Raw genomic sequence first — 46,135 nt, 5'->3', positions numbered from 1 at the left:
GCAGCGGCAGAATCTTTTAATGCGAAGATCAAAGCTTTCAGAGCACAGTTTAGGGGAGTCAGAGATAAGGCGTTCTTTTTATACAGACTTACTAAATTATATGCATAAAATGAAAATCCCTCAGAGTTTTACGTTGATCCGAATAAACAGTTCGCAGAGTTTTGAAAATTGCGAGGTAACGATTTGGCAACTGTGCGTATTTCAGCGTTTTGCAGTGTTATACCTTCAAATAACTCTTGTAAGAACAAAAGTAGGAAATTATTTCTTATAGCAATCCAAAAAATAATATATTTTGAGCATAGATTCAAAAAAAGCTCCCCAATTTCAAACTATATCCATAACATAGGATTAGCTTGTAATTGGGGAGCTATTAATTGCGTTTTCAAATACTCAACTTACACGCCTATATTCATTCGGCGATACCCCAGCTACTTTTTTGAAAAGACGACTTAGGTGGTGGGGGTACTTAAATCCCAATATATAGGCAATTTCACTAACAGAGCGCTTGCCTTCGGAGAGGAGTTCCTTTGCTCGTTCAATAGTTGTCAGCTGGATATATTCCTGTGCCGATTTGCCTGTCTCTTTTTTTATCAGATCCCCGAAATAGTTGGAAGAGAGATGTAGCTCTCCTGAACACCATGCCACAGAAGGTAAGCCGAATTGCTGCGGTTTATCCGAATTGAAATAACTGTTAAGTAAATTTTCAAATCTACTTAACAGGTCACGATTCACAATCTCACGAGTAACAAACTGACGATCATAGAAACGCACACAATGATTGAGCAACACCTCTATATTTGCCACAATAATCTGTTTGCTGTGTTTGTCGATGGCATGTTCCAATTCCTCACGAATTTCGTTAAAGCAGTTGATTACGATTTGCCGTTCACGTTCCGACATGTGCAAAGCCTCGTTCGACTCGTATGAAAAGAATGTGTACTCTTTCATCTGCTTGTCAAGTGATGTGCCACGTAGTAAGTCTGGATGAAACATAAGTATCCAGCCATGTGGATTGAGGGTTTCTCCATTATCATTATTACCTGCAACTTGTCCGGGAGCAACAAATACAAGTGTTCCCTCCCGATAATCATACTGATTGCGACCATACAACAATGGACCGCAATGAAGTTGTTTGAGAATAATGCAATAGAACCCAAAGTTCTTGCGGCTATGACGGATCATCTCCAACTGCGACATATCGACAACGCTAACTAATGGATGAAGCGTTTCCACTCCTAATAGTTCGTTGTAGTCTTGAACCGAATCTAATTTTATAATATCTCCCATATATTTTCCAGTTTACCTATTTAACGTTTTACAAAGATAATGAAACTCTATTGATATTTATCTGAACATCCATAGAATCAGTAATATTGGTTCGAGATTCCGTAAGGTGTGTTAGTATGTGCAATCTGTTAAATCATAATCAGTAAAATCGGTGTTTTAAACCGTAATTCATCTATTGACACGCATCGGTATGTCTCCTATCTTTGCAGAAATAATTTGTAGGTATAATCAAATTGTTAAAACAATCATGCGAATAAAAAAGATTATTTCATTCGTGCTTGCGGCTTTCATCGTAACGTCTGTATCAGCACAAACTAAACAAGAGATGGACAAGAAACAACAAAACATTGTGGCAATTGCTGCCTTGACAGGTAAAGGCGATCTGGGTAAGCTGAGGTCGGCATTAGCAGAGGGACTTGACAATGGAATGACGGTCAATGAGATTAGAGAGGTGCTGGTTCACACCTATGCCTATTGTGGTTTTCCAAGAGCTTTGCGAGGACTGCAAACTTTCGTAGCTGTGCTTAACGAACGAAAAGCACATGGCATTGAGGACAAGAGAGGACGTGAGGCATCGCCTATCACAGATTCTCGCACCAAATATGAACGTGGGCGGGATATTCTCGCCGAAATATCGGGTACTCCTGTCAATGCTCCGAAAGCAGATTATGCGGTACTCGCCCCCGAAATAGAACGTTTTTTGAAAGAACACCTTTTTGCCGACCTCTTCGAACGTGATGTACTGACATATGCAGAGCGAGAAATAGCAACTGTATCGGTACTTGCAGCTATTGGAGGGGTAGAACCGATGATACGTTCACACATGAACCTCTCTCTCAATGTGGGCATCACGCCCGAGCAATTGCGGCAGCTATTGTCTATTGTCGAACAAAAGATCGGACGCAACGAAGCTGATGCCGGACGTATAGTTCTGAACGGAATTTTGCAAAACAATGGATTGCCTGCTAATCAAGAAAAGCCTATTGCAGAAGTGGGAAATGGTATAAAGGTACAGAGAGTTACTTTCCACAATCGGTTTATGATTGATATTGTCGGTAACCTCTATTTTCCTGCGGATTATAACTCATCAAAGAAATATCCTGCTATTGTCGTAGGGCATCCTTTTGGAGGTGTAAAAGAACAGACATCAGGTCTGCACGCACGTAAATTAGCCGAGTTGGGTTATATAACACTGGCATTTGATGCCTCTTATTACGGAGAGAGCGGTGGTTATCCACGCCGCATAGAATCTCCCGAAGTGCGCGTGGAGGATTTCAGTGCAGCAGTAGACTTTCTCTCCAATCATTCAGCAGTTAATGCCGAACAAATTGGCGCATTAGGCATCTGCGGAGGCGGCTGTTATTCAGTAAGTGCAGCACAGATAGACCATCGTATCAAGGCGGTTGCTACCATTAGTATGTATGATATGGGACGTGCCCGTCGGCAGGGAGTAGGTGATGCCACTACTTACGAACAACGCATGGCAACTCTCGATCAAATTGGAACTCAACGTACAGCCGAATTTGCTGGAACAGCACGCCGTGACATTCGTGCCTTGCCTGAAAAAGTAGATGCGTCTACTCCGCAATATGCTCTTGATTTTCTGGACTATTACGATACACCACGTGGTAATCATCCCAATTCCACAGCCTATTATTCGTACACCAGTCTCGCTCCGATGATGAATTTCTTTCCGTTCGTACAGATTGAGACTATTTCGCCACGTCCACTGCTCTTCATCGCCGGGGAGAAAGCCATATCTGCTTACTTCAGTGAAGATGCTTATTCAAAAGCAGCCGAACCTAAAGAACTGTTTGTTGTGCCGGGCGCAACGCATGTCGATTTGTACGACCGTCCGGAGTATCTGAACATCACGCTTCCGAAGCTGGATGCATTCTATAAACAATATCTAAAGTAAACTATAAAATCATGAAAAAAATCCTATGTCTAATCGCAACAGCTTTGTTACTCAATGCGTGTTGCAATCAAAAGAAAGAAAATATGGAAACACCAAAAGATCAATTCAGTAAAGGTACATTAATGGAGAGTAATCCCTATTTCACGGGAGATGCATGGCTCGAAATGTTCGTTACAGCCGCCGATTCGATGGACTGTACGGTTGCTAACGTGACTTTTGCGCCGGGTGTTCGTAATAGTTGGCACTCTCATCCGGGTGGACAAATTCTACTTTGCACCTCCGGCAAAGGGTATTATCAACAGAAAGACCAACCCATCCAGCTGCTTCTGCCGGGTGATGTGGTAAAAATTCCTTCCGATGTGATTCATTGGCACGGAGCTGCTCCCGACAGCGAGTTTACGCACATTGCCATTGGTACGCAGCCTTCCAAAGGATCTGTTGTGTGGCTTGAACCTGTAACAGATGAAGAATACAACAACTATAAAAAATAGAAACAATGAAACAGATATTAGTTATTATGTTATCCACTTTTATAGCAGGTAGTTCTATGGCACAAAACGCCCCGCTCGTTATCTCAGAACAAGGTAGTTTTGCCGTTGGAGGAACGGTGCTGAAGCATCCGGGCAAATACGACAATAGCCAGTTTGCAGGCTGGGGTAAATCGGTAGAGCAAGGGCAAAGCTACCACGCTGACCATGCCGTAGTGGATTATCAACTACCTGCCAATGCCCATAAACTTCCGTTGGTCTTCATACATGGCTACGGGCAGTCGGCACGAAGTTGGCAAACAACCCCCGATGGACGGGAAGGGTTTAACACGTTGATGTTGCGGCATGGATTCGGCACATACTTGGTCGATCTTCCCGGTCGTGGACGTGCAGGACGGACTACCGCAGAAATGGAAATCAAACCGCTTGCCGATGAGCAGTTTTGGTTTGATATATTCCGTATCGGTCAATGGCCGCAATTTAATCAAGGAGTGCAATTCCCGACCGATTCGGTAGCCTTAGAACAATTCTTCCGACAAATGACCCCCGACATCAGTACGCATAGTATGGAGCCTGTACTCACATCCATCAATGCCCTGATGAATAAGATAGGGCAAGGAATACTTGTCACCCACTCGGCTGGCGGTTTCCCGGGTTGGATGGTTGGCATGCAAAATCAAAACGTGCGGGCTGTTGTTTCTTATGAGCCGGGCGGATATGTTTTTCCCGAAGGAGAAGTACCCAATCCAATGCCAAGCCTTACAGGTACACTTTCGGGCGTGGAAGTGCCGATGACAGAGTTCATGAAACTTACCAAGATTCCGATTGTACTCTATTTCGGAGATTATATTCCGGAAGAGGTAACGGATAAACTCGGTGGTGAAAACTGGCGTGTCCGCCTTCAAATGGGGCGTAAATTCGTGGAGACTATCAATAAGCATGGCGGAGACGCTACGATTGTAGAACTACCCAAGATTGGAATATATGGAAACACACATTTCCCGATGTCTGATTTGAATAATGTAGTAATAGCCAATTTGTTGTCCGAATGGATAAAAGAGAAAGGCATCAATAACAAATAACGATATGAAGAATATATTATTAATTCTGCTTATGATGGTAATCGCATATCCATTATCAGCATGTGATAGTAAAAACGATAGCTCTATCACAGAAGAAACGCCCCCAGAAGCCACAGACCATAAAATTCTCATTGCCTATTTCAGTTGGGGCGGTACTACACAACAGGTTGCCGAAAACATAGCCCGTTATAGTGGTGGAACTCTTTTTAGAATAGAGTCCGTAAGTCCTTATCCGATCGAATATACACCATGCACCGTGGTGGCAAAAGAAGAACTGGATAAAGGCATCCGTCCCAAACTAAAAGCTACAGTGGCGGATTTTGACAAATACGATACCATATTTGTAGGCTGTCCCGTGTGGTGGCATACTGCTCCGATGGTTATCTGGTCTTTTTTAGAGGCTGACAATTATGATTTCTCTGGAAAAACAGTAATCCCCTTTTGTACCTATCAGGCAACTTATAGAGATGAAACATTAGCAAAAATAGTTGAGTTAACACCGGATTCGAAACATTTGAAAGGGTTCGGAACAACTAATAAAAATGCCAGTGTAGAGAGTTGGTTAAAGGAAATAGGCATAAAAGCCGTAGATAAATAACGAATTAATAACACATACATCATGAAAAAAAGAGTATTGAAAAGTAATTATCTGATATTGTCAATCCTTGTGTTGAGCTTATCTATAATGAGCCTGCAAAGCATCCATGCACAGCAAAAGGAGGTGGCTAACGAAAAGACAAAACAGGAACTTTTAAGTCTATCCAAGCAAAAGTGGCAGTGGATGGCGGATAAGAATGTGGACTCACTTGATGACCTATTCCACGAAGAAGCTGTTTTTGTCCACATGGGCGGTACTATGAACAAGGAACAGGAAATAAATACCATCAAAAGCGGAGGAATCCATTATAAACATGCAGATATAAAGGAAACATCTATCCGTTTTGTAGGTAGCACGGCTATCATCTTAGACAGAATCCGATTGACAGCTGTTGTTGGTGGCAACGAGGTGGTTAATCCTTTTATGGTGACAGAGGTGTATGTATTAGTCGATAGCAAATGGAAGTTAGGTTCATTGTCGTTTACCCGGCTGCTCGGAGAATAAGCATTTATCCAGATATTGCAAAATTGACATTAAAAAGAAATCTTTGTTTATCAGTGTAATAAACAAAGATTTCTTATGTTTTTAACGAGTATGAACCACAGCATACATCTACATTTTTCGTTGTTGTGAACTCTTCTTTACGTTTATCCCTAATGATGAAAGAAACTCCTTTTGTTTCTGGCGGAACCAATCGTATATTTCCAAGCCATCGATATTGAGCCTGAACTTCTGAGGTTGCTTCGGGTCAGGTTCGACTTTGGCAATGGAGTGGTCGGTGTGATATTTGCGTTGATACTCATGCGAGTAGATTTCGCCTTTGAAACCGACCTCCTCCCTGTTGAACATCTTTCGTATCATCTCCACCCCAAAGCCAACTTTTTGGCAAAACTTCTCAAACTTCAATAGTTCCTCGATATGTGGGAATAGGTTGTAGATTTTATTCAAGGTCGATTTTAGAAGACTGTTCTCGTTGAGTAGCTCTTGTTCTCGTTGCTGAAACTGCTGTCCCAAGTTTTTAACTTCCTTTAACGCCACGTTTTTAACGACTTCTACACGTTGCTTTATCTCATTATTTTCATCATATAGGTTTTGAAGCGCACCTCTTAACTCCTTGTTTTCCATCTAGATTTTATTCATCTTGGGCGTACCCAACAAGGAGCTAACCCCATCCATCAATTTAGAACCCACATCGGCAGCGGAGTTTTTGAGTTTCTCCCTGCTGACATCCACCCTCACTTTGGACAGTTCCTCTTTGGCTGATTCCTGTTGCTCCAGCAAGATGTTGATATTACCCTGAATACTTTCCGTCTGGTTTAATAGGTCTCTGTAATATTGTGAAGTAGTAACGTGTTTCGCTTCCGAACCCTCAATGCCCCGTTGTAAGCCATACTTCGCCATTTGCTCGGCGTATGTGTTTTGATACTCTTTCAGACGGACACGGCTCATCACATCATCGGCACACAGGCGGACGGCATCAGGCGATTTCTTTTGCGGTACTTCTTTTTGCCTATCCCCTCTTCTGCCTTTTTCTTTCTCCGCTCACCTGTAACAATGGGTATCATCGTGGCGTGAATATGTGGAGTGGTCTCATCAAGATGCAATACTGCCGAAACGATGTTGTCTGCTCCGTAGGTCTTCTTCAACCAATCAAGGTTATCCTTGCACCACTCATTCAATTTGCCAGCCTGTTCGATGCGTTTCATGTCTTCATGGCTACCTGATAACATTATTCTGACGGCACGAACTTGGTTCTTGCCAATCTTGCGTTGTAACCCTGCCGATTCTAATCGGTACTGTATCGCCTGTGTCCGATTCTGCACCCCATTGGGTAATTCTATCATCTCTTGGTTGAGATGCGTACGGGTAGGGTCGGCATTCTTCGGGGCGATTGTTCGCTCGATGTGTGTCTGACAAATCAACAACAAGGCATCGTTCTACAACAGATAAACATACTGAAACATAGGTAATATTTTCAGCATCCAGAAAAAAAATAGAGGGATAAGGCGTTTAAGCCAAATCCCCCATTTTTAAAACCCAAATTTTAAGCTGAGTCAAGCTACATCATACAATATATATATATCCTTATTACAATCTCTCATCAAGGAGCATTTTGATACACTGTTGCCAAAGTATATGATACATCGTCAGTGAAATATCCTTTTGCCATTACATTTACTATATCTTTTCCGTTGTTGACATAGTCACCTGTAGCATGGTTTATCACACCCGAACATTCACGTCCCGAACCAGCACTACCATTGTCCCAATAGAATACTGCCATGCCATTCGTACGAGCAGCCTTACATACATATTCTAAATAGTATTTGCGGAACAACTCAGAACGAACATTATTACGATGCACGCATCCCATTTCACCTATATATACTGGTATTCCTTTTTCTACATACGTGGTTCTCAATGCAGCAAAAAGCCCATTGAGATGAGCTTCATCCCCCCAAACATCTTTTGATCCTACGGCACCAGTATGTCCCCATTCGGTGAATTTATCTTCTAATGCAAAGGTGGCCGGGTCATAATAATGCACAGATACCAACAATCGGTCTTTAGCCGGATCACTAGGGATTTTCAGAAATTTCATCGTAAGATCAGGGTTAGTACAATAACCACTAATACCTAAATAGCGAGCAGCATTGTTCCCGCCAGTAGCACGTACAGCATCGACAAATACCTGTTGCCATTCGTTGAGTATGGCATACTGTTTACCCCCATCGATAGTATTACTGCCCATTCCCCATTTTCCATCATGAATTTCATTCAAACCCTCGAAGATAAGAAAGTCACCTTTATCTTTAAAATGTTCAGCAATTTGTGTCCACATAGCTTTAAGTTGCACTTTGGTCGCATTATTTGTGATGACGTCTTCCGAAGCTTTCACTATATCAAGCCAATTGCATTTCACAGAACCATCTTCATTAACATGCCGGTATCCATCGTGATGAATATTAATAATGACTTTCAGTCCTGCATTTTCGGCATAATCCACCAACTCTTTCGCACGATTGAGCCATGCAAGGTCGATAGTATAACCGGGAGCGGCACTGACTTTGCCTAGCCAAGTAATAGGAATACGTACGGATGTAAACCCTGCATTTTTCACTTTATTAAACGTTTCTTGAGTGGCTTTCCCATTACCCCAAGAAGTTTCATCGGCTACATCATTCACATAAGCATCAAGCTGGTTACCCAAATTCCAACCAAGCCCCAGTTCCTTGGCTACCTTTACAGCGGGTTGGTTTTCATCTATAGGCTTGCTTTCAGACTGATTATTTTTTGCCTGACTGACGGTAATAGTTTCTTTCTTCTCGCCCGCAATAATAGTAATGATCGATTCACGAGCACCACTCTCATTTGCTTTTGCAACGAATACAAAAGAAGAAAGTTTGTCAAGTTGAGTAGTCGATTTCAGAGTTAACCACTCAGTGCTCGATTGAGCCACAGCTTTGGGGTAGGACGATACACTGATAATTGTTTCGCCACCTGAAGCCGAAAGATTTATTGACGATACACTTTTCACAGTAAGATACGGTAGTTCCTCTACTGATTCATTGGAAGAGGAACAAGACAAGCTAGTCATAACTAATAACATCGCTATAGTCTTCTTTAAGGAAACAGAATTGATACTCATAAATAATATTAGTAATAGATTTATGCCAACAAAGCTAGCAATAACAAATCTACACTACGTTTGAACGCCTACATATCGAGGTTTGAAATCCTACAATTCTGTTTATTTTCTATTTCCACTCGAATATCGGCTAGGTTGAACACCAAAATACTTCTTAAATAAAGTACTGAAATACTTGGCGTTAACAAAACCAGTACGGATAGAGACATCTATCACAGGTACCCCTTCTAACAATAAGGCAGCTGCATGCTCAAGGCGGATCATACGTATAAAATCATGTGGTGTATGTCCGGTAAGGGCTTTCAGTCGCTCATGAAAAAGGGTACGGCACATAGCCATATCGCGGCAAAGTCGATCAATATCAAATTCCAAGTCACTAATGTTCTCTTTTACGATCCGGGTAACTTTCTCAATAAATGCACTATCAGCATCATTGGGAACACTCACCTCATCTTGAACGGTTGTTTCTGTTGCTACTTTGTCGGCATTAACGCCATGAGCTGAAGCTATAAGATTTTTTTGCAGAGCAATTTGTGTGTAGTATTGGTGTAAACGTTTACGATTATCAATCTGTGCTTTCACCTTAGCTTTTAGTACATCTATATCGAAAGGCTTGGCTATATAGTCATCGGCTCCTTTTTGTAATCCTTCTATTACAGCCTCTTGTAAGACTTTGGCAGTAAGTAGTATCACCGGTATACCCGAAGTAGAGGGATTACTTTTTATTTGGTGACACATTTCATCACCGTGCATACCGGGCATCATTACATCCGACAGCACCAAGCTGGGATATTGTGTCTCCATACATTCTAATGCTTCTTCTGCATTAGACTTATCAATCACCAGGTAAAACGGTTCAAAGAATTGACGCATATACCGACGCAGTTCATCATTGTCTTCTACAATGAGCAGAGTATCTTTGTCCAATTCATCGGACGTAGTGTTTTCAGTAATAGAAAGAGTCTCTATTGTTGAACAAGTAGTATCTTCTACAACAACTTTGATTACAGCTTTATTGAGAATGAGAACAAATTCAGAGCCCTTACCTTCGATAGAGGAAAATTTGATATCACCTTTTAGTAAACCGGCAAACCGTTTGGCCTGCAACAGCCCTAAGCCAATGCCCGAAGCACCGGAACTAATGGCATTGCTAGCACGAAAGAAGCTGGTAAACAATTTCTTTTGCTCCATTGGAGAGATGCCGATACCTGTATCGCTCACAGCAATCTTTACTTTGTCGCCGTCAGTTTTAGCACTGATACTTACGTAACCTTCTGCAGGAGTATATTTCAAGGCATTTGACAGAAGATTGGTCAGTATTCGATTCAGCAATCTTGTATCTGCCCACACACATAAATTAGTGTCAACATTATCTACTCGCAACGTCAAATGCTGCTGCTGGCATAGTGGCTGAAATGCTACAACAAGTTCACCTATAGTTCTATTTAATGGCACTGCTTCTATTTGAGGCTCCATATTGGGGGACTCCATCCGTTCAAAATCGAGCAATTGCGACAACATATTCAGAAGTTTATCGAGGTTTAAACGTGCCAACTGCACATTTTTTACAGCAACATCGTGAAGTGTGTCATCGTGGTATAGTTCGTCGAGCGGCGCTTTCACAAGGGTGAGCGGAGTACGAATGTCATGAGCTACACTTACGAAAAAAGCAATCTTTTCGTTCATATAACGGCGCACCATTTGCTGCTGTTTGCTCCTTATAATCATACACAAGATAGTACAGAAAGTTGCGACATATAACAACCAAGCCCACCATGTATTCCACCACGGCTGACTAATCAGAATATCAACAGACCGACTACTTAGCAAAAGCCCATTATGGAGACTTCGTGACTGCACGCAAAGTTTATACTTGCCTGGCGGCACGTTGGTATATCGCAATTGTTCGTTATATCCAAGTTTGTTCCAACCTCGGTCGAAACCTTGAAGCATATACTCATATACAATATCACTTTGATAGCGAAAACTCACGGACTCAAAACCTACCGTAAATGAGTTATGGCGATAGGATAAGATTACAGTACTGTCCGTCAACATCTGCATCAGCTCCGAATGCATGGATGCTGTTTCGTTCGTATCAATATTATCAATCCGAAAGCTAGTGAAACGTAAAACAGGAAGTTTGTATGAAGTTAGCGAGATATGAGGCTTAAATATCAGTACCCCTGATGTACTTCCCAATGCAACCCGCCCGTCATACAAGCGGATGGCCGCAGAGCGATTATAGGATCTCGACATCGCATGTTCAAAATTCTGATTGTATATCTTCATGGAGGAATTTGAAGGGAGACAAGCCAAACCATGATCAGTAGTTATCCACAACATATTGTCATGGTCGATAAGCAAAGCACATACACGGTTAGAAGGTAGCCGGTCGTCAACTGAGAATATTTTCCTTTCAGAAGTACGCAAGTTAAGTAAATATAGTCCTCCTCCATCACTCCCCAACCATACCTGTTCATTGTCGATAAATGCCATCGCTTGAATGAAAACATTAAAGTCCTGTCCCCTATTGTCGGAACTTTTAAGCAGATGAGTTTGCTTGTCTGTTTGTTTGTCTATCAAGATAAGTCCGTCAACCGTACCTATACCAATTGTATGAGTATCTTTCTGCGCTAAACAACGCACTTTTGCTACATCATATGATTTCCACTGCTGTGTGCGACTATTCAATTTAAGTAACTGGTCATCCATAGTACCTACCCATAAATCGGAATCGGTATCAAAAAGTATTGCTGAAAGATAGTTCGATGGCAAGTCACAATTATTCTTAAGGTAGTGATGCAATACATGTCCTTGGTTATCGAGCAAAAACACTCCATTTCCATAAGTACCTGCAGCAATAACTCCTTGCTGATTGGCAGTGATACCTAACACTACATTTCCCGCAAGTATTTGCCGACATTGGTCAGTAGCAGAATTGTATATGCTGATACCATTGTCGGTGGCAATCCACAGTTCACCGTTATTCGTCTCGCAGAGTGCATTTACATTATCATTAGCCAGTGAAATTCCACCTCCTTCACGATACTTTAACAGAGTGGTAGTATTCTCCTCAGACATCATAAGAAAAGCGCCCCCCGCATAAGTTCCCACCCAAATATTTCCTTCAAGGTCACAGCATAATGAATAGACTCCCGTAGCGGTTAGCATCCGATTGTCGCGTGTAAAGAGCGGGGCCGCCTTACCGGTTGAATAATTATAAGAATAAACGCCATCACCGTCAAATCCCAACAACACAGTTGATGAAGCAACTTCTATCATAGAGCGTATAGGTGTTTGGGGCAACGAATTGACTTTGGCAGACTGTTCCTGCCATGATTCGAGATCGACTGTTTTCATCCCATTATTTAAAGTACCTACCAATAAAGTATTACTACCTGAGGGAAGCAAAAGACTTTGTACATAGGTGCCTGCACAGAGTTGGCGCAATAGTTGCCCCTTTTTAGAATAGATATCCAAACCGCACTCAGTACCAACTGCAATACCTTGCGGAAGTTCGATGATATATGCCACGAAACTATCAGAAGTTATTCGTGTAAGTCCCTCATCTAACCGATAGCAGTAAAGACCAGTACTGAGTCCTATCCACATGCATTCATTCGAGTCAATAAACAGGTATTTAAGAGCTAACCCCAAATGAATGTGCTCTGCCAAATCAAGGCAGAGTTCAAATTGGTCTGTGAGTGTATTGTATTTATAGATTCGCCCTACATTATTATATGCATATATTAAGTTGTCAGAGGTTGTGGTCAACATGATTGTACTTCCCGAAGCATCAGATAATTTGCTATTTGAATCCAAATTATAACTCTTCATCGAGCAGCCGTTATAACGATTAATACCATCGAGTGTAGCCATCCATATAGCTCCCAGGTTATCTGTGGCTATTGAAAAAACCCGCTGGCTACTCAATCCTTGTTCCGTACCAAATTGCAAACTGGTGAATCGTTGGTTGTACTCTTCTGCATTAATAGTGACCGTAAATAGAGTAAGAAGTAGTATGGTCAAAATTTGTATGGATTGTCTAGCATGAATGTGCATTTGATGGTAGTATTGATTTAATAGAGGCAAAAATACATCAACAAAATAAATGCTCAAAATTATAGCCACAATATGTTTCAATTTTAAAGTTTTACATGCAAAAAATCAAACCTTTATTAGAATATGAAGCGATTCAAACCTAATATGTAGAAATTCAAACCTGCCAAACAGATACTTTTATCACCTTTGCGCCGGAACCAAAAATCTATTTACTAATTTTATTATAACTATTATGAAAGTAAGAAACTGTAAAAAAGCACTACTTTGCTCCACTCTTTCTCTTTGTCTATGGGGAGGTCTACCGCAAGTAAAAGCAGCTTTACCTGAAAATTTTGCTGTAGAACAGCATAGTAACAAAGTAACAGGTATTGTGAAAGACTCTTTTGGACCAGTAGTAGGAGCCTCCATCGTTGAGAAAGGAACTACCAATGGCGTTATCACCGGCCAAGACGGCAAATTCAGTTTAAATGTAAAACCCGACGCAACATTAGTCATTAGTTTTGTCGGCTACAAACAGCAAGAAGTAAAAGCTGACAAAGCCCCTTTGAACATCGTGCTCGAAGAAGATAATAAGATGTTAGGAGAAGTTGTCGTAACAGCTTTGGGCATCAAGCGTGAACGTAAAGCACTCGGTTACGGTGTGGCCGAGGTACAAGGCGAGGCATTGAACAAAGCTAAAGAAACCAATGTAATCAATTCAATGGCGGGTCGTGTACCAGGCTTGGTCGTCAGTCAAACGGCCGGTGGTGCTTCCGGCTCATCGCGTGTTATTCTACGTGGTAGTACAGAAATGACCGGCAACAATCAACCACTGTATGTGGTAGACGGCGTTCCTTTGGACAATACTAATTTCGGTAGTGCCGGCACTTACGGAGGTTTTGACCTTGGTGACGGAATTTCCAGTATTAATCCCGATGATATTGAGAGTATGTCAGTACTAAAAGGTCCGGCTGCATCCGCTCTTTATGGTAGCCGTGCCAGTCATGGCGTTATTCTTATTACTACCAAGAAAGCCAATAAAGATAAGGTAAGCGTAGAATATAATGGTACACTGACCTTCGACACTCAGTTAGCCAAGTGGAATGACATTCAGCAAATCTATGGCATGGGTAGTAATGGTACATATCCAGTCAATGCAGTGTCCAATACCAATATGAGTTGGGGTGCAAAAGCAGATGGTAGCAACACGCTAAAATATTACGATGGTGTGGAACGTCCTTATCTCATTGTTCCCGACAATACCTCTGAGTTCTTCCGCACAGGTTTCACTGCTACCAATAGTGCCATCATTGGGGTAAACAATGGTAAAACCGGCATCCGCTTCACCTATACTGATATGCGTAATAAGGATATCGTTCCCAAAACTCACATGAGCCGCGATATCTTCAACTTACGCGCCAACACAGTGGCTGGAAAATTCGATCTGGACTTTAGTGTCAACTACACCCGCGAGGATGTAAAGAACCGTCCGGCGTTGGGCGACAGCAAGTCAAACATTGGCAAGAATCTTATGACACTGGCTACTACTTACGACCAGAAGTGGCTACAAAACTATCAGGATGCCAACGGCGAATACTCCAACTGGAATGGCATGGACCCTTACAATGTAAACCCCTATTGGGATATTTACAAGAATTCAAATGTTTCAAAAAAAGACCTATTCCGTTTCAACGGTAAAGTAACCTGGAACATCAGCCAACACTTAAAAATACAAGGGACTGCAGGTGCCGAACTCAATTGGTTTAACTTTGAGGACTTCAAAGCTCCCACCACTCCAGGATTCGAGGCAGGTCGTCTGCAAGACAGCAACTTCCGCAACCGTATGTACAATTTCGAGATTCTAGCTCTCTACAATAACTCTTGGGGTAACCTCGATTTCAATGCCACGTTTGGAGGTAATTTATATAAGGTGAACAACCAAACCATTATCACTACCGCCCAGGATATGAAGATACGCGAAGTGGTGGCTCTGATGAGTTTCAATGAAATTAGCGTAGAACCCTACAGCTACCGTAAGCAGATTAACTCAGCCTATGGCGCCATCAACTTGGGTTGGAAGCATATGCTCTATTTAGATGCTACTCTGCGTGGTGACCAATCTTCTACATTGCCCGTTAGCAACAACATGTACATGTATCCTTCTTTCTCCGGTAGCTTCGTATTCTCAGAACTTCTGAAATCAAACCAAATCCTGCCTTACGGAAAGATACGTATGTCATGGGCACAGGTAGGTAGCGACACCGATCCTTATCAACTCGGACTGGTTTATACCAAGTCAAAATTTGCTTATCCTGGATTCACCATAGGTTCTATCAGCAACGGTACTATTCCTAACAAAGACCTGAAACCCACTAAGACTAACTCTTTAGAATTAGGTATGGAACTGAAATTCTTACACAACCGCATAGGTTTGGACTTCACTTATTACTCTCAGCTTAGTAAAAATCAGATTATGGGTATGGCAAACTCTTCGGCTACCGGTTACGGATATCGCCTGATTAATGCCGGTGAGATTGAAAACAAAGGTATTGAAATCGCCTTGAATACTCGTCCTGTTCAAATAAAAGACTTCTCTTGGGATTTGAACTTCAATTTCTCGAAAAACAGCAATAAGGTGAAGAAGTTGGTGGATGATATGGATATGTTCGAACTAGAAAAAGCAACCTGGTTGGACGTACAGGTAGCAGCCAAGGTAGGTGAAAACTTCGGTTCCATCATAGGCCCCGACTTCCAGCGAAACGAGCATGGTGATATTCTCATCGACCCGACAACCGGCCTGCCTATGTATGACAAAAGCAATCACGTACTAGGTAATGCTTCCTGGGATTGGACAGGTGGTGTCTTTACCAACTTTACCTACAAGAACCTTTCACTCTCTGCTGTATTCGACGTGAAAGTTGGCGCCGACCTCTATTCTATGTCAGCCCGTGCCGCTCACGAAACCGGAAAAAGTTTGTCTACCTTGGAAGGCCGTGATGCATGGTATCAGTCGGAAGAAGCACGTCAGGCAGCCGGTTATGCCAAAGATTCTCCCGACTGGACTCCTACGGGTGGTTTTATAGCACCAGGGGTAATAGATAATGGTGACGGTACTTTCCGTGAGAATGACATCGTTATCAATCCCGAAAAATATTGGATGAATGTTTGCCGAAATGCTCCTTCCATGTTTATCTATGACAACTCATACGTGAAGTGTCGTGAAATTACCCTGAGCTATACTTTGCCCAAAACTTGGCTAAAGAATTTGGTGAGCGATTTGACTGTCTCATTTGTAGCCCGAAACCCATTCATTGTATGGAAAAATATTCCTAACATAGATCCGGACTCTAATTACAACAACACTACCGGTATGGGTATGGAATACGGTTCACTACCTTCACGTAAAAGTTACGGCTTCAATGTCAACGTTAAATTCTAAGAGAGAAACCGCAATAATTAGTTCAACCTATAAAGAAGATATACAAATGAGACAATATAAATCATATATCACAATAATTTTGATGGCATGCACCCTACTCTCTACATCTTGTAGCGATGAGTATATGGAAAGCATGAATACAGACCCTTCGAAAGCCGCCACCATTGATCCTAACGCACAACTCACCACTGCCCAATTACAGATTTATGGTGATATAGAAGCGATGGAAACCTTTCGTAGTTACATTTACGCCTTCAACCAACAGTTGATGGGATGCTGGAATACCACCAATTATGGCGGACGTCACACCATCGATCATAACGAAATGGGGCACATCTGGCAAAAGTATTATTTGAATTCTATCAAGAATGTCACTGATGCACAACTTCGTACAACAGACGACGCAGAGAAAGTAAATATCAACGCAGCTTTACGCATCTATCGCGTATACCTCATGTCGCTGATGACTGATATTTATGGTGATGTGCCTTACTCCGAAGCAGGCAGAGGTTTCATCGAGAGCAAATTCACTCCTAAATATGACACTCAAGAAGATATTTACAATGATTTCTTCGTCGAACTCGATGCCGCCGTTACTGCTCTCGACGCAACAAAAGACCGAATTACCGGCGACGTTATTTACAAAGGAGACATAAGCAAATGGAAGAAATTCGCCAATTCACTCCATCTGCGTTATGCCATGCGCATATCCGATGCCAATCCGCAGAAAGCACAAGAGGAGTTCGAAAAAGCGCTGGCAGCAGATGGTGGTATATTCACATCGGGTGCCGATGACGCATTGATTCCTTATATGGATATCGCCTTCAGTTTTGGTGGTGAAAGTTACACCGACTATCGTCGTAATGCTCTATCACAGCTATTCTTTGGTAACGACCCTCTTAACAATCCCAGCTTTATCTGCTCAACTCTCTACAACCAGTTGTACAGTACAGGTGACCCACGTTTCTCCGCCATCATTCGATTCTACTTCGACAAAACGATGAACTCAACCGATACAGAAGGTCGTATCGACATTTCTGAGGAAGTGTTGGCTAAAGGTATGGCTCATCCTCGTGATCCGGGTGCATTTTTCTATGAACCTTGGCCTGCAAGTTACGAAAGTGATCTTATAAAAGAGCTTCAAAAGAACGATCCCAGCATTGAAAAGACAAGTATGGATACCGAAACGGAACCCAAATTGGCCAATAACTTTCTGACAGGAGATAATCCGGGGGTAGTTATTACCTCAGCCGAAGTTAACTTCTTATTAGCTGAAGCTTCTCTTAAAGGATGGAATGTACCTGGCACTGTAGAAGACTATTACAGAAAAGGCGTACGTGCTGCCATAGATTTCCTTACAGACAATTATGAATGTGATGCTGTTAGCGATATTGAATTCAATAATTACATGAACAACAACAATATTGGTTATACATCCGAGCAAAAGAAAGCATCTATAAACACGCAAGCATGGATTCTGCACTTCACCAATCCGCTGGAATGCTGGGCAAACCTGCGTCGTTCCAATTACCCACGACTCAAGTCACCGGCTGACTATGGTTTTAGCCAGGTTCTCACCGGTGGTCCGGCTATTCCCGTCCGCCTATGCTACCCTGTAATCGAATCATCGTACAATAAAAAGAATTACGAGGAAGCATTGAGCCGCATGGGAGGTAACAATAGCTGGAACACACCCGTTTGGTGGGATAAAAATAATGCTCAATAAAAACTTAAAATCAAGTATTAATATGAAAAAGATACATCTCATACTGTTCACTATACTCACATTTAGCATACTCTTTACGGGCTGCAGCGAAGAAGAGCCGTTCTCTACTGCTACGGCCAATGATGATCCGCGAATTATTGACCCCATTTTTCCCGATCGTGTCAACGGTAGTCTGCCTGTTATTGCCAACTTTAGTCGTGATGGCAAATTTTCAATGAAGCTCACCGTTACCCCAGCTGATTATACCACAGTGACTTGGTTTATTGATGGTGAAGAGGTTATTAGCGGTACTGAAATAGAAAAGGAATTTGTTGCAGGTACTTATCACCTCAAGGTGACAGCCAGCACCGAAACCGGCAAGTCTACTTATCGTGAAGGTATCATTCAGGTAAACCCTTTAGCGAGCGATCCTAGTGCTATAAAAGTAGCTTTTGAACACCTCGTCGCTCCCGGCAATAAAGCTTATTTTTACGGTAACAACCTCGACAAAGTAACCGGTATCATTATCAACGGCATAAATGCTACAGATATTAATTATATAGAAACAGAAGAAGGTAACTATCTGGAATATACTGTACCCGCCAATCTGACTGAAGGTAATTATCGTGTACTATTCACAGATGCCGAAGGCAATGAATATGGTGCCAACACTGTACAAGTGACTAAGGTTCCTATGATTACATCAGGCGTCAACCGTGCCACATCTACTGCTGCATGGACTATGACTGGTATCAACCTTGATGCCGTCGCCTCTATCATAGTAAACAATATAGAAGTTACCGAATTCACCGAACAAACAGCTACAACCCTCACACTGACTTGCCCGGAATTGGAAGAAGGTACATATACTGTGACCGGCAAGACAAAAAGTGGTGAAAACATACAATTCTATGCCAATGGTGAAGTCACTGAGGAACAAACGCTTAACATCTCTGCCGAAAAAGCTTTGTGGGAAGGGCATCATTACGTATCTTGGGATAACCCCGATGGTAATCCTAACAAAACGTTCAACCTCATACCGCAGGACGTGATTACTGCCATCAAGCCAGGAACCATTCTACGTGTTTATTACTCTATTGAACCTTCTGCCGAATACCATCAGATGCAGCTTGCTACGGGCTCATGGAGTGGGCTTGAAGATAAAATTGAGTTCAATGTAGGTGGTGTTTACACAATGACCGTCACGCAAGAGATGATCGATAAGATGAAAAACGAAAACGGATTCCTTTGTGTAGGCCATGGCTACTATGTTGACTTAGTAACTATTCAATAACCTAAAAAATATTATAGCAGCTATTTACCATTATCCATTGTTGATAATATGCATTTGCAGCATACAAAATAGAGCTATACAAGAATGATTTCTTCGTTTTACAATTGCGGGCTCTACGGGGTACAGTTGGCAACCGTTCAGCCCGCATATCGCAACCGTTCAGCCCGCAATTGGAGGACGAAGTTTTATAACGTATATTTGGAGATTAAAGACGGTGTATATAAATAAAAAACATCGTTCATTCGGTAGTTTAGTTATAGCAACACAAATACTACAAACATACCTTTCTTTTGCAACTCGTCCTTTGAATCCTGCATTCCATCCTTTCAAGAATACGTTTCATCGCCAAGAGCTTGCTTTCCAACGTCCCACACGACTACCTTTGCCGAAAAACAAAGCTTTATGAAACTGATTATTAAAGTCGTATTATGTCTGTTTATGTATTCGACAAGTAGTTATGCGCAGGGTTGGATAGGGTGTGATTACATGTCATCGAGCTCCCTTGGGGACGAAGCCGGAGGACAGTACGGCTCAGGAGATCTGTTGATTTTATCAGGAGGATATAATCAACCTTTTGCGGTCAAACAAACTGAAAAAGGGCTGGTAAGAGCATGGTCTGTGGCACTTTACAGTAAACTGGGGGTACTCGAAAACAGAGGAGAAGCCCAAAGTCTGAATCCGGATAATATATTGAATGCCGGTCTAAACCTATCTCACATCCGCCCTTTATCCGGGAGATGGAGCATCATTGCTTCGTTAGGTGCAGGTGTCTATGCCCCGCTCAATAACATCACATCAAGAAGTCTGCTGGCCAATGGAGGTGTAGTCTTCATCTACCATTTAAAGAAGAATCTCGATTTGGGAATCGGAGCAGGACTGACCAATTCGTATGGCATCCCTATGATACTGCCCATGCTCTATTTTTCCTGGCAAAAAACGGGGAAGTATGAATTTAAAGTAGATATGTCGAGCGGCATGAAAGTTTCGGCTGCCACATGGTTGACCCCAAAGATAAAGGTAGAGCTGACAGCCATTGAAATGGATGGCATGTCCGCCGTGATGAACATAAAAGAGAAATCTCAAATTTATTCCATGATGATGTTGAAGTCGTATATCAGTCCATCTTATTATATCAATAAAAGGACAAGTATCTATTTGGGGATAGGTGGTAATTGGATACGTGGAATAAGTATAACCGACCGTAGTCTTAAAGGATTTATCAATAGCTTTAAAGATAATAAGGGCGACCGCGAGTTTGGTGTATCACTACGCTTTATCTCCGGCATCCGTTATGGCTTTTGATACTTCGCCTAAAATAAATAGTTGAAACAATGCATAATGCACCACCTCATCATAATAAGTTGTACTTTTGGACAAAGAAAACACAATCCTCGATGGAGAGCAATAACTTATGAGAAGATATTTAATTATAGAAGACGAGCGCTTTGCCTACGAAGAGATGAAGCGAATGATACAAAGCATAAGGCCGGATTATCTGTTGGTAGGTTGGGCAGACAGTATTGAGCAAGCCGTCCTGTTACTGAAACAAAGTGTAATAGACTTGCTCATTGTCGATATACGCTTGTCCGACGGGCTTAGCTTCGAAATATTCGAGCAATACCCGGTAGATATACCTGTGATTTTCACAACCGCATACGATGAATATGCCATCAAGGCATTCAAAGTAAACGGTATTGATTACTTGCTGAAGCCCATTGAAGAGCAAGACTTGGAAACAGCCTTGTGCAAGTTCGAACGCAATCAAATGCTATACCCGGCTATGCCCCAATATAAGTTACTGAAAGAGGAATACCTGAAAGTTACTAAAAAAAGCCGCTTTCTGATTCAGGTAGGCGACAACTTCCATTATGTGGAAGCCGGCGAGATTGCCTTTTTCTATAGCGAAGAGAAATATGTTTATCTGCATCTATTAGTCGGAAAGAGATACATCATTAACTACACATTGGACCAGCTCGAGGCAATACTGGACAAGAGTATATTCTTTCGGGTGTCGAGGAATTGCATCTCCAGTATTAAAGCAATCCGCAAAACGTCCAAGTATTTCGGAGGACGGCTAAAGCTCCAATTCTCGCCCGAATGCCCGCACGAAGTAACAGTAAGTCGTAGCCGGGTGGACAATTATCTAAAATGGATGAATGGGGAGGTATTATGAAACACAAAAAATACATCGTACTTTTTATTCTGACCATATCTATCTCATTGTTTTCTTTCGAATGCATTTACAATGTGGTCAGTGGACGGCCGCTATATACGAATATCATCTTTCAGTTTCTCATCAACCTTCCCCTGTGCATTGTCCTTGGATTCATTGATTTTGGAATTATCAATGTGATATATCAGAAGATGAAGACCCGGAACAAGGCTTTCAGAATCTTTATCGATCTTGCATTGACAACTCTAACATCCACTTCATTAGTCGCTATTCTGAATATTTTGTTTTTCAGTGACCACATTCCTGTAACAGACATCATGAAAAGTGTTTTGGCAGTCATCCCTTGGAACTGGATAGCTGTTTTACAAATAGAGATTTTCTTTTATCACTTGCAGCAGGCTGATGTAGAAAATCGGTTGGCTACAATTGAGAAGGAAAAGGCTTTGTATCAATTCGAAGTATTGAAGAATCAGATTAACCCTCATTTTTTGTTTAACAGCCTGAATGTATTGGCTTCACTGGCTTATCAAGATCCTAAAAAGACAAATCTATTCGCTAAAAAGCTATCGACTGTTTATCGCTATCTGCTCACCACGCACGAGCAACCGCACGTTAGTCTGCAAGAAGAACTGTCATTTGTAGAGTCGTATTTGTATCTGGAATACATACGTTTCGAAGATTCGCTACAAGTAGAGATAGAAGATAATCCGGCATATTGTCACCGGTTAGTAATACCGGCAAGTATACAGATGCTTGTGGAGAATGCCATCAAGCACAATATCAGTACACGGAAGTCTCCGTTAATCATTCGTATATCGGTGAGCGAAGGGGGAATTACGGTTAGTAATAATCTTCAGCTGCGCAACGAGGTCACAGCCAACAGAATGGGATTAAAAAACCTGCAACATCAATACGCCTTGTATGGCAGACATATTGACGTTACAGGCAATGAAAAAATGTTTGTTGTAAAGATTCCGTTTATTCAAACAGAACTTATAGGGGCTACTCCCACTCTATCGTAGCATTCGGTTTCGGCGACATATCGTAACAAACACGGTTTACGTTCTTCACTTCTTTCAAGATTCGATCAGTAATCTTCATCAGGATAGGCCATTCTACCGGTTCGATGGTAGCAGTCATAGCATCTACAGTATTGACGGCACGAATGATAACCGGCCATTCGAAAGAGCGGGCATTATCGCGTACACCTACTGATTTGAAGTCAGGCACTACGGTGAAATATTGCCATACCTTCTTATCCAATCCGGCTATACGGAACTCTTCACGCAAGATAGCGTCAGCTTCACGTACAGCTTCCAAACGGTCGCGGGTAATAGCACCTAAACAACGTACACCCAAACCCGGTCCGGGGAACGGTTGGCGGTAAACCATTTCGTACGGCAAACCCAGTTCAAGACCGCAAGCGCGTACTTCGTCTTTGAATAACTGGCGCAACGGCTCTACGAGTTGGAATTGAAGATCTTCGGGCAGACCACCTACGTTGTGATGTGATTTCACCATTTTGGCAGTCTTCGTTCCGCTTTCTACAATGTCGGGATAGATAGTGCCTTGACCCAAGAAGTCGATACCATCCAGTTTACGAGCTTCTTCTTCGAATACACGGATAAACTCGCCACCGATGATCTTACGCTTCTGTTCGGGATCTTCTATGCCTGCCAACTTATCAAGGAAGCGGTCGGTTACATCTACATAAATAAGATTGGCTTTCAGTTGATTGCCAAACATCTCGACTACATCTTCTGATTCACCCTTACGCATCAAGCCATGATTTACATGCACGCATACCAAGTTATCTCCGATAGCTTTCAGAAGCAGAGCTGCCACTACAGAGCTGTCTACACCACCCGAAAGTGCAAGTAACACTTTCTTGTCGCCTACCTGACGCTTAACCAATTCAATCTGGTCGTTAACGAAGTTCGTCATGTTCCAGTTAGCCTCAGCCTTGCAAGTATCAAAAACAAACGATTTAACTGCTGACTTGATAGCTTCAATGTCATCGGTAAATGCAGCAAGTTTCACTGCACAAGTAGCTTTATCATGTCCGGCAGCCATTACGGGAATGCCTAATGAATAAATGCCCGGATTAACGTCAATGGCAACGCCGTCAATTACATTACACGGTCCACCATTGATGATAATACCCTTTACGTTGGGTAATGCTTTCAACTCCTCCACTGTGATATCGTGAGGATAGATTTCACTGTAAACACCTAACGCGCGGATGGCACGAGCCAATACCGTATTTTCATGACTACCTAAGTCAAGGATAACAATCATATCCTGTTTCATTTGGTTCTCTTTTATTTTAAATTAATTAATTCATGCTCTATTCGGGCGCAAATATAAAGATTTTCAAAGAGACTACAATGCAAGAACTAACTGTTTTCTAACGTTTTTGCACTAACAAACTCTCCCGGCTTTATTCCAAACTGCTTCTGGAAACATTTCGCGAAATAAGACGGGTTATTGAAACCAACCATGTAGCAGATTTCGTTAATGCGGTATTTATTTTCTGTCAGCAAAGTCGCAGCCTTCTTCAAGCGTACAATCTGAATCAGTTCATTCGGAGTAATATTGGCTAATGTCTTGATCTTCGCAAATAGTCCGGAGCGGCTGATGCACAACTGTTCCGCCAAGAAGTCAACGGTCAATTCAGGATTAGAGAAATTCGCTTCTATGATTTCGTTGATGCGGGTAAGGAATTTATTATCCACCGTATTGCTGGCTATACTGTTCAATGGTACCATCGGCATTTTAGAGAATTTCTGACGCAACAAGTTACGCAAATCGAGAAGATTCTTGATACACGCTTCCAGATATTGCACAGAGAAAGGTTTCTCGATATAAGCGTCCGCACCGCAATCCATGCCTTCTATCTTCGAGGTGAGATCTGTTTTCGCCGTCAACAAGATGAATGGAATATGGCTGATAGCCTGGTCGGAACGTAGTGTCTTACAAAACTCAACTCCATCCATACGAGGCATCATCCAATCACTCACAATCAGAGTGACATCGTTTTCTTTCAACTTCTCCAAAGCTTCTACTCCATCTTCTGCCGTCAGGATGGAATATTGATTGGAGAAGCTACTTGAAAGGAAGTTCAGCATTTCTTCGTTATCATCTACAATCAACATCACAGGTTTATTTCTAGTGGTAGATGCCGGTAAGCTTTCCTGTAAGATATCTTCGGGCAGCATAGAGTTGATAACACGGGCTTCTCCTTCCTGCGCTGTGGCAACTGACTGTTCTATGGGAAACGTTACAATAAAAGAAGAACCTTTGCCAACCTCAGATTCAACTTCAATACAGCCATTATGCAATTCTACAATACTCTTTACGATACTAAGTCCGATACCGGTACCGGGTTTATTGTCCATAGCCTGATAAAAAGGTTTGAAGATTTTCTGCTGCTCTTCCTTGCTGATTCCGATTCCGTTATCAGTAACCCGGATAGCAAATGTATGTTGCTCGGGCTGCACTGTACACGACAGGACTACTTTATCTTTAGTATATTTACTGGCATTAGTCAACAGGTTGCTTATCAGTTTGGTAACGGCTTCGCTATCTACCATTGCCGTAAAATCGGCATCGGGATATTTTACTTCCAAATGTGCATCATGTTGGGTAATGAAAGGTTTAAATCGTACACATACCGCTTCGAGCAACTGACAAATGTTCTGTGATGTATATTTCATCACCATACCTTCCTGTTCTACCTTGCGGAAATCAAGCAATTGATTAACAAGGAACAGCAACCGTTGACTATTGCGGTCGATAATGCTCAAATCATTATGCAACGCTTCCGGCATCTGTATGGACGACTTCATGATCTTCTCCAAAGGTCCTATAATCAACGATACAGGGGTACGAATTTCATGTGCAATCATCGTGAAGAATTTAATTTTCGCCTCATGTACCTCTTTTTCTTTATTTACGTTCAGTTGAGTAATCTCTGCCGTATGTTTCTTCTCTGAACGCCTCAGCAGGAAACGGATAAAGAAAGTGAGAGCTATACACAAAAGAATGAAATATAGTATTTTAGAGAATGTATTCCAATAAAATGGCGGATGAATCACGATTTTTAGATTTGCCTCCTCCTCGTTCCAGACTCCATCGTTGTTGGTAGCCCTCACTTTGAAGATATATGTTCCTGGAGGCAGATTCGTATAAGTCGCCTTATTCTGCGAACCTACGTAGTTCCAGTCTTTATCGAAACCTACCAACATATAAGCATATCGGTTTTTCTCCGGCGTACAATAACTTAACGAAGCGTAAAGCAAACTGACCACATTGTCCTTGTACGAAAGATCTAATTGTTCCATCTGATTCAGCGCTTTCGGCAGTATTTCATCTCCAATTCTGATTTCCTTATTGAAAACCTCCAAGCCGGTTATAACGACCGGAGGAATCACTTTATTCATTTTAATCTGATAAGGATAGAAGGCATTGAAGCCACTTACCGAACCTATATAAATTTTCCCATCAGAAGCCTTCAATGCAGAATTCGGAAGAAATTGCTCGCTTTGCAACCCATCGCTTTTAGTAAATACCTGACTGCCTTCTTTAGGAGTATAGCGTACTAATCCGCGAGTGGTGGTCAACCACAAGACACCTTGGTCTTCAATAATACTACAAATATTCCGGCTGGGGATTTCTAATGAAATTTGCTCAAATACATCTTTATTGACATTGTACTTATAAAGTCCTGCCATAGTTCCTACCCACATATCACCAGTACTATCTACGTGGGTGCAATTCACCTGATTGTTCTTCAAGTCACCGGCTTTACCGGTATCGGTATAGTTCTGCCAGATTTGCATTTCAGGATCGTATTTAAACAATCCTCTGCCCTGAGTCGAAAACCAAAGGTTTCCTTCCCGATCTTCATCGATGTCTATGGTCAACGCACCAAGCGTCTTTACACGGATAAAGTTATCTTCCTGTCGGTTATACAAGTTGATTCCTGACATAGATGCGACCCAAATTCTTTCTTTTCTATCTTTGAAGATACTATACGAACTACTACCATCCAAGGTAGAAAGGTCGTCTTGGTTGGTGGAATACACCTTAAAAACACCATTTTTTGTATTCAGCACATTGACTCCACCTGTATACGTACCGATCCATAGATTATCATTGTCCATACAAAGCGCATGCACATTATGATAAGATAAGCAGTTACAATTTTCATTAGGCAAGTAATGGGTAAATTGCTTATCTTTGGGTGAATAACAGTTCAATCCACCATCATCCGAGGCTATCCAGATTTTTCCACGAGCATCTTCGCAGAAACCGCTGATAACAGTCCCGCTGACTGAATTGGAATAACGTGAGTGAGCGAAACTTTCGAACTGTCCGTTATTGGCCGGAATGTAGTTTACTCCTCCATAATAAGTGCCAATCCACACGCCCCCTTCTCTATCTTTTACAATAGGATAAACAAATCGGTTGGATAGGGAATTGGGATCTGACTCATTCTCAGTAAACAACTGATGCTCACCGGTAGCCATATTAAACAATAAAAGTCCATCATCCGATCCTATAAGCAACTGATTGGGTGCATATTCCATCAATGAATGGATATGTTTGGTCCCTTTACAGCCAGTAGGATGCAGGTATGTGGTCACCTTTCCGGTATACTTATCTAACTTCTGCAAGCCACAATCCCAAGTCCCTAGCCAAAGTGTATGAGACGAATCTTCCAGAATGGCTAAAGAACTGGAATTATGTCCGGTAGTCTCATATTGAAGATTGAATGGTTCAAACTTATTCTCGGCTTTATTCAATTTGGCTACACTCGGACTCCCCCAATTGGTAATGGTCCATATCTGATTCTCACTATCAACCATTACACTCGCCATTAATCCGTTAGCACTTTTGAACTCATACTGTTCCAAAATATTATTCTTCTGACTGTATCTGAATATTCCCTGCCCCACAGTAGAGAACCATAGGTTACCATCTTTATCTTCTGTGATATTGTTCACTGTACAGGTAATGCTTACCTGCCGGGAAGTAGTTACTAAGAAAGAGGTGAATGCTTCGGTTTCATAATCAAAAAGATACAGTCCACTATCTGTACCAATCCAGATTTTTTCGCCGGCATCGAATAAAGCAGAGACATATTCATTCGAGCCGGGAATATTAAGTTTGTATAGTTTTACAGTAGTACCATCATAGCGGTTTAGCCCATCATCTGTTCCAAACCATAGAAAGCCATATTTATCTTGCAGAATAGCACGCACGGAGTTAGACGATACACCATCCTCCACCGAGAAGCGTCGAAATCGGAAGTCACCCGGCGCCGCAAATAACAGTATCGGTAACAGTAAGTTCAGAAGTATAATGCTAAACGATTTCATCTCAATATTTTAAAATAAAGCGCAAGATAAATACATTTTTCTAAATGAACCTAAAAAATCAGTAAGAATAATCCGGTTGACTATTCTTTACTTTTATTTGATAAGGCCATTGTGCATCTTTTCCTTGAGTATCGGGATTCATCCAATGGTCTGAGGGGGCTCCCATTACAAGTAAATACAGGTGTGCCAACCTATCGTTTGAAGGAGTGGCAAATTTCACTTTACCTTTTACACTATGTTTCATTTCTCCATAGATGGACTTACCTTCATTGGTGACTCCTACTAAACCATATCTCCAGCCTGCTTTATCTTTATGAATAGATATGTATCCATCCCCAGACGTCAAGCCTTGAAAAGTGATCTCCACTGTTTTCCCTGCTTCAGGTATTGACAAAGGGATAGCATTGAAACCATAATTCTCGGGACAATTCTCTGGTGCTACTTTAAACCATCCTTCTTCGGTACGATTTAGTTTGCAGGTATATTTATTGGCATAGGGACGAGTTGCTTCCCATGCACGTGGGAAATCCCAGTTAATGAAGTGACGATAAACATCAAACATTTCATCACAGAATTGCGTTTGACTAAGTCCCGTCATACGCTTATAGGTAACAACCGGATCTTCACCTTTTTTACCTTGACGATAAAGTTCTGCAATCAAAGGCAGTCCTCGTTTCATTCCCCAATATTCCAGTACATAAGGAGAGTGATAAATGTTTTCCAAATGTAGATATGCTTTATGCGTCAATTTCATAAATGCATCCCAATGGTATTTTTCATCTGTAATCCATTCAGGGTTAACTTGCCACAACATCCATTGAGAAGTCATTTCAAAGAAGCCACAACCTCCCCAGGCTTCTCCTTCACCATCACAGGATATTTGCGCCTGAAAGCTATGCCCCAGTTCATGAGCAATACAATTCAACTTTTTATCCTGCACCCGGTTGGGGGCAATCCATAATGCACCAATCTCACCATCATAATCCCCGCCATAAGCAGTTCCTTCCAAAGAATAGTTCAACATCACCATCATACGATACTTATCGCACTTCGAACCAGACTTACTAAACTTCAGCGTATCAAGAAAAAAATGATAGAAACGCTCTAACTTCTCTTCTAAATTAGACAAGTCAACCTGCATGTTGTGTCCTTCCAGCTGCGGAGGATTTGCTAAATCTTTTCCAAAACCTTTCTCCCAGAAAATAACAAAGTTCTCTGTACAAGCCATGCGATGATAACTCCATTTACTTTCAGGGTTATTGAGGTCCATACCCTGCAAATCTTTAGGAATATAAATTGATTTACCTTTAGGAAGAACGGGCTGTTGAGCCGAAAGGGAACTTCCGGCTAACAATCCTATCAAAAGAAATATGAAAATAGGTAGCTTCATTATTATTTTTTCATTAATCTACAATTATAAATATTGCTCACGCGAGTTTTATCATTAGCGCGGAACATGATTCTCACTTTGTCTTTGCCTTGTGTCACTTCCTGCGGAATGCTGACAGCATGTTCTACAAATCCTTGTGTCGTATCTGTGAGGCTAACCGGTTGCACCCAATCGTCAATCACTACATCGAATGTGTATTTCCGGCTATCTCCTCCGTAATAAGTCAATAGAAGTTTCATGGGTTGATCGTAACCACATTTCATATCAAAAGCAAACCAGCCGTTTTCGTAAGCAAAACGATATTTGCGCAGATACCCTTCGCCGTTACGAGTATTCTCACCTTTGAGGTTATGATCCCGTTCGGGTTGCATCTCACCAAAAACGATGTAATCTGTTGTCATCTTATCCAGTTCGGCAATACGTTCTAATTCAGCTTTGCGTTTTTCTTCAACAGCATTCCATTCGGCGGGTGAATATACATCCCAATAAACTGTTTGATTATCATCTGCCACTTTGTAGAAAGGTAGCATCTTCACGTTATCAGGGCCTCCGGGCAGAGTAGTAACAAAGTTGACGGGAGTATCACTAACCTTCTTTATGTAATTCGTTAAACTCTTCTCTTCCGAAACAAACACAGGAATATCTCCCATCTTACGTTTTTCCTCACCAAAGGTTCCTGCCAAAATAGTAGGTCCGTAGAAGACTGCACGGCGATCAACATTATCGGGCATAGATACGGTGTAGAGCTGCATAGGTAATGTTAACTCTATCACATCATTCTTTTTCCATTTACGATGTAGGCTAATAAATGAACCGGGGGTACTTTGCACCTTTTGTTTATTGCCGTTTATACGGATAACAACATCACCTGTAGCCCAAGACGGACGACGCAAGTTGATAGTAAGTGGTTGCTTCGATGTTTCTTCAAGTTTAATCATAATTTTACCGTGTTCGGGATAATCAGTAGTCATACGAAGCTTCAAGTTTTTCTCTTTCCACGTTAATACAGAGGGAATATAGAGGTTTACGTTCATCGTTTCTTCACCAGGCACATAGCTGTAGATGGCTCCGCCATACTTGGAGTGATTCTCAAAGCCACTACCCATGCAGCAACTGAAATTATTGTCCCGACTACCAAAACCTTTATGTGTGCCCATTCCTAATGAAAGGAAATAGCAGACATTTCCTGTTTCGGGATGCTGTGAAGCAAGGATATGATTGTACAGTGCCCGTTCGTAATAATCGAGGTATTGCACGTCGTTCGTCCACTCATAAAGGTGTCCGGTCAATTTCAACATATTGTAGGTGTTACATGTTTCACAGGTATTACTACCTAGACGGTCACTCAGTTTGTCAGGTACTGAAAGATATTCACCCATACTGTTCCCCCCATTGGCATAAGAATGATGGTGAACGATCGTTTCCCAAGAGAAACGGGCTATTTTTTCATCGCGTTGGTTTCCGGTCAGTTCATATTGACGGGCACTACCTATCAGTTTAGGTATTTGAGTGTTGGAATGCAGACCTTGCAAAGCATCTACTCCTTCCGCTAATTTATCCTGCAAATGTTTATGATAGAAAGCGTAGGAAGCATCAAGATATTTCTTATCTCCGGTCAAGGCATACACTTGTGCAAAGGCTTCGTTCATTCCTCCGTATTCACAATTCAGCATTGTCTGCATCTGTTCTTCATTCAATGGAGCAATGACATCTGCCAGATAATCGGACAAATTGATTAATACTTTCTTTGCTGTTTCGTTTCCTGCCAGCAAATAAGCATCGTTCAAGCCCATCATCGTCTTGTGTTCATTGTACCAAGGTACCCAAATACCGTTCAAGTCAAAACCCATAGAGCGGATAATCCCTTTCTTTACTTCCTTGAACACTTTATCACTTCCAGGCATTCCACCGATGAAACCGTTGACAAAGTTTATCTGACAAGAATCCAGTTCATTGACCACATAGTCTATCTTGGTTTTAAAAGTCTCGTCACCCGTAGCAGCATAGTGCTGTGACATAGCAGTAAGTAGATGTCCTAGTGTATGTCCGGCAATGCCCATTGATTCCCAGCTACCGTAAGGTTCTGCTTTCGGTTTCAAGTTTGCATTCTTGCGGAAATTAGATAGTAATCGGTCTAAATCCAGTTCATTCATCCATTGTGCATTGAGCTCCATGGCGTGTTTAAAGGGACTATCCAGCAAACGGACATCAGAAATGCCAAAGTACTTAGCTTTGGCAGGTACGTTATTCTTGACTACTACCTGTTTGCACTCTCCGCAAGCATTGGATTGGTTACAAACTCCGAAAAGAGTAAGAAATAGTATAATCAGTTTTATTTTCATCTTAATTAGAGTGTTTAAGTAATTGAAGTTTCATAAAAAATTCTCCTACTTGGTACCTGCCGGATACCCCTTGATTACTGTATCTAAATAGTCAATGCGTTTCTCTAACCATTGTTTCATGCGCGATAGTTCCACAGCATAGCTCTTATCAATGGGCCAGCGATCCACATTACGTCCCATAGCGAAGAAGCAAGACGCTTCATAAATAGAGATTTCTTCCCAATACTCCTTCATGATTTTTCCTTTAACCTCAGTCCAACGTGCCTTGTATTCTTTCACAAAGCGCTTGTTATTAAAGAGATCTGTAAAGAAATTAGGCACGTGGTAGCCGCTCGTATGATTCACTGGGTCAGTGCCCAACACAAGTTCTCTGTAGCTGGCGAAATAGTTATGTCCAGTGTACATAGTCCCCCAGTCAAAGTCAAATCCTGCATCGAAATCCCAAAGTGGCCCCATGGTCCAAAGTCCGTTTTTGTCTTTATGCATATAGATGCTGCGTGGAGCATCCACTTCTACATTATATACAAGTTCCTGTATCAGCATATAATCTATGAATGAAGCAATATTCATCCGTTGGGCGATTGTCTCATAATTGCCTTCACGTATGCTCTGCTCCAACTGGGCAAAGTCATCCTGAACCACTTTCAATTGTGCAGTAGTAGCTTCTTCCGGATATTTCACACAAATGGGCATCCGGTAAATTGTCGACCAGAAATTATCTCCCCCATCCGGATTCAGTTCCGGCCCGTCATCCGCATCCAGCGAAATCAGTATTCCTTGTTCATCATCCACCGCTACTCGGCTGCTACCCTGTTCCACTTGCTCAGTTAACTGATAAAGTCCGATATACTCACCATTCAGTGTTACTTCTACATAACGAGAATGATTAGTATAAGGCAAACCTAACTTCTCACCTACAATAAATGTGAAGTTATTCATCATTTGGGTCGGATCACGATAGTTGGCAAGAAGCACCCAATCCTTTTCAGCGGCTAGTCCAAGTATTTCCGACTTTTTATCTAACTTAATGCGATAAGGTTTCTTCGGATACCAGAGCCAGGTAGAGTTTCCACGCCCGCGAATGCGTCCTGTTCCTGTATAATCCCACTCTTCATCTTCAGAGTCAATGATGACGGTGCAGTTCACATAGTCTTTCTTATCTTTCCCCACAATAGGCGCAGCGTTTTCGGTGTTGATGGTTAGTTGGGCAACTTGATACATGAGAGGAAATGGAACTTCTGGCACTTCCGGACAAGGGCCAATAGTCTCTGAATCATCAGAGCAGTTTGCAAAAAGCAAGGATAAACAGATTAAACCAAACAAATTTGAAAATTTCATTCACTTATACGTTTTAAAAGTTTAAAACTGTTTTGAATTTCATACATTCTTATTCTGAGGAAGAAGAGTTGAATAAAATTCAAAACAGTTTTCAAATAAGATTCAAAATCTGCCATTATCAATGACAAGCGAATCCTTATACTACTCTACAATAAAATTGAACTTAAGAGTAGCAATGTATTCTTTTCCACTCTTGGTATAAACAAGTTCAACAACTTGAGGATAAGTTTGTCCAGCAGTGATAGCACCTGGCATAAAGCCTACTTCCATGTCGTAAATTGTATGAGCCTTGGTATAAGTTCGAGCTTCTTTACCCCATCCTTGAGGTTCGCCAGCAGCATTACACCAGAATCCACCTAACTCACCACCACTATTGTCTTCGTAACTATAAGTGCCATTAGGCAATTTCAAACGCATACATATTTTTCCTTCGGCCAATCCCTTAGAACTATGATGTAGAATCGCAGCTATATCTTCCGGCATCAGACAAAAAGCATGGCAAATAGCTGCATTATCGTAGTAAGCGATGTTGTAGCTAGCAAATTCATAGGATGCCTCAGCCGTTCCGCGCACATTAATAGTCATTTCTACATTCTTAGGAGTAGCATTCGGATCAAGTACCACTTCAATTATGTCATTATAGCTTTCTACATCAGTACCACTCAACGCAATTGTGTAGGGCCATTGCTCATCATCAGCTTCTTTATCATTCCAGTATTGACGGTTATATTCATCGGGAGCAGCCATTACTACGAAGTAAAGTTCTTTAGTACCGGCAGGTACTCGGTAAGAAGCCGTACCTTTGGTACCTTTACTCATTTCTGAATAGGTCGGTTTACCATTTACTATAGCTACATAACCATAACGATAGTTGGATGAAGTATTATTTGAAGCGTTGTAGGTCGTAGTTTTAGCTACAACTTTTCCATCTCCGTCCACCTGTTCGCCTTTATCCCCTTTGGCAAGAGCGCTTCCGGGAGTGATGGCGCTAATTGTGGTAGAAACAGTAGTACCGGCAGCAGGTACTTTCATTTTGATAACATTGAAGCCAGTAGTTCCAGGACAGCTCGCATAACCTACCTGATATTTGAGGTCACCCACCTTGTATAAGTCAGTGCTGTAATCCCCTTTCAAATTAGCAGGTACAGTCACCGGTTTTTTATCATTATTGGCAAACTTTAAGTCATAATATACCATACGTGAAGCATAGTCATAAAGATCTGCATAAAGAACATTCTGATTATTACCGCAATATACACGTTGATAAGTTTGTAGTGGATCTTCTGGAAATTCCGAATCACGCCAGATACGTCCATAAGCATCGATACCATGCTTCTCTACCCATGTGTGTTGCAACCAATAGCTTGCATAGCGCATCCATTCATGATTGAAGTGACGGTGGTAGTTTTTCTTCCACACATCAAGGTGATAGCCGAACATTTCTTCGGGATAATCAATTTGAGCCTGCCATTGTGCACACTGTTCCCAGAAAGCACAACCTCCAGCACCATCTGGACCAAAGCCATAGCGAAATCCATGATGTAAATCAGCCGGAGCCCCCTGTTTGTTCACTTTATCAGCGTAAACCTGATATTGGAATGAGTGACCTATTTCGTGAGCAATAGTAGAACCTACAGGATGACAAGTAGACGGATTCACCCAAAGGGCACCTATTTTGTCATCATAACCAGAACCAGTAGCAAGCCATTCGTCTTGATAAATCAAGTAAATCTGCATTTTATAGTCATCAAGCATAGATTTATCCGCTCCAAGGGTAGCCATACCGAGAGTATTAATATTAGTCTTGAAATATTGCTCGGCTTTCTGAAGCAAATCATCAACATCCACCCACATACCACTACTATGATTTTCCGAAGAATTAGGATCGCTTCCAAACTCGGGCGACCAAAAAACAAAGAAGTGTTCACTCTGTTTCATGCGATGCCATGAATAGTAGCTGTCATGACGAAGCATATATTCAGGACCTTGTTCAAAGTGAGGATTCCCCACACCGGGACAAGTGTATTTAGCATAATCCTGAATTTCAGCAGGTTTCAGATACAATACTTTGTACTTCTGAACCAATTTGATAGCTTGCGACTGACCTTTCACGGTAGAGATCGTAACAGTAGCAGAACGATCTTTGGCCGTGTCTTCGTACTCCTCCATGGTCACAGTCAGTTTCAGTTCTTCACCTGCTTTGCCTTCAGCAGGTGATACACTAGCCCATGAACAGGCATTACCTTCGGCATCCACAATGGCAACAGCCCAGTCCATATCACTTTTAAAGTCTATTTCCAAAGTCTTGTCTTCAGCTTCAACCGCATAATCGGCCTCCATACCTGTAATGGCACCTTTATATCGAGGATCATAATCGGCTGCACGTTTTGACATATCGTCATCCGCACATGAAGTAGTGAGAAGCGATGTTCCACTGACAGCCATCAACATAGCTGTGAGGTAGAAATAGTGTCGTATATTGCTTTTCATATTATATTGTTTTAGAAAGTTTTAAATAAGGCATTACTCGAAAGTTGCATTCAATAAGAACGACATTGCTTTCTGTTTATCGGGTGTAGCCAAACCGAATTTAATCATCATTGTGGTTCCCGATGCGATACTCGGAGCACGTCCGATAGCCATGCAGGCAGGACTATCTTCCTCTGTCAGCCAAGGTTCAATGAAGAAAGAGAAACCTGCTGCCCCCCAAGTACAAATCTCATTATTGGCAGTACACCAGTAACCACCGTTATTGGCAGTAGAAGTACCATCCCAAACATACGCGTTGGTTCCAAGATTCATCATATAGGTTTTTACTGTGCCATCAGAAACAGCTGCAACCAATGCGGCAGGAGTTATGCCAAATACATAATTGATATTTTCAGCCACACTCTCGAATGTCAATGAATAAGCACTATAGTCACCGGCAGGAATCGTCACATCCTGAATGATGAAGCTCTTATCAAATACAGTCAAAGCCATAACGAAACGAACAGCAGTATTGTAGTTCGGTCCTTCGAGGGCAAAGCCAAATTCTACCGAAGCTGCACCACCGGCATTTCCGTCGGGGTAAAAGTTGAAACATTTGGCAGCAGCATTGAATTCAATGATACCATACAAGGATTTATCATCAGCCTCACATACATTACCGTTCTTATTAACATACCAACCATATTTCTTTCCTTCCACATTGGCTTTTGCTTTGTTCCATACATTACGCGAAGCATTGATGGGACAAACAGCCACCTTTCCGCTTTCAATAGCACTCATCAGTTCGCTTACTGTCATACCGAGTTGTTGTTGTATGACTGTTTCATATTCTTCTATATTAATAGCAGCAGGAACAGGATCGCCTGCTTTCTTATCAAAGGCACTTGTTACAGTTCCCTTTTCATCTGTTTTTACCGGCGGATTCTCATTCGGACCGTATACATGCATACTTGTAGCATCTGTATATTCTTCACTGCAAGCGGTTGTCATAAACAACGCACCACAAATTATCAGTGTATAGATTAATTTATTTTTCATGGTTCTTTATTTTGCGGTTGTATAACCAGGGTTCTGAACTAAGTTAGGATTGGCATCCAGATTATCCTGCAGGATGGGGAAGATATCCAAATGGTGATCGTTCGGATTAGTGTTCGCACTCTTGCCGAACCATGACTTACCATTGAATACATTGCATCCATTAGTCATCTTGAAGCGGATAAGATCTTGACGACGATGGTGTTCATACACAAACTCCCAAGCCAGTTCATCAAGCAAACCACCAAGAATGATATCATCACCGCCTTCGTGAGTAGTAATAACTTCAATATCAGTAAGGTTCTTATCATCATCAAGTGTACCTTGTGTTTCACGCAATCCGTAATCGTATACGCTGCCTCCTTTCAGTTGGGCAACAGTACGAACTGCCTTCTCAGGATTGTTCTTGAATGCACGACGACGAATCATCGTTACGATATCTGCTGCATCCTGCTCTGTCTCACCATTATATCCGCCCAGACGGAGCAAACATTCTGCTTTGATTAAGTAAGCATCTGTCAGACGGAAGAAAGGCACATTGTCATCACTAGTACCGATGTTACCCGGTTGAATTTCATAGAGCCATAAACGGGCACCCTGATAATCACCTGCACCCGGTTTTTCAATAGCCCATACTTCGGGAGTAAGATTTACCTCTTTACCATTATCATATAGGATATTACCCTGCTGGTCACGTTGAACACCCCATTTCCAAGTATCAGCCTTACGGGTGTCATCTTTATCATAAGTATCAAGGAACTGCGGTACGCAAGCACTACCATTCCAAGGATCGAACGAAACACCAAATACGTCCTTGCAGATAGCGGGAAACCATTTACAGAAATGATTCGTACCATGACCGGCATATTTATTACTATACATCAATTCGAATATATTTTCCTTGCTACCCGCTACGGAGAAAGGCTCACGATAACTTGTAGCCAGTGTATAAGCGCCATCATTGATAACTTCATTCACTTGCTCGATAGCCAAACCGTAGTATTTATTATCAGGAGCATCGGGGAACCAAGCATCATGGTTCAGATACATCTTTGCAAGCAGCATGCAGGCACCATAGTAATTGAGCTGTCCTTTTTCCACTTCTTTGGTGAGCAATGGTTTCGACTCTTCTACTTCTTTCACAATGAAATCGAAAGTAAACTGCGGAGTCTCCTGTTTCGGCATATAGTCGGCTGGGAGTTTCAAAGTAGTCGTTACAGGAATATTACGATGCAAATCGAACAATACGTAGTAGAATAGCGCACGGAAAGTACGCAACTCGGCTACTGCTCTGTCATTACTGCTGATGGCCTCATCGTCAAGCAACTGATTGCAAGAGTTTATACCTTGATAACAAGAGTACCAAGGACGGTAAAGATGATTGATGGTAGGATGGAATTCATGCTTGTGCAATGAAACATACTGTGCACCCCATCCTCCATAAGTACGGTAAGGAGTCATAATCAAGTCACCGCACTCTTGGCTAATGTCCATGTAACCTTCCCAGCCATCGTACATATCGCGTAAACGGTCGTAGATTACACCATATTGAGCCGCAATCTCAGTTTCGGTAAATTCGTAGCTACCATCACCGGGAAGCTCACTATATAAGGTTTCACTCAAATCAGTGCAACTGCCTAACAGGATTGAACCGGCAAATAACATACCGATAGTACCTTTCTTAAATATCGTATTGTATTTCATAATTATTTTGCTTTTAATGAGATTAGAAAGTTACGTTCAGACCTACAGTGAATGAACGTACAGTAGGATATTTATCACGACTGTCTACTCCGGCGGTCCAAAAGTCATTGCTTCCGAGTTCCGGATCAGATCCCTTGTATTTAGTGATTGTAAACAGATTGTCTACACTACCATATAAGCGTATGCTTTTTACATAAACACTTTTCTTAAAATCATAAGTGTAACCCAAAGTCATATTGGTTAGTTTAAAATAATCACCATCTTCAATGTAGTAACTGGTTACTACCTGTGACTGCTGTGTCGAGAGCGAACGAATACCACCAATTGCATCGGCTGCTGATTTCAACTTATTGTAAGCATGGGCGTTGTTTTCATAGAATACACGCTGCTGGTTGATAATCTTAAAGCCAAACTGACCAGTGAACTGCATAGTTAAATCGAAGTTCTGATAGCGGAATGTATTATTCCATCCCATAGAGATTTTAGGAATACCATTACCCATGCGTTGATACCAGTTGTCGCGGTCGTTACGCATTTCCTGATAAAATTCGGCAGCCTGACCTGTTTCGGGGTTCTCAATTAAGAACATACCTGTTTTTTCAGATACACCTACTGCTTTCAGTGAATAGATTTCACCAAAGCTCTTGCCTACCTCCACTTTATGGGTATACTGAGTCACGGGATCACCTACACCTTGCAACCAAATAATGTTCTCAGTCTGATAAAGGTCATTGGAAAGGCTTACCAGTTTATTGGCATTGTGCTGCATTGTCAAGGTAGTATTCCATTCAAAGTCTTTAGTTTGAATAGGAATAGCACGAATCATAACTTCGATACCAGAGTTACGCATTTTACCTACATTAGCTAGGGTAGAAGTATACAAGTTAGGGGGACTGGGTACAGCATAATTATAAAGCATATCCGAGGTATTCTTTATATAGAAGTCTACAGAACCACCCAAGCGTTCATTCAATACACCCCAGTCCAAACCGACATTGAATTCTTTTGCAATCTCCCATTTCAAATTAGGGTTGGCATTTGATAATGCTTTCAATCCTTTACCCCATTTTCCATCACGGTAATAGTTACCGCCTGAGTAACTATAGCGAACGATAGATTGGTAAGAATCGCCTGGAATTACACCTGTCACTCCATAACCAGCACGGAGTTTCAAATTGTTCAACCAATTACTGGTTGATTCCATAAACTCTTCATTCATTATATTCCAACCTAAAGAAACAGAAGGGAAAGCACCCCACTTATGGTTGGCACCAAACTTGGAAGAACCTTCATAACGAACAGAAGCCAAAATGTTATAACGATCATCAAAACCATAGCTAATACGAGCAAACGTACCAATCAAAGTCGACTCTGTTTTCGAACTACTCATTGAAGCCTTACCATCAGTAAGATATTCACCGGCACCTATATTGTGGTAGCTAAAGTAATCAGTCGGGAAATTGGCATTCCACATACCAGCCTTTTCATAAGTATTCTTTGACCAACTGTAACCTACCATACCTTCAAAACGGTGCTTGTCAGCAAATGTTGCGCGATATTTAGAAGTCAATTCCAAGTAATCGGTACGATCGTGATAATCACTTAGACTTGCTTCACCCGTTAGATTGCCAATAGCGGTAGTGGTGTGATACTTAGTGTTGTATGAGCCCGTTTTACCCGTTGAACGGTGACTAGCCAACATTAAGTTAGTATCCCAACCTTTAATAGGGGTAAACGTAATGTTACCTGTCATACGAGTACTCTGTGATTTTGATTCCCCCGTATTTTCGTTCTGCAGTGATACGGGATTGTAGTATTGCAATAAAGAACGTTCTGCATACGAACCATCTTCATTCCAAATAGGAGAAGTAGGATTACGGATTACAGCTTGGCGATAGATATAAGTAGGATCGTTTACCTCATACTTATAATTGTCTGTAACAACATTTAAGTTTATCTTCAACATATTATTGAGCATCCAATGACTTACATCAAATGACATACTCAAATCCTCATTGCCTGTTTTTTTCATCACACCTTCTGCACTACGATAAGAGAGATTACCATAATAAGTGGTTGAAGCGGAACCACCTTGAATAGTAAAGCTGTGATTGTGAGTAACGGCCGTACGGCTTACAGCATCAAGCCAATCTGTGTCGTAACCTTCATCATTGTATTGTGTTTTGCCTGCACGAATATCCTCAGCAGTCATAAAGTCGGCTTTCTTTGCCCAATTCGAAAAAGACACATAACCAGCATAAGTGGCAGTTGCTTTCTGTTCACGCTGACCAGTCTTGGTAGTGATAAGGATGACACCACCAGCACCACGTGTACCATAGATAGCGGCTGCAGAGGCATCTTTTAATACATCTATTGAAGCTATATTTTCGGGAGGAACGGTACCCATTTCACCAGGGACACCGTCGATTAGTACCAATGGAGAAGCATTACCCGATACAGAAACAATACCACGAAGACTGATTTCAGTACCTGCACCAGGATCACCCGAAGGTTTGGTTATTGTTAAACCAGCCACTTTACCTTTCAGCAATTCACCTGCATTGTTGAAGTTACCTACTAAGAAATCTTCAGCTTTCACACTAGAAATAGCACTCGTTACATCACCCTTCTTTTGCGTTCCATAACCGATAACTACTACTTCATCCAGTAATTCAGTATCATCGGCCAAAGTTACATTGATCTTCCGTTGAGAGCCTACTGCTATTTCCTGGCTCTTATAACCAATGTAAGATATTACTAAAACGGAGTTTGCTCCTTTCACTTTCAGCGTATACTCACCATCGATATTGGTAATAACACCGTTCGTTGTTCCTTTTTCAAGAATATTGGCACCAATAATAGGCTCACCACTTTTGTCTTTTACTACACCGGTAACTGTAACAGTCTGTTGCTGCACAATTTCGGTTTTCATTGTAGCCGCCGTTCCCGAAGTTGCAAAGACCGGACTAATGCCGATACCTGCCGCAAGGAAAAGACAAGCTGTCGCCTTGAGTAAAGCTTTGCTTACCAAGGCTTGGTTTTCATGTGTTTTCATACTACATCTTTTTGTTAAAAGGTTGATATATTTATTTAACTTTCCATTCAATCACTCCTCCCGAAACTCCCTTTTGGAGTTGGGCGGCTATCTTCAGTCCTGTCGTCTTTACCGGTTTGAAGTCCATACTATTATAGCAGTCCTTCTTCACGGTATATGGAGTAAGAGCTTCTACCTCTTTCCACGTTTTACCATCTTTATAGTATAGTTTCCAGCTCTCCGGCACTCGGAAATCTCCATCATAATGATCGAAGTCGAGCCAGTAAATCTGGACGTTGGAAACGGTATAGGGCTGGTCAAAGTCATAAACTAGTGTTTCGGTCGTTCCGTTCTTCAACCACCAGTAATGGTAAGGTTTGGAGATATCCGACGAGCGTTTCGGTTCCCATTGGTCGTTCACACCCCATGCCCAGGTTTCAACTGAGGCAGATTCGGGAGCGTCCTTTTGGATAGGAGCCTGTATCATCAAAGTACGTGCTTTGCTCGCAATGGTAGGTTCGGGAATAGCACGGGCATACTCGGCAGAAGCAGGAATCCATACGACCATTTGGTCAGCGCCACGGTTATTCCAAGTAGAATAAGGAATGGCACGGAAAGGAACATCTTTCACATTACCGTCTTTCTCTATCTGACGGGCAGTACCGTTAAGTACCATTACTCCATTCAGCAGATTGGCGTCATAAGCAGCCTTCATCTGTGTCCCATCAGGGATGAATTTGTTAAAGACGGTGCTATCAGCCTGATCTTTACCTTCGAGGCAAAACATGATGGGACCGCGTTCGATGGCAAGTTTACCAAGATCATCCTCTACATTATCGTTAGCCTTGATGCGACGCACGTCCATCGGGAGATTGATTTCCACAACGTCACCGGATTTCCATGCGCGGGAAATGGTGGCATAACCGTCGTATTGTTTGGCATTTACTTTCTTTCCATTGACTGAGATAGTGTAAGCGTTTGCCTTATCGATATAGGAATAAAGGTCTGTAGGTACAGGGGCATCCTGTGCCCAGCCGGGGATGCGGAGACGCAAAGCAAACTCTTGTTCTTTCTCGGGAGTTACGGAGATAGATATTTTACCGTCCCAAGGATAGTCCGTTGTTTGCTCCAAAGCTATGTTGTTAGTATCTGTGTTGAGATCGGCCTTGCTCTGAATATAAAGGTTGACGTAAATGTCATTACCTTGTGTGGCATACATATAATAAGGTACGGAAGCCATGAAACGGGTTACATTGCCCGGGCAACAAGCACAGCCGAACCAATGTTGGCGTTCGTGCTGACCCATACTCTCAAGGGGATTGTCGTAGAAGAACTTATCACCACTAAGCGATACGCCGGAGATCACTCCATTATAAAGTGCACGTTCCAATACATCGGCATATTTAGCGTCGCCTGTAGCCAGGAACATACGGTGATTCCAATAGACATTGGCAATGGCGGCACAAGTTTCGCAATAAGCAGTGTGGTTGTTCAACTCATAATTGGGACCGAAACCTTCGCCTTGCGGACGGGAGCCGATACCACCAGTTATATAAAGTTTCTTGCTTGCCATATTCTCCCAAATGCGGCTCAAGGCATTAAAGTAAGCGCTATCGTGCGTCAAGGCAGCCACATCGGCTACACCTGAGAAGAGATATCCGGCACGTACGGCATGACCTACTATTTCATCTTGTTGCAGAATGGGTTTGTGATCTTGACTGTACTCATTGAGGCGGTGTCCGTCGGTTCCACGACCGGTTTCTTCAACGAAATATTTAGCCATCTTGAGGTATTTCTCGTCGTTTGTCACCTTATATAATTTGGCAAGTGCCATTTCGGCAATGGGATGTCCGGAAGGAACATGTTTCTGCCCTTCGTTCGGACCGAATACCTGGCAAACAAGATCGGCATTCTTGATGGCGACATCGAGCAGCGAACGTTTTCCGGTGGCGCGATAGTGAGCAACGGCTGCTTCGTACAGATGGCCGCTATTATAAAGTTCGTGGCTGTTGATTTTCTCCCAACGATGTGTTCCCCACCATCCCGAAAGGCGTGTACATTTATTCGTAACGCAGGTAGTAAGATATCCGTCGGGTTCCTGAGCAGCAGCAATAAGGGTGATAACACTGTCCAGATAAGCATCCAATACCTTATCATACTTCACAGCGAGTGAGTAAGAAGCTCCTTCTATAATCTTATATGGATCGGTATCGTCAAAAGAGAAGTCACCACGATGTTCACCCTTCATCAGACCGCCGGCAATAGCAAAATTATCAAAGCGACCATTCTTCTCACATTCTTTAAAGGCGGAAGGAATAGAAACCGTGCGGTTGATCTCAATGCGTGGTGTCCAGAAATTATCGTTCAGGTGAACTTGAGTAAAAGGAACTTCTTTAATCGGAGCATCGGGCTGAACGTAAGCATCGTTACAAGCCGATAGTCCCAAGAGGGCAATGCTACCGAAAAGGAAGGACAGTCGTTTCTTCATCATTATATATATGTTTTTAGTTCATTAGCATTAGCGACGTGGCAAAGGAAAGGAATTAGAAATTAACAGAATGAAACAATAATCTATAAGGATACTAAAATAGTCGAACCTACACAACAAGAAACCAGATTTAGACTATTATTGGGTCAATTAGACTATTTTAGTATCGCAACATTCAAACTAAAACAGAGATAGTATTCAATGTTAATAGAAAAGTTTCTTTCTATTAAGATGAAAACTCCTTGAGGTTAAGCAGAAAGTTCTTTTGCCCGTATCATAATCTATAACCAAAAGTTTTGATTATAAAACCAAAACTTGCGGTTATATAATCAAAGCCTTTGGTTATATAAACAGAGCCTTTGATTATACTTTGCTAGCTAATCGAAGAAACTTTGGGATTAAGGAGTAGCATCTTTCCGCTTAACTATGAGAAACTTTCCTATTAACATGGAGTACCCATGCAAAAATAATCCATCCAATAAAGCAATAGTCCAAATACCGTTTACGAAAGCTATCTGGTAGAGTATATTGGACTATTCTTTTATTACATTATATTATTCAGTCCTTCCGTTCGTTCTTTTTTCGCTTATTTTGCAACAGATAAAACAGAATTAACCGCATTATGAAAAACAATCTCTCTCTCAGGCTTATCATTATTTCCTTATTCGTCTTCTCCGGGCATACTTCATTCGGAGCAATACAAGGAAAGAAATATGCACTGGCTTCACCCGATGGTAAGTTAACTATAGAAATCAGTACTGATGACAGACTAGCTTACCAGGTGATGCACGAAAAAGATACAATTCTCTCTTTTTCTAATATAGGATTAGTTTTGGCAGATGGAACTGCCATAGGAAACAAGTCTCAGGTAACAGGTATTAAAAGGAAAAAGATCAGCGATCACGTAGAATCTCCTTTCTACCGCTTCAAGGAGTTCGTTGCCACATGCAACGAACTCGACTTGAAGCTGAAAAATGGCTTCGGGGTAGCTTTCCGTGCCTACGACGAAGGAGTAGCTTATCGCTTCTACACTACACAGAAGAAGGAAGTGATCCTTAAAGAGGAAGTGGCTGAATTCAATTTCAACCAAGACAACACTGCCTATCTTTCGTATACAACGAATGACAAGAATCCTATGGCAATGGCTTTTCAAAACATCTACGATGTAGCTCCACTATCAAAAGCACAGCAAAAGCTAGCCTTCCTGCCTGCAACGATAGATTGTAGAAAAGTAAAGTTGACACTATTGGAAGCAGATTTAGAGGCTTATCCGGGAATGTTTGTGCTTCCCGGTTCATCTACTTATTCTTTGAAAGGCGTTTTTGCCCCCTACCCTGCCAAAACCGACTTCTATCCTTGGCGTCGGCAGGAATATGTCACCGAAACTATCGATTTTATCGCCCGCACTACAGGTGCCCGTACTTATCCTTGGCGTGTGCTCGCTGTAACAGAATACGATACGGATATGCCCGTCAACAACCTGGTGTATGCTTTGGCTTCGCCCAATCGTACAGGTGACACCTCGTGGATAAAGACCGGAAAAGTAGCTTGGGACTGGTGGAATGACTGGAACCTGAAAGGCGTACCCTTCAAAGCAGGTATCAACATGGATACCTACAAATATTATATAGACTTTACCAGCCGCAACGGCATCGAATTCATTGTACTCGATGAAGGTTGGTACGAACCGAAAAGTGGGGATATGCTGACCGTTATCCCCGAGCTGAACCTGCCCGAACTGATTGCTTACGGAAAGCAAAAAGGAGTAGAAATCGTCCTTTGGACTGTATTTAATGTATTGGACACTCAGCTCGAAGCCGCCTGCCGGAAGTACGCCGACATGGGCATCAAAGGTTTCAAAGTCGATTTCCTCGACCGTGACGACCAGACGGCCGTCGAAATGGTTTATCGCATTGCCGAAGCCACCGCCAAACATAAGTTGACACTCGACCTGCACGGCATCTACAAGCCTACAGGTATCAACCGTACATATCCCAATATCATCAACTTCGAAAGTGTCTTCGGCATGGAAGAAGTGAAGTGGACGGATGCCAAGAACAATATGCCGCTCTACGACGTCACCTTCCCCTACATCCGCATGATGGCTGGACCGGTAGATTATACGCCGGGAGCGATGCGCAATGCTACCAAACAAGATTGGCGCGCCGTCTATTACTCACCTATGAGCATGGGAACACGCTGCCATCAATTGGCGACATACATTGTACACGACTCGCCCTTCACCATGCTTTGC

28 protein-coding genes are annotated in these 46,135 nt (G+C 42.0%); 12 read left to right on the top strand and 16 right to left on the bottom strand.

Going from position 1 to position 46,135, the window contains the following annotated elements; genetic code table 11:
* Positions 1-390: 390 nt before the first annotated feature.
* Positions 391-1,287, bottom strand: a complete 897-nt coding sequence (locus Q1W14_RS20890; protein ID WP_300704698.1) for an AraC family transcriptional regulator — start codon at positions 1,285-1,287, stop codon at positions 391-393.
* Positions 1,288-1,534: 247 nt separating this feature from the next.
* On the opposite strand from Q1W14_RS20890, the gene Q1W14_RS20885 reads away from it, so the two are divergent.
* From Q1W14_RS20885 to Q1W14_RS20865, 5 genes are all read left to right on the top strand, one after another.
* On the top strand, positions 1,535-3,205 hold the full coding sequence (locus Q1W14_RS20885; protein ID WP_300704696.1) for an alpha/beta fold hydrolase: 1,671 nt from the start codon (positions 1,535-1,537) through the stop codon (positions 3,203-3,205).
* Between the two features lie 83 nt (positions 3,206-3,288).
* The gene (locus tag Q1W14_RS20880; protein ID WP_300704695.1) at positions 3,289-3,696 is read left to right on the top strand and encodes a cupin domain-containing protein; all 408 of its coding nucleotides are present in this window, start codon (positions 3,289-3,291) and stop codon (positions 3,694-3,696) included.
* A 5-nt stretch (positions 3,697-3,701) separates the two neighbouring features.
* On the top strand, positions 3,702-4,775 hold the full coding sequence (locus Q1W14_RS20875) for an alpha/beta fold hydrolase (protein ID WP_300704693.1): 1,074 nt from the start codon (positions 3,702-3,704) through the stop codon (positions 4,773-4,775).
* A 4-nt stretch (positions 4,776-4,779) separates the two neighbouring features.
* Complete coding sequence (locus tag Q1W14_RS20870) at positions 4,780-5,373, top strand: flavodoxin (protein ID WP_300704691.1); 594 nt, start codon at positions 4,780-4,782, stop codon at positions 5,371-5,373.
* A gap of 21 nt (positions 5,374-5,394) precedes the next feature.
* A complete protein-coding gene (locus tag Q1W14_RS20865) occupies positions 5,395-5,877 on the top strand; it encodes a nuclear transport factor 2 family protein (protein ID WP_300704690.1) in 483 nt (160 codons plus the stop codon).
* 108 nt (positions 5,878-5,985) lie between these two features.
* Here the strand turns inward: Q1W14_RS20865 and Q1W14_RS20860 are convergent, their stop codons facing one another.
* The 5 genes from Q1W14_RS20860 to Q1W14_RS20840 form a co-directional block, all read right to left on the bottom strand.
* Positions 5,986-6,498, bottom strand: coding sequence for a hypothetical protein (locus Q1W14_RS20860; protein WP_300704689.1), 513 nt, complete (start codon positions 6,496-6,498; stop codon positions 5,986-5,988).
* Positions 6,499-6,822: a hypothetical protein gene (locus Q1W14_RS20855; protein WP_300704688.1), complete on the bottom strand. Its 324-nt coding sequence runs from the start codon at positions 6,820-6,822 to the stop codon at positions 6,499-6,501.
* A complete protein-coding gene (gene mobV / locus Q1W14_RS20850; protein WP_300704686.1) occupies positions 6,822-7,301 on the bottom strand; it encodes a MobV family relaxase in 480 nt (159 codons plus the stop codon). Before mobV ends, Q1W14_RS20855 begins: the two co-directional genes overlap by 1 nt.
* Positions 7,302-7,474: 173 nt before the next feature.
* On the bottom strand, positions 7,475-9,022 hold the full coding sequence (locus Q1W14_RS20845) for a cellulase family glycosylhydrolase (protein ID WP_300704685.1): 1,548 nt from the start codon (positions 9,020-9,022) through the stop codon (positions 7,475-7,477).
* 102 nt (positions 9,023-9,124) lie between these two features.
* Positions 9,125-13,054: a hybrid sensor histidine kinase/response regulator transcription factor gene (locus tag Q1W14_RS20840; RefSeq protein ID WP_300704683.1), complete on the bottom strand. Its 3,930-nt coding sequence runs from the start codon at positions 13,052-13,054 to the stop codon at positions 9,125-9,127.
* Positions 13,055-13,319: 265 nt separating this feature from the next.
* Here Q1W14_RS20840 and Q1W14_RS20835 point away from each other — a divergent pair, with 265 nt between their 5' ends.
* From Q1W14_RS20835 to Q1W14_RS20810, 6 genes are all read left to right on the top strand, one after another.
* Positions 13,320-16,505: a SusC/RagA family TonB-linked outer membrane protein gene (locus Q1W14_RS20835; RefSeq protein ID WP_300704682.1), complete on the top strand. Its 3,186-nt coding sequence runs from the start codon at positions 13,320-13,322 to the stop codon at positions 16,503-16,505.
* 46 nt (positions 16,506-16,551) lie between these two features.
* Entirely contained in the window at positions 16,552-18,231 is a 1,680-nt protein-coding gene (locus Q1W14_RS20830) for a SusD/RagB family nutrient-binding outer membrane lipoprotein (protein ID WP_300704681.1), read from the top strand.
* A gap of 22 nt (positions 18,232-18,253) precedes the next feature.
* Positions 18,254-19,504: a hypothetical protein gene (locus Q1W14_RS20825; RefSeq protein ID WP_300704679.1), complete on the top strand. Its 1,251-nt coding sequence runs from the start codon at positions 18,254-18,256 to the stop codon at positions 19,502-19,504.
* Positions 19,505-19,906: 402 nt separating this feature from the next.
* On the top strand, positions 19,907-20,806 hold the full coding sequence (locus Q1W14_RS20820; RefSeq protein ID WP_300704678.1) for a DUF6268 family outer membrane beta-barrel protein: 900 nt from the start codon (positions 19,907-19,909) through the stop codon (positions 20,804-20,806).
* Between the two features lie 109 nt (positions 20,807-20,915).
* Positions 20,916-21,677: a LytTR family DNA-binding domain-containing protein gene (locus Q1W14_RS20815; protein WP_300704676.1), complete on the top strand. Its 762-nt coding sequence runs from the start codon at positions 20,916-20,918 to the stop codon at positions 21,675-21,677.
* Positions 21,674-22,699, top strand: a complete 1,026-nt coding sequence (locus tag Q1W14_RS20810) for a histidine kinase (protein ID WP_300704675.1) — start codon at positions 21,674-21,676, stop codon at positions 22,697-22,699. Before Q1W14_RS20815 ends, Q1W14_RS20810 begins: the two co-directional genes overlap by 4 nt.
* Here the strand turns inward: Q1W14_RS20810 and guaA are convergent.
* From guaA to Q1W14_RS20760, 10 genes are all read right to left on the bottom strand, one after another.
* Positions 22,680-23,987, bottom strand: a complete 1,308-nt coding sequence (gene guaA, locus Q1W14_RS20805; RefSeq protein WP_300704674.1) for a glutamine-hydrolyzing GMP synthase — start codon at positions 23,985-23,987, stop codon at positions 22,680-22,682. The two genes, Q1W14_RS20810 and guaA, sit on opposite strands and share 20 nt — an antisense overlap.
* Positions 23,988-24,073: 86 nt before the next feature.
* Complete coding sequence (locus Q1W14_RS20800; protein ID WP_300704672.1) at positions 24,074-28,060, bottom strand: hybrid sensor histidine kinase/response regulator transcription factor; 3,987 nt, start codon at positions 28,058-28,060, stop codon at positions 24,074-24,076.
* Between the two features lie 58 nt (positions 28,061-28,118).
* Positions 28,119-29,450 (bottom strand): DUF6055 domain-containing protein, encoded by a 1,332-nt coding sequence (locus Q1W14_RS20795; protein WP_300704671.1) that lies wholly within the window; start codon positions 29,448-29,450, stop codon positions 28,119-28,121.
* Between the two features lie 2 nt (positions 29,451-29,452).
* Complete coding sequence (locus Q1W14_RS20790) at positions 29,453-31,792, bottom strand: glycoside hydrolase family 127 protein (protein WP_300704670.1); 2,340 nt, start codon at positions 31,790-31,792, stop codon at positions 29,453-29,455.
* A gap of 45 nt (positions 31,793-31,837) precedes the next feature.
* The gene (locus Q1W14_RS20785) at positions 31,838-33,130 is read right to left on the bottom strand and encodes a CotH kinase family protein (RefSeq protein ID WP_300704668.1); all 1,293 of its coding nucleotides are present in this window, start codon (positions 33,128-33,130) and stop codon (positions 31,838-31,840) included.
* A gap of 141 nt (positions 33,131-33,271) precedes the next feature.
* Positions 33,272-35,620: a DUF6055 domain-containing protein gene (locus Q1W14_RS20780; RefSeq protein ID WP_300704666.1), complete on the bottom strand. Its 2,349-nt coding sequence runs from the start codon at positions 35,618-35,620 to the stop codon at positions 33,272-33,274.
* 33 nt (positions 35,621-35,653) lie between these two features.
* Complete coding sequence (locus tag Q1W14_RS20775; RefSeq protein WP_300704664.1) at positions 35,654-36,658, bottom strand: DUF4859 domain-containing protein; 1,005 nt, start codon at positions 36,656-36,658, stop codon at positions 35,654-35,656.
* Between the two features lie 6 nt (positions 36,659-36,664).
* Entirely contained in the window at positions 36,665-38,359 is a 1,695-nt protein-coding gene (locus Q1W14_RS20770) for a RagB/SusD family nutrient uptake outer membrane protein (RefSeq protein WP_300704662.1), read from the bottom strand.
* Between the two features lie 22 nt (positions 38,360-38,381).
* Entirely contained in the window at positions 38,382-41,414 is a 3,033-nt protein-coding gene (locus Q1W14_RS20765) for a TonB-dependent receptor (protein ID WP_300704660.1), read from the bottom strand.
* Positions 41,415-41,445: 31 nt separating this feature from the next.
* Positions 41,446-43,881 carry a glycoside hydrolase family 127 protein gene (locus Q1W14_RS20760; protein WP_300704700.1) on the bottom strand — a complete coding sequence of 812 codons (2,436 nt, stop codon included), beginning with the start codon at positions 43,879-43,881 and terminating at the stop codon, positions 41,446-41,448.
* Between the two features lie 622 nt (positions 43,882-44,503).
* Here Q1W14_RS20760 and Q1W14_RS20755 point away from each other — a divergent pair.
* On the top strand, positions 44,504-46,135 hold a 1,632-nt coding region (locus Q1W14_RS20755), incomplete at its 3' end, for a glycoside hydrolase family 97 catalytic domain-containing protein (RefSeq protein WP_300704658.1).

The organism is Bacteroides sp. (assembly GCF_030151085.1).
Taxonomy (GTDB): domain Bacteria; phylum Bacteroidota; class Bacteroidia; order Bacteroidales; family Bacteroidaceae; genus Bacteroides.
This window is presented reverse-complemented; position numbering and strand designations above follow the sequence as displayed.

Excerpts from the sequence above, each read along its gene's own strand:
- Q1W14_RS20890 (WP_300704698.1), bottom strand. The coding sequence starts at position 1,287 with ATGGGAGATATTATAAAATTAGATTCGGTTCAAGACTACAACGAACTA.
- Q1W14_RS20885 (WP_300704696.1), top strand. The coding sequence starts at position 1,535 with ATGCGAATAAAAAAGATTATTTCATTCGTGCTTGCGGCTTTCATCGTA.
- Q1W14_RS20880 (WP_300704695.1), top strand. The coding sequence starts at position 3,289 with ATGGAAACACCAAAAGATCAATTCAGTAAAGGTACATTAATGGAGAGT.
- Q1W14_RS20875 (WP_300704693.1), top strand. The coding sequence starts at position 3,702 with ATGAAACAGATATTAGTTATTATGTTATCCACTTTTATAGCAGGTAGT.
- Q1W14_RS20870 (WP_300704691.1), top strand. The coding sequence starts at position 4,780 with ATGAAGAATATATTATTAATTCTGCTTATGATGGTAATCGCATATCCA.
- Q1W14_RS20865 (WP_300704690.1), top strand. The coding sequence starts at position 5,395 with ATGAAAAAAAGAGTATTGAAAAGTAATTATCTGATATTGTCAATCCTT.
- Q1W14_RS20860 (WP_300704689.1), bottom strand. The coding sequence starts at position 6,498 with ATGGAAAACAAGGAGTTAAGAGGTGCGCTTCAAAACCTATATGATGAA.
- Q1W14_RS20855 (WP_300704688.1), bottom strand. The coding sequence starts at position 6,822 with ATGAGCCGTGTCCGTCTGAAAGAGTATCAAAACACATACGCCGAGCAA.
- Q1W14_RS20845 (WP_300704685.1), bottom strand. The coding sequence starts at position 9,022 with ATGAGTATCAATTCTGTTTCCTTAAAGAAGACTATAGCGATGTTATTA.
- Q1W14_RS20835 (WP_300704682.1), top strand. The coding sequence starts at position 13,320 with ATGAAAGTAAGAAACTGTAAAAAAGCACTACTTTGCTCCACTCTTTCT.
- Q1W14_RS20830 (WP_300704681.1), top strand. The coding sequence starts at position 16,552 with ATGAGACAATATAAATCATATATCACAATAATTTTGATGGCATGCACC.
- Q1W14_RS20825 (WP_300704679.1), top strand. The coding sequence starts at position 18,254 with ATGAAAAAGATACATCTCATACTGTTCACTATACTCACATTTAGCATA.
- Q1W14_RS20820 (WP_300704678.1), top strand. The coding sequence starts at position 19,907 with ATGAAACTGATTATTAAAGTCGTATTATGTCTGTTTATGTATTCGACA.
- Q1W14_RS20815 (WP_300704676.1), top strand. The coding sequence starts at position 20,916 with ATGAGAAGATATTTAATTATAGAAGACGAGCGCTTTGCCTACGAAGAG.
- Q1W14_RS20810 (WP_300704675.1), top strand. The coding sequence starts at position 21,674 with ATGAAACACAAAAAATACATCGTACTTTTTATTCTGACCATATCTATC.
- guaA (WP_300704674.1), bottom strand. The coding sequence starts at position 23,987 with ATGAAACAGGATATGATTGTTATCCTTGACTTAGGTAGTCATGAAAAT.
- Q1W14_RS20800 (WP_300704672.1), bottom strand. The coding sequence starts at position 28,060 with ATGAAATCGTTTAGCATTATACTTCTGAACTTACTGTTACCGATACTG.
- Q1W14_RS20795 (WP_300704671.1), bottom strand. The coding sequence starts at position 29,450 with ATGAAGCTACCTATTTTCATATTTCTTTTGATAGGATTGTTAGCCGGA.
- Q1W14_RS20790 (WP_300704670.1), bottom strand. The coding sequence starts at position 31,792 with ATGAAAATAAAACTGATTATACTATTTCTTACTCTTTTCGGAGTTTGT.
- Q1W14_RS20785 (WP_300704668.1), bottom strand. The coding sequence starts at position 33,130 with ATGAAATTTTCAAATTTGTTTGGTTTAATCTGTTTATCCTTGCTTTTT.
- Q1W14_RS20780 (WP_300704666.1), bottom strand. The coding sequence starts at position 35,620 with ATGAAAAGCAATATACGACACTATTTCTACCTCACAGCTATGTTGATG.
- Q1W14_RS20775 (WP_300704664.1), bottom strand. The coding sequence starts at position 36,658 with ATGAAAAATAAATTAATCTATACACTGATAATTTGTGGTGCGTTGTTT.
- Q1W14_RS20770 (WP_300704662.1), bottom strand. The coding sequence starts at position 38,359 with ATGAAATACAATACGATATTTAAGAAAGGTACTATCGGTATGTTATTT.
- Q1W14_RS20765 (WP_300704660.1), bottom strand. The coding sequence starts at position 41,414 with ATGAAAACACATGAAAACCAAGCCTTGGTAAGCAAAGCTTTACTCAAG.
- Q1W14_RS20760 (WP_300704700.1), bottom strand. The coding sequence starts at position 43,881 with ATGAAGAAACGACTGTCCTTCCTTTTCGGTAGCATTGCCCTCTTGGGA.